Annotated in this window: 51 protein-coding genes (1 of these 51 running past the window's edge); 21 read left to right on the forward strand and 30 right to left on the reverse strand. The window is 67.1% G+C overall.

Annotated elements, in window-relative coordinates; all coding sequences use genetic code 11:
* Positions 1-16: 16 nt before the first annotated feature.
* Positions 17-2,002 carry a transglycosylase SLT domain-containing protein gene (locus D7Y61_RS16620; RefSeq protein WP_180867864.1) on the reverse strand — a complete coding sequence of 662 codons (1,986 nt, stop codon included), beginning with the start codon at positions 2,000-2,002 and terminating at the stop codon, positions 17-19.
* Positions 2,003-2,153: 151 nt separating this feature from the next.
* Between D7Y61_RS16620 and D7Y61_RS16625 the strand changes: the two genes are divergently transcribed.
* Complete coding sequence (locus tag D7Y61_RS16625) at positions 2,154-2,561, forward strand: ExbD/TolR family protein (RefSeq protein ID WP_180867865.1); 408 nt, start codon at positions 2,154-2,156, stop codon at positions 2,559-2,561.
* A 436-nt stretch (positions 2,562-2,997) separates the two neighbouring features.
* Positions 2,998-5,859 (forward strand): TonB-dependent receptor plug domain-containing protein, encoded by a 2,862-nt coding sequence (locus tag D7Y61_RS16630; RefSeq protein ID WP_180867867.1) that lies wholly within the window; start codon positions 2,998-3,000, stop codon positions 5,857-5,859.
* A 132-nt stretch (positions 5,860-5,991) separates the two neighbouring features.
* On the opposite strand, the gene fhuE is transcribed toward D7Y61_RS16630, so the two are convergent.
* From fhuE to D7Y61_RS16645, 3 genes are all read right to left on the reverse strand, one after another.
* The gene (gene fhuE / locus D7Y61_RS16635) at positions 5,992-8,130 is read right to left on the reverse strand and encodes a ferric-rhodotorulic acid/ferric-coprogen receptor FhuE (RefSeq protein WP_180867869.1); all 2,139 of its coding nucleotides are present in this window, start codon (positions 8,128-8,130) and stop codon (positions 5,992-5,994) included.
* A 175-nt stretch (positions 8,131-8,305) separates the two neighbouring features.
* Positions 8,306-8,857, reverse strand: a complete 552-nt coding sequence (locus D7Y61_RS16640; protein ID WP_180867870.1) for a M23 family metallopeptidase — start codon at positions 8,855-8,857, stop codon at positions 8,306-8,308.
* Positions 8,858-8,934: 77 nt separating this feature from the next.
* Positions 8,935-9,417 carry an Lrp/AsnC family transcriptional regulator gene (locus D7Y61_RS16645; protein WP_180867872.1) on the reverse strand — a complete coding sequence of 161 codons (483 nt, stop codon included), beginning with the start codon at positions 9,415-9,417 and terminating at the stop codon, positions 8,935-8,937.
* Between the two features lie 72 nt (positions 9,418-9,489).
* On the opposite strand from D7Y61_RS16645, the gene D7Y61_RS16650 reads away from it, so the two are divergent.
* The gene (locus D7Y61_RS16650) at positions 9,490-10,365 is read left to right on the forward strand and encodes an EamA family transporter (RefSeq protein WP_180867874.1); all 876 of its coding nucleotides are present in this window, start codon (positions 9,490-9,492) and stop codon (positions 10,363-10,365) included.
* A gap of 78 nt (positions 10,366-10,443) precedes the next feature.
* Here D7Y61_RS16650 and D7Y61_RS16655 read toward each other — a convergent pair whose 3' ends face one another.
* The 4 genes from D7Y61_RS16655 to D7Y61_RS16670 form a co-directional block, all read right to left on the reverse strand.
* Entirely contained in the window at positions 10,444-11,181 is a 738-nt protein-coding gene (locus tag D7Y61_RS16655; protein ID WP_180867972.1) for an endonuclease/exonuclease/phosphatase family protein, read from the reverse strand.
* A 53-nt stretch (positions 11,182-11,234) separates the two neighbouring features.
* A complete protein-coding gene (locus D7Y61_RS16660; RefSeq protein WP_180867876.1) occupies positions 11,235-12,065 on the reverse strand; it encodes a thiol:disulfide interchange protein DsbA/DsbL in 831 nt (276 codons plus the stop codon).
* Between the two features lie 106 nt (positions 12,066-12,171).
* Positions 12,172-12,822 (reverse strand): thiol:disulfide interchange protein DsbA/DsbL, encoded by a 651-nt coding sequence (locus D7Y61_RS16665; RefSeq protein ID WP_180867877.1) that lies wholly within the window; start codon positions 12,820-12,822, stop codon positions 12,172-12,174.
* A 106-nt stretch (positions 12,823-12,928) separates the two neighbouring features.
* The gene (locus tag D7Y61_RS16670; RefSeq protein WP_180867879.1) at positions 12,929-13,729 is read right to left on the reverse strand and encodes a c-type cytochrome; all 801 of its coding nucleotides are present in this window, start codon (positions 13,727-13,729) and stop codon (positions 12,929-12,931) included.
* Between the two features lie 156 nt (positions 13,730-13,885).
* Here D7Y61_RS16670 and yihA point away from each other — a divergent pair, with 156 nt between their 5' ends.
* Positions 13,886-14,488: a ribosome biogenesis GTP-binding protein YihA/YsxC gene (yihA, locus tag D7Y61_RS16675; protein WP_164137986.1), complete on the forward strand. Its 603-nt coding sequence runs from the start codon at positions 13,886-13,888 to the stop codon at positions 14,486-14,488.
* Positions 14,489-14,585: 97 nt separating this feature from the next.
* On the opposite strand, the gene D7Y61_RS16680 is transcribed toward yihA, so the two are convergent.
* The 3 genes from D7Y61_RS16680 to D7Y61_RS16690 form a co-directional block, all read right to left on the reverse strand.
* Complete coding sequence (locus tag D7Y61_RS16680; RefSeq protein ID WP_180867881.1) at positions 14,586-15,560, reverse strand: MBL fold metallo-hydrolase; 975 nt, start codon at positions 15,558-15,560, stop codon at positions 14,586-14,588.
* A gap of 692 nt (positions 15,561-16,252) precedes the next feature.
* Positions 16,253-17,077, reverse strand: a complete 825-nt coding sequence (locus D7Y61_RS16685; RefSeq protein WP_180867883.1) for a helix-turn-helix transcriptional regulator — start codon at positions 17,075-17,077, stop codon at positions 16,253-16,255.
* Positions 17,074-17,778 carry a VIT1/CCC1 transporter family protein gene (locus tag D7Y61_RS16690; protein ID WP_180867885.1) on the reverse strand — a complete coding sequence of 235 codons (705 nt, stop codon included), beginning with the start codon at positions 17,776-17,778 and terminating at the stop codon, positions 17,074-17,076. The genes D7Y61_RS16685 and D7Y61_RS16690 overlap by 4 nt, the downstream gene beginning before the upstream one ends.
* A gap of 152 nt (positions 17,779-17,930) precedes the next feature.
* Here D7Y61_RS16690 and D7Y61_RS16695 point away from each other — a divergent pair, with 152 nt between their 5' ends.
* Positions 17,931-19,295 (forward strand): glutamate--cysteine ligase, encoded by a 1,365-nt coding sequence (locus tag D7Y61_RS16695; protein WP_180867886.1) that lies wholly within the window; start codon positions 17,931-17,933, stop codon positions 19,293-19,295.
* Between the two features lie 45 nt (positions 19,296-19,340).
* Here D7Y61_RS16695 and D7Y61_RS16700 read toward each other — a convergent pair whose 3' ends face one another.
* From D7Y61_RS16700 to D7Y61_RS16710, 3 genes are all read right to left on the reverse strand, one after another.
* Positions 19,341-19,937: a GrpB family protein gene (locus D7Y61_RS16700; RefSeq protein ID WP_258010405.1), complete on the reverse strand. Its 597-nt coding sequence runs from the start codon at positions 19,935-19,937 to the stop codon at positions 19,341-19,343.
* A gap of 31 nt (positions 19,938-19,968) precedes the next feature.
* Positions 19,969-21,225: an NnrS family protein gene (locus D7Y61_RS16705; protein WP_180867890.1), complete on the reverse strand. Its 1,257-nt coding sequence runs from the start codon at positions 21,223-21,225 to the stop codon at positions 19,969-19,971.
* A 68-nt stretch (positions 21,226-21,293) separates the two neighbouring features.
* A complete protein-coding gene (locus D7Y61_RS16710) occupies positions 21,294-22,352 on the reverse strand; it encodes an NAD(P)-dependent alcohol dehydrogenase (RefSeq protein WP_005419275.1) in 1,059 nt (352 codons plus the stop codon).
* A gap of 107 nt (positions 22,353-22,459) precedes the next feature.
* Between D7Y61_RS16710 and D7Y61_RS16715 the strand changes: the two genes are divergently transcribed.
* The gene (locus tag D7Y61_RS16715) at positions 22,460-23,344 is read left to right on the forward strand and encodes a LysR family transcriptional regulator (protein WP_180867891.1); all 885 of its coding nucleotides are present in this window, start codon (positions 22,460-22,462) and stop codon (positions 23,342-23,344) included.
* Between the two features lie 61 nt (positions 23,345-23,405).
* Here the strand turns inward: D7Y61_RS16715 and D7Y61_RS16720 are convergent, their stop codons facing one another.
* Complete coding sequence (locus tag D7Y61_RS16720) at positions 23,406-23,822, reverse strand: VOC family protein (RefSeq protein ID WP_180867893.1); 417 nt, start codon at positions 23,820-23,822, stop codon at positions 23,406-23,408.
* A 115-nt stretch (positions 23,823-23,937) separates the two neighbouring features.
* Here D7Y61_RS16720 and D7Y61_RS16725 point away from each other — a divergent pair, with 115 nt between their 5' ends.
* A complete protein-coding gene (locus tag D7Y61_RS16725) occupies positions 23,938-24,615 on the forward strand; it encodes an SMI1/KNR4 family protein (protein ID WP_180867895.1) in 678 nt (225 codons plus the stop codon).
* A gap of 50 nt (positions 24,616-24,665) precedes the next feature.
* Here D7Y61_RS16725 and D7Y61_RS16730 read toward each other — a convergent pair whose 3' ends face one another.
* On the reverse strand, positions 24,666-25,769 hold the full coding sequence (locus tag D7Y61_RS16730) for an alkene reductase (RefSeq protein WP_180867896.1): 1,104 nt from the start codon (positions 25,767-25,769) through the stop codon (positions 24,666-24,668).
* 130 nt (positions 25,770-25,899) lie between these two features.
* On the opposite strand from D7Y61_RS16730, the gene D7Y61_RS16735 reads away from it, so the two are divergent.
* The 5 genes from D7Y61_RS16735 to D7Y61_RS16755 all read left to right on the forward strand — a co-directional run bounded on the left by D7Y61_RS16735 (position 25,900) and on the right by D7Y61_RS16755 (position 30,837).
* On the forward strand, positions 25,900-26,805 hold the full coding sequence (locus D7Y61_RS16735) for a LysR family transcriptional regulator (RefSeq protein ID WP_180867898.1): 906 nt from the start codon (positions 25,900-25,902) through the stop codon (positions 26,803-26,805).
* A gap of 70 nt (positions 26,806-26,875) precedes the next feature.
* Positions 26,876-27,151 carry a formaldehyde-responsive transcriptional repressor FrmR gene (gene frmR, locus D7Y61_RS16740; RefSeq protein ID WP_005411009.1) on the forward strand — a complete coding sequence of 92 codons (276 nt, stop codon included), beginning with the start codon at positions 26,876-26,878 and terminating at the stop codon, positions 27,149-27,151.
* 65 nt (positions 27,152-27,216) lie between these two features.
* Positions 27,217-28,326: an S-(hydroxymethyl)glutathione dehydrogenase/class III alcohol dehydrogenase gene (locus D7Y61_RS16745; RefSeq protein ID WP_108754128.1), complete on the forward strand. Its 1,110-nt coding sequence runs from the start codon at positions 27,217-27,219 to the stop codon at positions 28,324-28,326.
* A 48-nt stretch (positions 28,327-28,374) separates the two neighbouring features.
* Positions 28,375-29,205 (forward strand): S-formylglutathione hydrolase, encoded by an 831-nt coding sequence (fghA, locus tag D7Y61_RS16750; RefSeq protein ID WP_180867900.1) that lies wholly within the window; start codon positions 28,375-28,377, stop codon positions 29,203-29,205.
* Positions 29,206-29,391: 186 nt separating this feature from the next.
* Positions 29,392-30,837, forward strand: a complete 1,446-nt coding sequence (locus D7Y61_RS16755; protein WP_180867902.1) for a GGDEF domain-containing protein — start codon at positions 29,392-29,394, stop codon at positions 30,835-30,837.
* 54 nt (positions 30,838-30,891) lie between these two features.
* Here D7Y61_RS16755 and D7Y61_RS16760 read toward each other — a convergent pair whose 3' ends face one another.
* Both D7Y61_RS16760 and D7Y61_RS16765 read right to left on the reverse strand, forming a co-directional pair.
* Positions 30,892-31,362, reverse strand: coding sequence for a hypothetical protein (locus D7Y61_RS16760; protein ID WP_180867904.1), 471 nt, complete (start codon positions 31,360-31,362; stop codon positions 30,892-30,894).
* A gap of 5 nt (positions 31,363-31,367) precedes the next feature.
* Positions 31,368-31,814, reverse strand: coding sequence for a universal stress protein (locus D7Y61_RS16765; protein WP_043400104.1), 447 nt, complete (start codon positions 31,812-31,814; stop codon positions 31,368-31,370).
* A gap of 141 nt (positions 31,815-31,955) precedes the next feature.
* Here D7Y61_RS16765 and D7Y61_RS16770 point away from each other — a divergent pair, with 141 nt between their 5' ends.
* The 4 genes from D7Y61_RS16770 (at position 31,956) to D7Y61_RS16785 (ending at position 37,068) form a co-directional block, all read left to right on the forward strand.
* A complete protein-coding gene (locus tag D7Y61_RS16770) occupies positions 31,956-32,873 on the forward strand; it encodes a LysR family transcriptional regulator (RefSeq protein WP_032129879.1) in 918 nt (305 codons plus the stop codon).
* 153 nt (positions 32,874-33,026) lie between these two features.
* Complete coding sequence (locus D7Y61_RS16775) at positions 33,027-34,556, forward strand: MFS transporter (RefSeq protein WP_180867906.1); 1,530 nt, start codon at positions 33,027-33,029, stop codon at positions 34,554-34,556.
* Between the two features lie 20 nt (positions 34,557-34,576).
* The gene (locus D7Y61_RS16780) at positions 34,577-35,659 is read left to right on the forward strand and encodes an HlyD family secretion protein (protein WP_180867908.1); all 1,083 of its coding nucleotides are present in this window, start codon (positions 34,577-34,579) and stop codon (positions 35,657-35,659) included.
* Positions 35,656-37,068, forward strand: a complete 1,413-nt coding sequence (locus D7Y61_RS16785) for an efflux transporter outer membrane subunit (RefSeq protein WP_180867910.1) — start codon at positions 35,656-35,658, stop codon at positions 37,066-37,068. Before D7Y61_RS16780 ends, D7Y61_RS16785 begins: the two co-directional genes overlap by 4 nt.
* 110 nt (positions 37,069-37,178) lie before the next feature.
* Here D7Y61_RS16785 and D7Y61_RS16790 read toward each other — a convergent pair whose 3' ends face one another.
* The 5 genes from D7Y61_RS16790 to D7Y61_RS16810 all read right to left on the reverse strand — a co-directional run bounded on the left by D7Y61_RS16790 (position 37,179) and on the right by D7Y61_RS16810 (position 41,977).
* Positions 37,179-37,517, reverse strand: a complete 339-nt coding sequence (locus D7Y61_RS16790; protein WP_180867911.1) for a hypothetical protein — start codon at positions 37,515-37,517, stop codon at positions 37,179-37,181.
* Positions 37,518-37,594: 77 nt separating this feature from the next.
* Positions 37,595-38,536 (reverse strand): DegV family protein, encoded by a 942-nt coding sequence (locus tag D7Y61_RS16795; RefSeq protein WP_180867913.1) that lies wholly within the window; start codon positions 38,534-38,536, stop codon positions 37,595-37,597.
* A gap of 95 nt (positions 38,537-38,631) precedes the next feature.
* Complete coding sequence (locus D7Y61_RS16800; RefSeq protein WP_180867915.1) at positions 38,632-39,264, reverse strand: 2-hydroxychromene-2-carboxylate isomerase; 633 nt, start codon at positions 39,262-39,264, stop codon at positions 38,632-38,634.
* Between the two features lie 20 nt (positions 39,265-39,284).
* Positions 39,285-40,568 carry an amidohydrolase family protein gene (locus D7Y61_RS16805; RefSeq protein ID WP_180867921.1) on the reverse strand — a complete coding sequence of 428 codons (1,284 nt, stop codon included), beginning with the start codon at positions 40,566-40,568 and terminating at the stop codon, positions 39,285-39,287.
* Entirely contained in the window at positions 40,568-41,977 is a 1,410-nt protein-coding gene (locus tag D7Y61_RS16810; protein ID WP_180867922.1) for an amidohydrolase, read from the reverse strand. The genes D7Y61_RS16805 and D7Y61_RS16810 overlap by 1 nt, the downstream gene beginning before the upstream one ends.
* A 151-nt stretch (positions 41,978-42,128) precedes the next feature.
* On the opposite strand from D7Y61_RS16810, the gene D7Y61_RS16815 reads away from it, so the two are divergent.
* Together D7Y61_RS16815 and D7Y61_RS16820 are read left to right on the forward strand one after the other, a co-directional pair.
* Entirely contained in the window at positions 42,129-42,905 is a 777-nt protein-coding gene (locus D7Y61_RS16815) for an AMP nucleosidase (RefSeq protein ID WP_005414446.1), read from the forward strand.
* A gap of 43 nt (positions 42,906-42,948) precedes the next feature.
* Positions 42,949-43,488, forward strand: coding sequence for a DUF924 family protein (locus D7Y61_RS16820; protein WP_005410992.1), 540 nt, complete (start codon positions 42,949-42,951; stop codon positions 43,486-43,488).
* Between the two features lie 77 nt (positions 43,489-43,565).
* On the opposite strand, the gene grxD is transcribed toward D7Y61_RS16820, so the two are convergent.
* Complete coding sequence (gene grxD / locus D7Y61_RS16825; protein ID WP_180867923.1) at positions 43,566-44,492, reverse strand: Grx4 family monothiol glutaredoxin; 927 nt, start codon at positions 44,490-44,492, stop codon at positions 43,566-43,568.
* Between the two features lie 59 nt (positions 44,493-44,551).
* On the opposite strand from grxD, the gene D7Y61_RS16830 reads away from it, so the two are divergent.
* Positions 44,552-45,331: a polysaccharide deacetylase family protein gene (locus D7Y61_RS16830; RefSeq protein ID WP_180867924.1), complete on the forward strand. Its 780-nt coding sequence runs from the start codon at positions 44,552-44,554 to the stop codon at positions 45,329-45,331.
* A 448-nt stretch (positions 45,332-45,779) separates the two neighbouring features.
* Here the strand turns inward: D7Y61_RS16830 and D7Y61_RS16835 are convergent, their stop codons facing one another.
* Genes D7Y61_RS16835 through D7Y61_RS16845 form a run of 3 tightly spaced genes read right to left on the reverse strand, consistent with a single transcriptional unit; the run spans position 45,780 to position 48,399 of the window.
* Complete coding sequence (locus D7Y61_RS16835) at positions 45,780-46,499, reverse strand: class I SAM-dependent methyltransferase (RefSeq protein WP_180867925.1); 720 nt, start codon at positions 46,497-46,499, stop codon at positions 45,780-45,782.
* 4 nt (positions 46,500-46,503) lie between these two features.
* Positions 46,504-47,121 carry a GDSL-type esterase/lipase family protein gene (locus D7Y61_RS16840; RefSeq protein WP_180867926.1) on the reverse strand — a complete coding sequence of 206 codons (618 nt, stop codon included), beginning with the start codon at positions 47,119-47,121 and terminating at the stop codon, positions 46,504-46,506.
* A 3-nt stretch (positions 47,122-47,124) separates the two neighbouring features.
* Entirely contained in the window at positions 47,125-48,399 is a 1,275-nt protein-coding gene (locus D7Y61_RS16845; RefSeq protein WP_180867928.1) for a pyridoxal phosphate-dependent aminotransferase, read from the reverse strand.
* Positions 48,400-48,513: 114 nt separating this feature from the next.
* On the opposite strand from D7Y61_RS16845, the gene rsgA reads away from it, so the two are divergent.
* Complete coding sequence (gene rsgA / locus D7Y61_RS16850; RefSeq protein WP_180867973.1) at positions 48,514-49,623, forward strand: ribosome small subunit-dependent GTPase A; 1,110 nt, start codon at positions 48,514-48,516, stop codon at positions 49,621-49,623.
* Between the two features lie 134 nt (positions 49,624-49,757).
* On the forward strand, positions 49,758-51,011 hold the full coding sequence (locus D7Y61_RS16855; RefSeq protein ID WP_180867930.1) for a flavohemoglobin expression-modulating QEGLA motif protein: 1,254 nt from the start codon (positions 49,758-49,760) through the stop codon (positions 51,009-51,011).
* A gap of 428 nt (positions 51,012-51,439) precedes the next feature.
* Here D7Y61_RS16855 and D7Y61_RS16860 read toward each other — a convergent pair whose 3' ends face one another.
* The 3 genes from D7Y61_RS16860 to phbB form a co-directional block, all read right to left on the reverse strand.
* Entirely contained in the window at positions 51,440-53,740 is a 2,301-nt protein-coding gene (locus tag D7Y61_RS16860; RefSeq protein ID WP_180867932.1) for a TonB-dependent receptor, read from the reverse strand.
* Positions 53,741-53,900: 160 nt separating this feature from the next.
* Positions 53,901-54,425, reverse strand: coding sequence for a hypothetical protein (locus D7Y61_RS16865; protein WP_180867934.1), 525 nt, complete (start codon positions 54,423-54,425; stop codon positions 53,901-53,903).
* A 207-nt stretch (positions 54,426-54,632) separates the two neighbouring features.
* Positions 54,633-54,941, reverse strand: the 3' portion of a protein-coding gene (phbB, locus tag D7Y61_RS16870; RefSeq protein ID WP_012481221.1) for an acetoacetyl-CoA reductase. Its footprint extends 432 nt past the window's final position; only the last 309 of its 741 coding nucleotides appear in the window; the start codon falls outside the window, past its right edge; it ends in the stop codon at positions 54,633-54,635.

A 54,941-nucleotide genomic window follows, 5' to 3' on the forward strand; every position in this document is an offset into this window, starting at 1 on the left:
CACGACCGCAGTGCGATCAATCGCCGCCCTGGTCAGCGTTGGCGGCGCAGCTGAAGCTCTTGCGCTTGTCCACCAGGCGGCCCATCAGACGGTCGCTCAGCGGCAGCGCATCGCCATTGAGGCGCCAGTCGTAGATCACGCTGAAGGCCAGCACGCGGGCGACGTACTCGCGGGTTTCCTTGTAGCTGATGGTCTCGATCCACAGGTCCGGATCAAAGCCCGGGCGCTGGCCCTGCCAGCGCGCGGTTGGGGTCGGGCCGGCGTTGTAGGCGGCGATGGTCACGTACGGCAGGCCGTCGTACTTGTTCATCAGCTGGCGCAGGTAGGCGGTACCGATGGCGATGTTGGTGTCCGGGTCGTACAGGCTGTCGGCGCCGCCGTAGCCGGTCAGGCCGATCGACTTGGCCACGCCGGCACCGGTGGCCGGCAGCACCTGCATCAGGCCCATGGCGTTGGCAGGCGAGCGCGCGCGCGGGGTGAAGGTGCTCTCGGCGCGGATCTCTGCCGCCACCCAGGCCGGATCGATCGCGTTGCGTGCCGATTCGCGGCGGATGGTGGCGTCGTGGTGCAGCGGGAAACGCAGGTCGTACAGGCGCTGTTCCTGCGGCTGCTTGCCGAGTGCGAACACGGCGCGGTCGAACCAGCCATTGTCCTGCGCCACGCGAACGGCGAGGCGGCGCTGGGTGTCATCGAAGCGCGATAGCGCGCTGTTCCATTCGGCCACGGCCCAGCCGGCGCGATCGATCTGGTACAGCGCCATCGCGCGCTGGATGGCTGGGTCGCGCGCGATCACCGCTTGTGCCTGCGTGCTGTCGTTCGGCTTCCACGGGCACAGCGTGTAGCCCTGCTGCAGTTTGTCGGCGGCGAGGAAACCATGGAAGGTCGGTGCGCGCGCGGCCTCGCGGAACAGCGGCTGCGCCTGTTGGGCCTGGCCGGTCTTCTCCAGCATGCGGCCTTCGAAGTAGCGCCAGCGCGGGTCGCTGCGCTGCTTGCTGCCCATCTTGCGGATCGCGGTCAGCGCCGCCGGCCAGTCACCGCGCGACATCGCTTCGCGCACGCGCCACTCGTGCAGGCGTTCGTCGTACGCCGATTCCGGCACCGCGTTGAGGCGTCGCGCCGAATCCGGAAGATAGGAAGCGACCGTCCACAGTGCGATCTGGTACAGCACCTGGCCCTGCTGCTCGGCACTCAGGCCCAGTGCCTGCGCGTACTGCGGCAGCTGCTGTTCGGTGGCGCCGGGATCGGCCTTGGCCAGCTTGGCCAGGCCATCGGTGGCGATGCGCCGGCTGCGCTCGTTGCGCGGCCAGTTCAACGCGCTGGCGTTGGGCTTGTCGACAAAGGCAGCGTAGTTGTTGGCCAGTGCCAGGTCGGTGGCGGGCAGGCCACGTGCGGCGCTGCGCATCACAGCGGGTTGCTGGGCGTCGGCGGCAGCGTCGATGCGTTCCCAGCGCAGGGCGTCGCTCAGGCCACCCTGTGCCTGCAGCACGGCGAAAACGGCATCACAGCCGTCCGGCAGCGACTTGCCGTTCTTGCGCCACAGATCCTGCGCTTCACTGATCCACTGCGGATCAACCTTGCCGGTCACCTGCCGTGCGGTCAGCTGCGCACAGCGCAGCCCGGCGTTGTCGGTGGGCGCCCAGTTGGCGAGCAGGGTGGGCCAGTCCTGGCGGCGTGCGACCGAGGGCAGCCACACGCTGCGGAAGGTGGTGGCCACGGCTTGGCCGTCGTAGCGCTTGAGGAAGGCCTGGGCCTGCGCGGTATCGACGGTGTCGATGTTGCGGCGCAGGTTGGCGTACTCCAGCCAGCCGTAAGCCGGATGGCGGCTGAGTGCAGCGGCCTGGCCGGGATCGAACTGGCCGCGTTCGGCGGCAGCGATCGCGGCCTTCAGCTGCGCGTTCTGGGCGTCGAGGGACTGGGCATTGGCGCAGCCGATCAGCAGCGTGGTGGCCAAGGGCAGCAGGGACAGGGCGGTCGAAGAGCGTCGGATCATGGCGGGAAGCATAGCGGGCAATGGCTGAATTCAGTTTCGCATTGCGTGCACGCGATGGGTCGGCAACGGCAGCTGAATGCTCGTGCTGCAGGCACTGCCTCGCGAGCCTGCGGGCGACGTAGTGTCGAGCTTGGGCGAACGGCCCGGCTGCAGGGAGCGGCACATGGCGTTCAGTAGCGCAGGAAGAAGCGGCCCGCTGGCGGACATCAATGTCACGCCACTGGTGGATGTGATGCTGGTGCTGTTGATCATCTTCATCGTGACCGCGCCGATCGTGGCCCGGCCGATAGCCGTGCAGTTGCCACAGGCCACCGATCGCGTGGTCGACCGTCCCGAACCGCCACCGCCGATCGAGCTGCGCCTGGACGCTGCCAACCAGCTCAGCTGGAATGGTCAGCCGATGGTGATCAGTGAGCTGCAGGCGCGCCTGCAGGCACAGGCGGGCGAACATGCCGGCAACCTGCCGGAGCTGCGTATCGCCACCGATCCGGCGGCCGAGTACGAGGGCATGGCGCGGATACTGGCTGCGGCCGAGGCAACTGGAATGCAGCGCATCGCGTTCGCCAGATAGCGCGTTCTCTACCGCCGCTCATGTGGGCCCGTGCGGCATGGGCGGCGGGCAGGGGGGGCAGCGCTGCAGTCGTAGTTCGTGCGTCCCCGGTGAAGGCGGAAGCCATATCAACATCTGTGATCGCGATGCTGGCGGTGGCGAAAAGAGCGCAGTTGTCTGGTCGCACCAAGGGTCGGCAAGCGCACTTGCCTGAAGGGTACGGATACCTGTGCGTGCTGTCGCAGCCGGCATTCAGGCGATCGGCTGTGAACAGTATCGTCCGGTCATGATCGGCAGCTATCCGACGTAATCGGCTCTCAATTGCGTCAATTCCGCGTGAAAGAGTGTCGATCATCACGCCGCGACTTTTACCACTTGTTTACAAAGGAGACGGCGCCGCCATGCAGGGAGGGAGTGCGGCGGCCCATGTCCCGACATTCCTTTGGAGAGAGAGCGAATGAATCACCTGCACCACCGCCCCTTGGCGGTCGCCGTCGCGCTGTGCGTGATGACCCTGGCACCGTTGGGTGCCGCTGCACAATCCACCACCAACCTGGATGCGGTGGAGGTCACCGGTACCCGCATCAAGCGCGCTGAAGTCGAAGGCCAGGTGCCGATCCAGACACTGACCCGTGGCGACATCGAACGCACCGGCCTGACCTCGATCGGCGAGGTGCTGCAGCAGCTCACCGGTTCCGGTTCGGCCCTCAATGCCAAGTTCAACTCGTCCGGCAACTTCGGCTTCCCCCCCGATGGCAGCGGCGTAGGTGCGGGTTCGGCGCAGGTGGACCTGCGTCATCTGGGCGCCAAGCGCGTGCTGGTGCTGGTCGATGGCATCCGCTGGGTCAATGAGTCGTCCGCATCCGGCGTGGGCTCTGCCACCGATCTCAACACCATTCCGCTGGCCATCGTCGAGCGCATCGAGGTGCTGGAAGACGGCGCATCGTCGCTGTACGGTTCCGATGCCATCGCCGGCGTGGTCAACATCATTACCCGCCGTGACTTCGATGGCGGCCAGGTAACCCTGAACTACGGCGAGTACAGCAAGGGCGACGGCACGCAGAAGGGCGTGGACCTGGCCTGGGGCAAGAGTGGCGATCGTTTCAGCCTGTTCCTGGGTGCCAGCTGGACCAAGCAGGACCCGGTATTCGCCAAGGACCGTGAACAGTCGCGCTTCCCGATTCCCGGCACCGGGCTGGCGTTCGGCAGCGGCGGCATTCCGCAGGGCCGTTTCATGTTCACCGACCCGAACACCGGTGCGGTGCAGAACATCGTGCCCAATACCGGTGTGAGCAACCCGCGCTACGACGGCAGTGCCGGATGCGCGCGCACCGATGACTATCACTGCTTCACCAGCGCCGACCGGTTCAATTTCGCCGAGTACAACATGGTGCTGACACCGTCGGAGCGTAAGGGCCTGTTCGGTCAGTTCCGCTTCGACATCACCGACAACGTGCAGTGGTACGTCAAGGCACTGGGCAACCGACGTGAGTCGACCAACCAGGCCGGCCCGGAACCGCTGTTCTTCGGCCCCGATGGCGCCACCGGCAATCCGCTGGCCGACAACATCACCGTGTCCGCCCTCAATCCGTACAACCCGTTCGGCTTCGACCTGGTCTCCGGCGACAACATGAGCCTGATCGGCCGCCGCCCGGTGGAAGGCGGTGCGCGCGTGTTCAAGCAGGAGGTGGACACCACCTACTTCGCTACCGGCCTGGTGGGGGACTTCCACGCTGCCGACCGCAGCTGGTACTGGGACGTCAACGGCATGTACAGCAAGAACAAGGCCGAACAGACCAACTACGGCAGCTACGACATCTACAAGGTGAACATGGCGCTGGGCGATCCGGCGGTGTGTGCGGCCACCCCGGGCTGCGTGCCGCTGAACATCTTCGGTGGCGTCGGTTCGATCACTCCGGACATGCTGAAGTGGATCCAGCCGGTGGTACGTGATCGCAGCCAGAACGAACTGAGCCTGTTCACCGCCAACCTGTCCAGCGAGCTGTTCTCGCTGCCGGCCGGCCCGGTGTCCTTCGCCACCGGCTTCGAGTACCGCAAGTACAAGGGCTCGTACCAGCCGGATCCGTTGACGGTGATCGGCCACTACAACGGCGTGCCGTCGCAGCCGACTTCGGGTTCCTATGACGTTAACGAGGCCTACCTGGAGCTGAGCGTGCCGATCTTCGCCGACTCTTCGTTCGGCAAGAAGCTGGATCTGAGCCTGGCAGGGCGCTATTCGGACTACTCCACCTTCGGCGGCGAGTTCACGCCCAAGTATGGCCTGCGCTGGCAGGTGACTGACGACTTCGTGCTGCGCACCACCTACGCTGAGGGCTTCCGCGCGCCGTCGATCGGTGAGTTGTACGGCTCGGCCGCGCGTGCCGACCTGCAGTTGTTCGATCCTTGCTCGGTGGGCCTGGGCGGTACGCCGCCGCGTGGCAGCGCGGCCAACTGTGCCGCGCTGGGTGTGCCGGCCGGCTTCCAGCAGGCCAACTCGCAGATTTCGGTGACCACCGGCGGCAACCGCGACCTGGATCCGGAGCGCTCGCGCAGCTTCAGCGCCGGCTTTGTGTGGAGCCCGTGGTTCGGCAACAACACGTCGTGGTCGGAACGCTTCGATGTGGAAGTGACCTTCTACCGCCACGCCATCGACGGTGCGATCCAGGCGATCAACGCACAGACCCAGCTGGACCTGTGCGTGGATACGCTGGATCCGATCTACTGCGATGGCATCACCCGTGCCAGCACCGGTGCGGTCAGCAGCTTCAACAACCGCTTGACCAATCTGGGCTCGATCAAGACCGATGGTTGGGACGTGGATCTGTTCTGGACGTTGCCACAGAGCTCGATCGGCCAGTTCAAGCTGGGCTGGAAGAACACCTTCGTGGGTCGCTACGAAGCCACCGGTGCAGCAGGCCAGAAGCAGCCGCAGGAGCCGGGCGTGGAAGTGGCCGACAGCTCGATTCCGGAATGGACCAGCAATGCCAGCATCGGATGGACGCTGGACCGTTGGAGCGCCAACTGGACCGTGCGGCACATCTCCGAGCTGACCGAGAACTGCGGCGATGCTGCGGCCTTCCCGGTGTGCAGCAACCAGGCTGCGGGCACCAACACGCTGTCGGCCACCACCTTCCATGACATGCAGGTGGGCTACAAGATCGACTGGATGAAGGGGCTGCAGCTGACCGCCGGCCTGAACAACGTGTTCGACAAGGATCCGCCGATCTGCCTGTCGTGCTCGTTGAACGGCTACGACGCCTCGACCTACGACATCCCGCGTGGCCGTTACTGGTACCTGCGCGCGGATCTACGGTTCTGATGTGACGGTGGCAGCGCCGGCCAGTTCCGGCGCTGCCTTGCTGTTGTAGAGCCGAGCCCACGCTCGGCTGATTCTCTGAGCCGAGCATGGGCTCGGCTCTACAAGTGCGGGGCGATCGTGCCCCGCGCCTGCTCAGAACGACCAGGTGAAGGTCAGCGAGCCGTTGCGGCCATCGCCGTACGCACCGTAGCCGGTGATCTGCGAGTAGTACTTCTTGTCCAGCAGGTTGTTGAGGTTGGCCTGCACGCTGAACTCCGGCGAGATGCGGTAGCGCACGAAGGCACTGACCAGTGCGTAACCTTCCTGCTCGAAGCGGCCCACCACCGGCGCAGCGTAGTAGATGCGGTTCTGCCAGTTGGCACCGCCACCGATGGTCAGTTCCTGCAGCGACTGCGGGGTGTAGCTGGTGAACAGCTTCAGTGCGGTCTGCGGCAGGTTGGTGTTGATGTCGGCGCCATTGATGTCCTTGGCCACATAGCGCGAAGCACCGAAGGTCGCGTTCCAGCCGGGTGCCAGTTCGCCGTTCACTTCGAACTCGAAGCCACGGCTGACGGTGCCGCGTGCGGCGATCGAGGCGAACTCACCCGGGCGGCCGATGATCGGCTCGCTGGTGACCTGGGCGACGTTGTCCTGCTCGATGCGGAACACCGCCAGCGAGGCATTCAGGCGGTTGTCGAACCAGGCACCCTTGACGCCCACCTCGTAGCTCTTGCCGTCGACCGGATCGAGATAGCGGTCGTTGCGGTCGCGGGCGGTCTGCGGCTGGAAGATCTCAGTGTAGCTGGCGTACGCGGAGTAGGTGTCGTTGATGTCATACACCAGGCCGGCGTACGGGGTGGTCACCTTGTGTTCGCGGTCGTCGTTCTCGCCTTCGCTCTTCCAGTTGGTGTAGCGCGCACCGAGGATCAGCTTCAGCGGATCAGCCAGCGACAAACGGGTGGCGGCATAGCCGGCCTTCTGGGTGATGGTGCCCTGGCTGGCCAGCGCCAGCGGGTTCCAGTTCGGCTGGGCAATGTTGCCGGTCCAGTCGAGATAGGAGCTGAAGGGATTCCAGCCGGTGCCGGGGCCGCCCATCTGGAAGTCACCGTAGTTGGCGAATTCGCGTTTGTTGTAGCTCAGGCCGGCCATGAACTGGTGCTCGCGGCCGAACAGCTGGAACGGACCGTCGATGTAGCCATCGATGCCATCGACCTTGCGCTCGGTGTTGTAGAAGCCGGCCATCGGCGTGACGCCGGTGCCTGTGGTCTTGTCGAACGCGGTGTAGGACGGATAGAACAACTTGTCATCGGCGTTGGTGCGGTCGTGGGTGGCGCCGATCCTGAACTTCCAGCCGTTGCTGAAGGCGTGCTGCAGGGTGGCGAACGCGCGCTTGCTGGTGGTGTCCCAGTAGGTCCAGTCCGGCGACGGATTGAACGAGGTCGGGTAATTCGTCGGACTGCCATCGGCGTACCACATCGGGAAGCCACCCCAGGTGGCGCCATTGGCGCGCTTCTGCTGGTAGTCGTAGCCCACGCTCAGCTGCGTGTCCGGGGTCAGGTCGGCGTCGATGACCGCATAGCCCAGCGTCTTGCGCTGGTTGTAGCGGTCCATCTGGCCGTCGGTGTCCAGGTAGCTGCCGATCACGCGGCCGCGCACGGTGCCGCTGGCGTTCAGCGCGCTGCCCACGTCAACGGTGGTGCGGGTACGGCCCCAGCTGCCGACGTTCACCGACACGCTGCCAGCCAGTTCGGCACTGTCGGCGTGCTTGCGGATCAGGTTCACCGATGCGGACGGATTGCCGGCACCACTGAGCAGGCCGGTGGCACCACGCACCACTTCAACGCGGTCGTACAGCGCCAGGTCCAGGCCGGAATCACCGTAGCTCCAGTTCTGCACCATCTGCGTGGGCAGGCCATCGAACTGGTAGGCATCGATGTAGAAACCGCGCGCGTAGAACTCGGTGCGCTCGCTGTCGGATTGGGTGCTGGTCACGCCGGTGGTGTTGGCCAGCACGTCGATGATGTCGTCCAGGTTCTGATCTTCGATGCGCTGGTGGCTGATGATGCTGACCGACTGCGGGATCTCGCGCGGGGCCAGGTCGAAGCGGGTACCAGCCGAGGTACGGCGCACCGAATAGCCTTCTGCGCGTTCACCCTTCACCACCACCTTGTCGAGGGTGGTCGGATCGGCGGCGGTTTCGGCGAAAGCGGCCGGGACCACGGCGCAGAGAACGGCGAGCACGGCGACGGACAGCCGTTGCGGCTGCGGGGTACGGAAGGCGGAACGGGTCATGGGGGTCCTGGGCAAGCACGCGCGATCGGCCGGCATCCAGGAGGCGAGGCGCTACGGGTAGGGAGGGGCGGGCAGGCCGTCCTGGCGCTACCGGAAACGAAAGAAATGGTAATACGAACTATTCCTATTTACAAATCGTGAACGAATCGACCCAGTGACCCGGGCGCGGTCTGGGTCAGCGCAGCAGCGGAAGTGGATCGCGCGCGCCGTCGGTGCCGTAGATGCCCCAGTGCAGGTGCGGCGGCGTGCCCTTGGCGTTGCCGCTGTCGCCGACATGCCCGAGCAGATCGCCGCGCTGTACCACCTGGCCGCGTGCCAGGCCGTCGGCCCAGTCGTCCAGGTGGGCGTAGTAGTAGCGTTCGCGCGCCGGCCCGATCACCCAGACCTGGCGCCCGCCGAGCCCGCGTTCGCTGACATCCGCGACGACACCGGCCGTGGCGCTGCGCACCGGTGTGCCACGCCTGGCGAAGATGTCGATGCCGGCGTGGGAGCGGTCACGGCCGCGCGGAGCGCCGAACGTATCGGCGATCTGCCGGGGACGGACGCCCTCCACCGGCACCGGAAGTTCGGTGGCCGGCGGCATCCGCGAGAGTGCCCACAGCATCTTCGGCGCGGCCGCCCATGGGCTGTTCCACAGCATCAACGCGGCAACGAGGGCAATGGCCAGCCACAGGCCGCGCAGCAACCAGCGGCGCAGGCGACGGGCGGGGGACGGCGTTGTGCTCATGGTTCTCGATTGTAGAGTCGAGCCATGCTCGACTGCTGTTGCCCTGCGGTCCCAAAGCCATCGAGCATGGCTCGACGCTACGGCACCGGCAGCAGCGGCACCTCGAAACTCCGCTTCAGCGTCCCCAGTGCCACCGATGTGCGGAAGCGCTCGATGTTGTCATCGCCGCCGAACAACCGCTCGGTGATCGCCTCGTACTCTTCCATCGACGCGGCCGAAAGCAGCAGCAGGAAATCGCCGTCGCCGGTGATCGAATAGCACTGCTGTACCGCCGGGTCCTCCTGCACGCGGCGCTTGAACGGCGCCACGCGTTCGCGCTGCTCGCTGACCACGCGCACCTCGACGATGATGGTCAGCGGCCGCCCGACCTTGGCTGCGGCGACCACCGCCACGTTGGCCGCGATCACGCCGCTGTCCTGCAGGCGCTTGATGCGGCGCTGCACAGCCGGGGTGGACAGGTGTACGGCCTCGGCGATTTCGCGCTGCGGCAGGGTGTTGTCCCGCTGCAGGAGGTCGAGGATGGCGCGGTCGAAACTGTCGAGCACGGGAGCGATGGCCATGGCGAGCAGAAGTTGCACGAACAGGCTGTCAATTGAGCCAAGTGCTCGGCGCCGACGCAATAGACTTTGCGCATGCAGACCTCACGACTTGCGCCGATGTTGCCGGCGCTGGCGGTGCTCGGCTCGGTCACCTCGCTGGCCATCGGCACTTCCTACGCAAAACACCTGTTCCCGCTGATCGGTGCGCAGGGCACGAGCGCGCTGCGCGTGGGCTTTTCCGCGCTGTTGCTGCTGCTGTTCTGGCGACCATGGCGCTGGAAGACCAGCCGCCCGGATGCCATCACCATCCTGCGCTACGGGCTCACCCTGGGCCTGATGAACCTGCTGTTCTACATGGCCCTGCGCACCATTCCCTTCGGCATCGCGGTGGCCATCGAGTTCACCGGGCCGCTGACGGTGGCGATGCTGTCATCACGACGTCCGATCGATTTCCTCTGGGTGGGCTGCGCGGCGGTGGGGCTGCTGTTGCTGCTGCCAATCGGCGGTGGCCCCGCGCTGGACCCGGCCGGTGTGCTGTACGCGATGGGCGCGGCGGCGTGCTGGGGCCTGTACATCGTGTTCGGCAAGCGTGCCGGCCATCTGCACGCCGGGCATTCGGTCTCGCTGGGGCTGCTGGCGGCATCCCTGGTGGTGGTGCCGGTGGGCGTGGTGCATGCAGGCGCCGCGCTGCTCGACCCGAAAATCCTGGTGGCCGGCCTGCTGGTGGCGCTGGTCTCCAGCGCCATTCCGATGTCGTTGGAGATGATGGCGCTCAAGCGCCTGCCGAAGGAGACGTTCGGCATTCTGATCAGCATGGAACCGGCGGTGGCCGCGTTGTGGGCGATGCTGCTGCTGCACGAGCACCTGCATGGACTGCAGTGGCTGGCGATCGGATGCACGGTACTGGCCTCGGTGGGCAGCACGATGACGGCAAGGCGGTTGAAGGTGCCGGTGGTGCAGGCCGGGTAGCGGCGAATAGCGTACAGACCAGCGGTCCGCACCCGCCAGAGCGGCGTGCCAACGAAGGTTGGCACCTACCAGGAGCGGTCAGCGCAGGGCGTCAGCCGGGACGTCGATTGCCATCGCCAGGGCGAGGTGATCGGAGAACGCGGCCGGTACGGCTTCCACGCTGCGGGTCTGCAGGCCACTGCTGACCAGGATGTGGTCGATGGCGCGGTCAGGGCGCCAGCTGGGGAAGGTCGGCACGATGCAGCCGGGGGGCTGCAGCCGGGTCTTCTGGTACAGCACCTGCATTTCCGGGCGTTCGGCCAGGCAGTTGAAGTCACCCATCAGCACGGCATTGGGATGGTCGGACAGCAGTTCGGCGATGAAGCCCAGCTGCGACATCCGCGAGCCGGCGCCCAGCGACAGATGGGCCACCGCCACCGCCAGGCCATCGGCACCGTCGCCGAACTTGGCCAGCAGCACGCCGCGCCCGCCGATGCGGCCGGGCAGGGCGTGATCCTGCACTTCCACCGGTTCCAGCTTGCTCAGCAGGCCGTTGGCGCTGGAGGCGACCCCGCCCATGCGCCGGTTCGGTTGGTGGCTCCAGTAATTGAAGCCGGCGCGCTGGGCCAGGTAGTGGGTCTGGTTGGTGAAGCCTGAGCGCAGGCTACCCGGGTCGGCTTCCTGCAGGCCGACGATGTCATGTTCGCGCGCCAGGCTGGCGATCGCGTCAAGGCTGCTGCGCTTGCGACCCGCCGGCAGCGCATGTGACCAGCTGCGGGTCACATAGTCGCTGTAGCGGCGGGTACTTGAGCCGGCCTGGATGTTGGCCGTCAGCAAGCGCAGGGTCCGTGTACGGGGGGAATTCACGGCCGGGAACAACTTCCTTTGGATCAGTGAGCCTGGGCCGCACCGCGCTCGCGGGCGATCAGGTGGTCGGCAATGCGCAGCATGTCCGGGAAGCTCTTGCCCTTCACCAGGTACTTGCCGTTGACGATGATCGACGGGGTGCCGCTGATCTGGCTGCGCTGGGCGAACTGCTTGGCCGAGTTGGTCTTGGCATTCACTGCGAAGCTGCCCATGGTGGCGGCGAACTGCTTCGGATCCACGCCGTAGGCGCCGTAGAACTTGGCGATGTCGTCAACCGAATCGGTGCCGCGCTCGCCCTTCAGGGTCTTCTGCGAGTGGATGGCGGCGTACAGGGCTTCGTGGGTCTTCTCCTGCACGCCCAGGGTCTGCGCTGCGTAGAAGGCACGGGCGTAGTTGTCCCAGGTGCCGCCGAACATGGCCGGCACGTAGACGAAGTTCACGTCGCTCGGCAGGCCGGCCTTCCACGGGCCGACCAGCGGCTGGAACGCAGCGCAGGCCGGGCAGACGTAGCCGAAGATCTCGGTCACTTCGATCTTGCCGGCGGCCGGCTGGAACGGCTGGCCGTTCGGGATCACCTGGTAGTCGGCGCCTTCCACCGGGGCCGGGCCGGTCAGTGCGGCGGTGGTCGGGGCCGGTGCAGCGGCCGGGGCAGCCTCAGCCGCGGCCTTCTCGCCTTCGGCTGCGGCCGGGGCGGCGCCTTCGGTACCTGCGGCCGGAGCGGCCGGTTCGGTGGTCGCCGGAGCTGCAGCCGGTTCGGCCGCGGCTGCGGTGGTGTTGGTGCTGCCGTCGTCGGCCTTGCAGGCAGCCAGGATCGGCAGCAGCGCTGCGAGGGCGAGGGCGTAACGGATCTTCATGGAAACGTCTCCAGCATCTGGAATGGTGGGGCCGGCGTCATGCGCCGGCCAGGGGGAAATGATGACATGCGGCGGCGACAGCGCCGTGTCTGTGGTGGGTGTTGGTTCAGCGGCCGCGGGCGGCGCGGGCCTGGGCGATCAGCGCCGAGGCGATGCGCAGCTGGTCGTCGAAGCTGTCGCCACGGACCAGGTACTGGCCGTTGATGATCAGCGCCGGGGTCCCGGGGATCTTGGTGCGCTGGGCGAACGCGCGGGCGGCATCGACCTTCTTCTGTACGGCATCGCCGCGCAGGGCCAGCAGGTAACGGTCCGGGGTCACGCCGTAGGCCTTGTAGAAGGTGGCGAGCTCATCGGCCGAGATGTTCTGCATCGGCAGCGAGCCGTCCTGGTGCAGGGCCTTGAACACGGCGCCATGGCTGCGCTTGGCCACGCCGACTTCGTCGGCGGCGTAGTAGGCCAGGGCCCAGGCGTCCCAGGCGCCGCCGAAGGCCGCCGGAACCGGGGTGAAGCGCACGTCGGCCGGCAGCTTGGCTGCCCAGGCTTCCAGCTGCGGTTCGAAACGGGCGCAGTGCGGGCAGGTGTAGCCGAAGACCTCGACCACCTCGATCTTGCCGGCCAGCGGCTGGAACGGGCCCGGCTGGGCGATGCGCTCGTAGTCTTTGCCCTCGACCAGCGGGGCATTGGCGGGGGTGGCGGCGCAGGCTACCAGCGGCAGCAGCACCAGCACAGACAACAGCAGGCGGGAAATCAACCTCATCGACACGCATCTCCGTTGAAAAAAGCAACGCCGGCGCGGTCGCCGGCGTGAAGGAAACATACCGCAGGCGCGGGCCGGCGTGGCGACCCGGGCCGACCAGTGGTGGTCAGGGGGCGGCAGCCGGTTGTGCCGGCGTGGTGGCAGCGGCCACGTCGTCGGCCTTGTTGTGCAGGCCCTGCAGGTAGCTCGACAGCGCCTGCACCTCCTGTTCGCTCAGCTTCTGCGCAACCGCAGCCATGATCTGGAAGTGCGCCTTGTCGGTCTCGTTGGTCTGGCCGGCCTGGTATTCCTGCAGGCGGCGCGCGACATAGCTGGCGTGCTGGCCACCGATGTGCGGATAGGCCGGGCCAGGATTGCCGGCACCGCTGGGGCCGTGGCAGGCCATGCAGGCTGGCAGGCCGCGCTTGGCGTCACCGCCACGGTACAGCTGCTGGCCGATCTCGTAGAACTTCATGCCCTTGTAGGGGCCATCGGTGACCGCCGTGTCATCGGCGATGCCGGCGGTGGCCTTCTGCGTGGCAAAGAACGCGCCGATGTCGCGCATGTCCTGCGGGGTGAGGTTCTGCACGAACGGCACCATCGCCACCGCCGCGCCGGAACTGCGCTGGCCGTTGGCGATCAGGGCCATCTGCTGGGCCACGTAGCGTTCGCTCTGGCCGGCGATGGACGGGTACATCTCCACCGTGGAATTGCCGTCGGCGCCATGGCAGGCCGCGCAGGCCGAGGCCTTGGTCTGGCCGGCCTTGGCATCGCCCCAGTGGGTCTTGCTGAAATCCACTTCCAGCGAGGCGGTGTTGATCGGCCCGTTGTCGGGCAGCGGGGTCAGCGTGGTCTGCGCGAACGCAGCAGCAGCAACGACTACAGCAGTGGCAAGGGCGGATACGGCAAGAACGCGAGCGTGGCGCATGCTAAAGCTCCGTATGGACCGGGCCGGGCGGTGGCCGCCGGCATCGCCCGGATTATCAACGCCGTTTCCGCACACGGTCAACGCAGCAGTGCAGCAAAATGCCCGCAAAGGCCGCCGGCACGGGCGCGCGGCGCCGCAACATGCGATCCTAGGCACATGTCATTGCTCATCGAACGCGCCCGTTACCACCTTTCGGCCCACAACGTGCGGCAGCTGCCGCCCGATGAAGGGGCCGAAGTGGCCTTTGCCGGCCGCTCCAACGCCGGCAAGTCCAGTGCGCTCAACGCGCTGACCCGCCAGAACGCGCTGGCCCGTGTCTCCAAGACCCCTGGCCGCACCCAGCAGCTGGTGTTCTTCCAGATCACCCCGGAAGCGCATCTGGTCGACCTGCCCGGTTACGGCTACGCCAAGGTGCCGCTGGACCTGCAGGCGCACTGGCAGGCCTTCATCGACCGGTATTTCCGCACCCGCGAAGCCCTGAAGGGCCTGGTGGTGGTGATGGACATCCGTCACCCGCTGAAGGACTACGACCGGCAGATGCTGTCCTATGCCGTGCAGCGCGGCATGCCGGCGCACGCGCTGTTGACCAAGGCCGACAAGCTCAGCCGCAGCCAGCAGATGCAGACGCTGCAGAAGGTGCGCAAGGAGCTCCACTCGGCCTACGGTGACAGTGTCAGCGTGCAGGTTTTCTCCGGTGAGGACCGCACCGGTGTGGACGAAGCCCGCGCCGTGATCGGCGGCTGGCTGGGGCTGGAATAAGGCTTCCGGTTTTCCTGTAGAGCCGAGCCCACGCTCGGCTGCCGCGCGCAGCGCGGCCAGGCTCCGGTAGCCGAGCATGGGCTCGGCTCTACACGGGTCATTTCAACGGCGAATACTCCGCCGGCACCCAGGCGTATGCCTGTCCTTCGCCACGCACGTGGCCCAGGCCGGGGAACGGCAGGTGCGCGCCGGCCACCCACCAACCGTTGGCAGTGGCCTGCTGCAACAGGCCGCGACGGCTGGCGGTGGCGGCCTTGCGGTCCGAATCCGCCTCGAACGCCGCTTCCGGATGCGCGAACTGCACCGCGTGGAAATGCAGCACATCGCCCCACACCAGCAGTGATTCGCCCTGGCTTTCGAACCGGTAGGAGACATGGCCGGGGGTATGGCCACGGGTATCCATCGCCACCACGCCGCCGGGCAGGGCATCGCCGGGCTTGAAGGTGCGCAGCTGCCCACTGGCCTGGTACGGCGCCGCTGCATTGCGCGCCAACGGGAACGCGAAGCGCACGCCCTTTGGCGCGCTGTCCTCGCTGGCCGGGTCCAGCCAGTAATCGGCATCGGACTTGGACAGCCACACTGTGGCATTCGGGTAGGCCGGCCTGCCTTGCGCGTCGAGCACACCGCACAGGTGGTCCGGATGGGCATGGGTGAGCAGCACGTCGTCCATCTCGGCCGGATCGACGCCAGAGGCACGCAGGTTGTCCAGCACCTGGCCCAGGCCGGGGCCGAAGCATTGCGCGGTGCCGGTATCGACCAGGGTCAGATGGTTGCCCTGGCGTACCAGGAAAGCGTTGATCGCGGTCTGCAGGCCTTTCTTGTCTTCGGGTACGTAGCGGCCTTCCAGCAGGCGGCTGACCAGCGTGGGCGGCACGTCCACCACTTCTTGCCGGCCCAGCGCGACCACGCCATCGAACAGGGCGGTGACCTGCAGCGCACCGATGCGTTGGTGGTAGACACCGGGCACCTGCTGGGTGGGCGCGGGCGAGGTGGCCTCGGCCAGCGCGGTCAGCGGCAGGGAGGACAGTGCCAGCAGCAGGGCGGTGCGCAGGGGCAGGTGGCGCAGGGTCATGGCGGTTCTCGGTGGATGACGGGCGGTTCCGTTGTCCGATAGCGTGCCGTGGCCGGCGTGTGTGCGGCGCTCAAAGCAGTGCGTGGAATGCTCAGGGAAGGGGGGGGTTGTCTGCAGGGCTGCGCCCTGCACCCGCAGAGGCAACGGCAACGGCCGAAGCAACAGCAACAGCCGAAGCAACAGCAACAGCAACAGCCGAGGCAACAGCAACAGCGGGCTATCCGTGGGATGGCGGGGTGGGTCCGGTTGCGGGGGCCGCTGCAAGTACGTCCATGTAAGCTCGGTCGCCGCATCCATGCGGCTCACGCCCCCGCAACCGGACCCACCCCGCCTTCGACAGTTTTCTGCGATCTGTTGGAACGACGTATTGCCCTGGTGGGGGTCGACCTTGGTCGACACAGTAGATCCACGCAATGCGTGGATGATTCATTCGATATCTGACAGAAAAATCGTGTCGACCAAGGTCGACACCTACCAACAGCCGCGGAGATCTGTCAGAGGCGGGGTGGTGTGGGTGGGCAGGACCGTTGGCGCCATGGATGGCGCCATCGAGCCCCCATGGATGGGTTTACGGCGTGTCCTGCCCACCCACACCGCCCCGCCTTCCCTCGGATAGCCGCTGTTGCTGTTGCTGTTGCTTCGGCCGTTGCCGTTGCCTCTGCGGGTGCAGGGCGCAGCCCTGCCGAACCCCTTCAAATGTCTGTGGGAGCCAGTCCGTACTGCTCGGCGAAGCGCTTGCTGAAACTCGCCGCAGACCGATAGCCCGCGCGTGCGGCCACGGTCTTCAACGGCAGGTCCGTGGTGTAGAGCAGCTGCATGCCATGCGCCAGCCGTGCCTCGGTGAGCAGCTGGCGCAGGCTGGTGTCCTCGGCGGCAAGTCGGCGGCGCAGGGTTGCGCCGCTCAGCGCGAACTGTTCCTCGACATCGCGCGATTGCCAGTCGCGTGCGGGTTCGGCTGCGATGCGGTCGCGGATCTGTTCGCCCAGGCTCGGAGCCTGCGGCAGCAGCAGGTTGCCGTGGCCCTGCCTGCACAGGGTCAGTACCAGCGAGGCCAGCGCCAATCGCGCTTCGCTGTAACGTCCATCCTGCAGTGACTGCCGCCATTGACGCAGCACTGCACCGTGTTCGATCAACGGCAACCGCGCCATCGCCGGGCCAGCGCTGGGAAGCGTTTCGCTCCACAGCGTACGCGCGGCCGTGAGCACCTCGGCACACAGCGGCACGATGGCGCTGAGGTAGCGGCCGCTGCCGGGATCAGGAGTGTTGACCACATCAATGCGGCAGCGCTGGGTCAGCAGCAGGATGTCGCCGGGCACGAATGCCAGTGACTGGTGTGCGGTACGCACTTGTTTGCGGCCTTCCAGCAGGATCGCGAACTGCGGTTGCGGAATCTCCACCGAACTGGCGCCGTGCTCGCGGCGTGCAGTGATGCAGGCATAGCCTTCGGCGCGTTCGCAGCCAGCCAGGCTGGCCATCTCGGCCAGCAGCGCGGTGGCCGGCGGCAGCATGCTGGTCATGGCACGTGGGCACCGAGCAGGCGGCCGACACCGGCTGCCGCGGCCATCGCCAACGCGCCCCAGAACAGCACCCGGATCGCGCCGCGTGTCGGCGGTGCGCCGCCGGCCTGGGCCGCCATCGCACCGGTCACGCACAGGCCGAGCAGGGTACTGGCCGTGGTCATCACCGCGACCTTGTCCGCCGGCGCAAGCAGTGCAGTGATTACCGGCAGCGCGGCGCCGCAAGTGAACGCTCCGGCCGAGGCCAGGGCAGCCTGCAACGGGCGCGCACGCAGGGTATCGGTGATGCCCAGTTCGTCGCGGGCGTGGGCGCCCAGTGCGTCATGGGCAGTCAGCTGCTGGGCCACCTGTCGCGCCAGTGCCGGGTCCAGGCCCCGGTGGCGGTAGATCGCGGCCAGCTCTTCCAGCTCGCTGTGCGGATCTTCGTGCAGTTCGCGCTTCTCCATCGCCAGATCGGCCTTTTCGGTGTCGCCCTGGGTCTGCACCGAGACGTACTCGCCGGCGGCCATCGACATCGCGCCGGCCACGGTGCCGGCCACGCCCGTGGCGAGGATGGTACTGGCCGAGGCACCACTGGCGGCCACGCCCACGACCAGGCCGGCCACCGAAACGATGCCGTCGTTGGCCCCCAGCACAGCGGCGCGCAGCCAGCCGACGCGCTCGGAGCGGTGCAGTTCGGGGTGTCGTGAATGGCGGCTCATGACCTTGAGTGTACGAGGGTCAAGAGGGCGTCGATAGGATGCTGAAACCCGTCACCGTCGCATGACGCAACGGGGGGCCACGCTATAGTGCGCCCTTGCGATGAAAGGCCCCGGGCCCCACATCCCCTGCCACTGTCCAGCGAGCCTTCCCCTTGTCGAGCCCCAGCCACGTCGCCGATACCCCCATTACCGACCGCTCGCAGCTGGTGGAGGTGATCGCCTCCGGCGAGAAGCCCCGTGCGCAGTGGCGCATTGGTACCGAGCACGAGAAGTTCGGATTCCGCCTGGACGACCTGCGGCCACCGACCTTCGAGGGCGAGCGTGGCATCGAAGCGCTGCTCAATGGCCTGGTCCGCTTCGGCTGGGAGCCGGTGCAGGAGAACGGCAACACCATCGCCCTGCTGCGCGATGGGGCCTCGGTGACGCTGGAGCCCGCCGGTCAGTTGGAACTGTCCGGAGCGGCGCTGGAGACCATCCACCAGACCTGCGTGGAGACCGGCACCCATCTGAATGAAGTGGCGCAGGTGGCCGGTGAGCTGCAGCTGGGCTTCCTCGGCATGGGCTTCCAGCCCAAGTGGAAGCGCGACGAGATGCCGTGGATGCCGAAGGGCCGCTACAAGATCATGCGCGCGTACATGCCCAAGGTCGGTTCGCTGGGCCTGGACATGATGACCCGCACCTGCACGGTGCAGGTGAACCTGGACTACGCCACCGAAGCGGACATGGTGAAGAAGTTCCGCGTATCGCTGGCGCTGCAACCGATCGCCACTGCGCTGTTCGCCGATTCGCCGTTCACCGAAGGCAAGCCGAATGGCTACCTGAGCTATCGCTCGCATATCTGGACCGACACCGATGCTGACCGCACCGGCATGCTCGACTTCGTGTTCGAGGATGGCTTCGGTTACGAGCGCTATGTCGATTACCTGCTCGACGTGCCGATGTACTTCTCCTACCGCGATGGCATCTACCACGACGCCAGCGGGCAGAGCTTCCGCGATTTCATGCAGGGCAAGCTGCCGGTGCTGCCGGGTGCGCTGCCGACGCTGCGCGACTGGTCGGACCACATGACCACTGCGTTCCCGGAAGTGCGCCTGAAGAAGTACCTGGAAATGCGTGGTGCCGACGGTGGCCCGTGGAGCCGCCTGTGCGCGCTGCCGGCGTTCTGGGTCGGCCTGCTGTACGACGACACCGCGCTGGATGCCGCCTGGGACCTGGTGCGTGACTTCACCCTGGCCGAGCGCCATGCACTGCGCGACGGCGTGCCGAAGCACGCGATGAACCTGCCGTTCCGCAACGGCACGGTGCGCGACCTGGCCCGCGAAGCAGTGAAGATTTCCGTTGAAGGCCTCAAGCGCCGCGCGGCGCGCAATGCCGACGGCCAGGACGAGAGCAAGTTCCTGGACGTGCTGCAGGAGATCGTCGAGTCCGGCCTGACCCCGGCCGAGCGCAAGCTGGCGCTGTTCCATGGCCGCTGGCACGGCGATGTGGATCCGGTGTTCCGCGAGTTCGCGTATTGAGCCTGTTCCGGCAGGTGCCAACCCGGGTCGGCACCTGCTGCTGCATCACCAACCCCGCGCTGCGAACAGGCGCGAGTAGATGCTTCGCACCACGTCCTGCTTGCTGCGGTTGTAGGCCTGCGCGTTGTCATTGCCCTGGAGGGCGGCCTGCTTGGCCTGCGCGTAGCGGAGGCGGTCATCTTCATGGCTGCGCAGCCAATCGCGGAACAACCGATGGCGGATGTGTTCGGCGCAATCGGGGGCGAACACGTGCAGGTTTACCCGTGGCTCATCCAGGCGCAGCATGCGGTGCTGGTACCACGAAGGTTCGCGGATGGTGAGCACGTAGCCCAGTGCCTGCAGCGGTGGCAGCCACGCCGCTTCGTCGGCGGGATCGGCAACCAGCAGGTCGATGTCCAGTACCGGTTTGGCCGGCAGGCCTGGCACCGCGGTGGAGCCGACGTGTTCAATGCCCAGCGCGATGTTGCCTAATGCCGCCTGCAGCTGCGTGCGCTGCTGGTCGAACTGATCGGCCCACAGCGCGGACCAGGGCACCACCTGCAGCACTTCCGGCTGCGGTGCGCCGAGAACCCAGGGATTCTCGTCAGGGTCGCCATCGGCAAAGGTAGTGATTGCGGTGGGGTCTGGTGAGATATCGGACATGCCTGCCATGGTGCCATACCCGGCCTTGATGTCAGCCCGGCTTGCCGTCGCGCCGTGGGCTCAGGTAGATCCAGCCCAGCCACGCCACCCACGGTGCCAAGGCCAGCAACCAGCCGATGGCAGCGGCGAAATGCCACGCATAGGCGTCGGGCATCAGCTCGGCAATGATGCGCATGAACGCCACCGCCTGCAGCGCGACGAACGCGAACCAGGCCACTGCCGGCATCACCAGCGGTCGCCCGGAATGCCCCTGGGTGACCCGGGTCACCATCGCCACCAGCAGGCTGCCGAACAGCCCCACTGCGAGTGCGTGCAGCGGTGCGCGGCCGAGCAGTTGCGAATAGCCCAGCAGCTGACCCACGTCCTGCAGCAGATACAGCGCGAAGCTGATCGGCAGCCACGCCAGCGCCAGGAACAGGGCGGCAAGCAGGCCCGGCATCGGCCCGCGTGGCCACCAGTGCCAGAGCGCCTGCAGCGACAACAGCAGCAGCGGCGCATCGGGCAGCCACAGCAGGTGGTCGACCTGCAACGCGCTCAACAGCAGGCGCAGCATCAGCAGCGCCCACATCGCGGCCAGCCAGCGCAGCGGCCGCCATGGCATGTAGCCGTCCACCACGTTGTTGGCGAAGAACGGGATCATCCGGTGGGCGACGGTGAGGTAGACCGGCAGCAGCAGGCCGAAGGTGCCGAGTGCCACCGTGACCGGCATCAGCGTGGCGTGGCCGCGTACCACCGCCATGAACAGCAGCAGCCCCAGCCAGCCCAGCAGCAGTGCGGCATAGCAGGCGCGCGCATGCCAGTTGCGGTTGGGGCCAGCGGCCTTGAGCACACGCCCCAGCACGATCAGTCCGGTGCTCCAGCCGGACAGTGCCAGCAGCAGGCCGTGCCATAGCCCGGGTGTCCAACCGCAGGCGGCGGCAATCAGCAGCGCCTGCCCGCCAAACAGGCCGATGCCGACCGGCGCATAGCGGCTGCGTGGCAGCTCGGGCTGCCCCATCCAGCGCGGGAACACGGTGAGCAGGAAGCCGAAGATGAAACTGGGCAGCACCAGGTACTGCATCAGCAGCGCGTGCAGCCAGGCCGGTGGCAGTGACGGTGGCTGCGGCGTCCACAGCCCGCGCAGAGCGCCCAGCCACAACGCCCACCACAGCATCGCCAGCAGCAGGTTGCTGGCGCCGATGAAGAACAGCAGCCGGTGCGGCGCACGCATCAGCATCGCAGGGGAGGGCAGCCGGGCCATGCGGGGAGTCTGCGCGGGGGCGGTGGCCGCTTCCTTGACCTTCGTCATGCCCAACGCACGACCCAAAAAAGAAACCCCGGCAGTGCCGGGGTTCTTCGTTCACACTCGCCGATCGATCAGGCGGCGTTCTTCATCGTCGCCATGTCGATCACGAAGCGGTAGCGCACATCGTTCTTCGCCATGCGTTCCCAGGCTTCGTTGACGTTCTTGATGTCGATCATCTCGACATCGCTGACGATGCCGTGCTCGGCACAGAAGTCCATCATTTCCTGGGTTTCGGCCATTCCGCCGATGGCCGAGCCGGTCAGGTGCTTGCGGCCGAAGATCACGCTGCCGCCGGTCAGCGGCGGGTCCAGTTCGGTCAGCACACCGACCAGGCACATGGTGGCCTCGCGCTTGAGCAGGCCCATGTACGGGTTGGTGTCATGGCCGACCGGGATGGTGTTGAGCAGGAAGTCGAAGCTGCCGGCGTGCGCCTTCATCTGCGCGGCATCGCGCGAGACCAGCACTTCATCGGCGCCCAGGCGCTTGGCGTCAGCACCCTTTTCCGGCGTGGTGGTGATCATCACCACGTGCGCGCCGAGCGCCTTGGCGAACTTCACGCCCATGTGGCCGAGGCCACCGAGGCCGATAACGCCGACCTTCTGGCCCGGGCCGACCTTCCAGTGGCGCAGCGGCGACCAGGTGGTGATGCCGGCGCACAGCAGCGGCGCGGCGGCCTTCAGGTCGAGGGTGTCGGACACCTTCACCACGAAGCGCTGCTCGACCACCACGTGGTCGGAATAGCCGCCGTAGGTCGGCGCACCGCTTTCGCGTTCACGGCCGTTGTAGGTCCAGGTCGCGCCTTCGGCGCAGTACTGCTCCAGGTCGTGCTCGCAGGCGTCGCAGTGGCGGCAGGAGTCGACCATGCAGCCGACGCCGGCGTGGTCGCCCACCTTGAAGCGGGTGACGTTGCTGCCGACCTCGGTCACGCGGCCGATGATCTCGTGGCCCGGCACCATCGGGTAGATCGAGCCACCCCAGTCGTCGCGGGCCTGGTGCAGGTCGGAGTGGCAGATGCCGCTGTAGAGGATCTCGATGCGCACGTCGTCCGGGCCGACCGCGCGGCGTTCGAACTCGTACGGAATCAGCGGGTCGGTATGTGAATGGGCGGCGTAACCACGGGCGAGGGACATGGGGAATCCTTGGCAGGGTTTGTCGAAAGGCGTTTTACAATACGCCCCGTTCCCAGCGGCAAGAAGCGCGGATATCGGCATGATTCATCAAGTAGAACTGCACAATCATGGCCACTGACAACCTGACCCACCTGGCCGCGTTCGCCGCGGTAGCCCGTCATCGCAGTTTCCGCCGTGCCGGTGCCGAGCTGGCGCTGTCGACCTCGGCGGTGAGCTATGCAATCCGCGCGCTGGAGGAACGGCTGGGGGTGGGCCTGTTCCATCGCACCACCCGCAGCGTGGCCCTGACCGAGGCCGGGCAGCGCCTGCTGGAGCGCCTGCAGCCGGCGCTGGGCCAGGTGCATGACGCGCTGGAAGAGATGAACCAGTTCCGCGCCGCCCCGGCCGGCCTGCTGCGCATCAACGCCACCCGCGCGGCGGTGTCGACCCAGCTGGGACCGCGGCTGGCGCGCTTCCTGCGCGCCCATCCGGACGTGCGGGTGGAGCTGACCGAGAACGATGGCCTGGTCGACATCGTTGCCGAGGGCTACGACGCCGGCGTGCGCCTGCACGAGTTCGTGCCCGAGGACATGGTGGCGGTGCCGATGGGGCCGCCACTGCGCGGGCTGATTGTCGGCTCGCCGGACTACCTGCAGCGACACCCGGCACCACAGCATCCGCGGGACCTGGCGGCACACGAATGCATCCGCTTCCGCTTCGCCAGCGGGCATCTATACAAGTGGCAGTTCGAGCGCGGTGGGCAGGCGCTGGAGATCGACGTGCCTGGACGGCTGACGCTGGGCGAGCAGGGCACCGTGGTTGGCGCGGTACTCGATGGCATCGGCCTGGCCTACGTGCTGGAAGACACGGCAAGGCCGTACATTGATTCGGGGCAGATGGTGGCGGTGCTGGAAGACTGGAGCGAACCGTTCGCGGGTTTCGCGCTGTACTACCCGAAGCAGCGGCAGATGCCCGGTGCGCTGCGTGCGTTCGTGGATATGCTGCGCGCGTGAGATGCGGTGGGTTATGCAGTGCTGACCAACGGTCGGCACCCATCACACCCACGACGAGCACTCATTCCACCAGCGCGTCATACCCCAGCCCGACAAACTGCATCAGGCAGAAGCCATGCCCGAACGGATCGGCCAGCACGGCGATGCGCCCCCAGCGGCGCTCGCACACCGGCTGTTCCAGTGTTGCCCCAGCAGTGACCGCGCGCGCCAGTGCGATCTCGATGTCGTCCACGACCCAGTCCAGGTGCAGCGGTGTCCAGTGGCGCTCGTAGTCGCGTACGTTGCCGTCTTTGGTGGCGGGAACACCGCTGTCATTCTGCAGCAGATACAGCGGTGCAGGGCCACCCAGAAGTTCCACTGCGCCAGCGCCGAGCCGACGGCCGATGTGCAGGCCGAAGGCTTCGATATAGAACGTTTCAGCGACGACGAGGTCGGGGACGTCCAGATTGACGATGAAGGGAATGGCGGGAGATTCCATGGCCATGATCGGCAGCAACGGGTGACCTGCAGTCTAGCCCCGCCACCACGTGCCGCCGGTTCATCTCCGGCATGGATTCGGGCATGCTGGGCGCCCTCTGTCGACAAGGACATCCATGAGCGCGCTATCTGAGATCGAACACGCCACCGGCCAGTCGTTTCCCCCCTTGTTCAAGCAGTTGCATGCAACGGGTCGGTTGAGCTGGGGCAGCCCCCATCCGGAATGGTCCGAAGTGGTGTTCCCGACACTCCAGGCCGATCCGCCGGTGCTGCTGTACGCCCAGGACTACGAGCCGCTGGAACACAATGAGCTGTTGGAGGCGTGGCAGGAGCTGACTGCCGAGGACCACTACAACCCGCTGCGCGATGACCTGAAACTGCTGCCGTTCGCGCGTACCGGCGCGGGGGACAGCTACTGCTTCTGGAGCAATGCGCCCGGTGCTGCCGATCCGCCGGTCGTGCTGGTGTGGCATGACGATGATCGTGCCGATGTCCTGGCCGCCAATTACCAGGATTTCCTGTTCCGCAAGATGGTTGAAGCGGTTGCCGAATATGAGCCGCCTTATTCGCTGCTTTCGAACGGCGACCTGGCTGACAATCTGCAGCGCTTCCTGCAGGCCCACCAGTCCGTCCTGCGCGACGACCAGTACACCGCATTGCAGCGGCTGTTCGCGCGCGTTGACGATATTGAAGAAGGAAACATCAGCGACGACGACGCGCAGTCCCTCGTCGCCGAAGTGATCGGCTTCGAACGGTTGGACGAATCGTTCGCCTACGTGCGCGGAGACGCTTGAAGCACCGGGGATCGGAGCGCAGCCACCGGCCGCGCTCCGGCCCCCACGGGTCAGACGGCAGCCGGATAATCCAGATAGCCCTCCTTGCCGCCACCGTAGTAGGTGGTGCGGTCAGGCGTGGCCAGTGCGATACCCCGCTGCAGACGCTCCACCAAGTCCGGATTGGCGATGAACGGCTGGCCAAACGCAGCCAGGTCGATGGTGCCGGCCTCGACCAACTCCAGCGCACGTTCGCGGGTCATCCCCCCCGCCAGGATCAGTGTGCCGCCATAGGCCTGCCTGAACTGCTGCAGGAAGCCGTCGCCCAGCACCGATTCACCGTGCCGCAGGTTGTCGTTGAGATGCACATAGGCCAGCCCGCGCATGCCCAGTTCTTTGGCCAGGTACAGGTAACTGGCCTCGTTCTCCGGGTAGGCAGGCATGTCGAAGACCTGGCTGTTCGGCGCCAGACGCACGCCGACCCGGTGTGCGCCGATGCGTGCGGTCATCGCATCGACGGTCTCCAGGATCAGCCGCGCGCGGTTGGCCAGCGAACCGCCGTAGGCATCCTGACGATCGTTGATGTGCGGATTGAGGAACTGCTCGAACAGGTAGCCGTTGGCGGCATGCAGTTCGATGCCATCGAAGCCGGCAGCGATGGCATTTTCCGCACCACGAACGAAGTCGCCGACGATGCCGGGCACTTCATCGGTGCGCAGCGCGCGCGGCGGAGTGGGGTGGGCAGGGCCGCGGCTGCCATCGTCCAGGTAGACGAACGCGAAGCTCCTGGGGTCATGGGCCACCGCCCGCGCACTGGCGCTCACCGGCTGGCCGCCATCGGGCTGCAACGACTGATGCGACATGCGGCCCACGTGCCAGAGCTGGGCGAAGATCGTGCCCTGCTCGGCATGCACGGCATCGGTGACGATCTTCCAGCCGGCCACCTGCTCGGCCGACCAGACGCCCGGCACGTCAATGTAGCCCTGGCCCTGCGGCGAGACCGGCGTGCCTTCGCTGATGATCAGGCCGGCGCTGGCACGCTGCCGGTAGTACTGCGCGGTGAGGTCGTTGGCGACCGTGCCAGGGTTGCGGGCACGGGTCATCGGAGCCATCGCGATGCGGTTGCGCAGGGCGGTGCCTGCCAGGTCGAACGGGCGGAACAGGGCGGCGGTCATGTTGGTCATCTCGGTGCGGGGAGGGGGGCGACGGTGGCGCCATGTGCACAGGATGGAGTTGACATGCGGACGCATAAAGCGCTTCGATTTCCCATGATGCGGGATAATTTGTCCCCAATGAGGTGAGAAGATGCTGCCGCTGGAATCCTTGAATGGCCTTGTGACCTTCGTTACCACGGCGCGCTCGGGCAGCTTCACTGAAGCTGCCGACGCGCTGGGCATCTCGCGCTCGGCCGTGGGCAAATCCATCGCCCGGCTCGAAGCCCGGTTGGGGGTGCGCCTGTTCCACCGCACCACCCGACGCATCGCGCTGACCACCGACGGCGAGGCCTACTACGCATCGTGTGCGGCAGCGCTGGATGAAATTTCAGCTGCCGAAGCCTGCCTGGGCTCGGCCGGCCTGCCCAGCGGGCGGCTTCGCATCGACATGCCCTCGTCGTTCGGGCGTCTGGCGGTGCTGCCTGCACTGTTGCGGATGTGCCGGCAGTACCCGGACCTGCAGTTGACGATGACATTCACTGATCACTTCGTCGATCCGATCGAAGAAGGCATCGACCTGCTGATCCGCTTCGGTGGATTGCACCAGGCTGAGCATCTCGTCGCGCGGCGGCTTGGGCGCCAGCGCCTGGTCACCTGCGCATCGCCGGCGTACCTGCAGGCGTACGGCGTGCCACAACGCGTGGAGGAACTGGCGGAGCACCGGGGCATTGTTGGCTTCCGTCACGGCCAGCCAGTGGCGTGGCGGATCGGCAATGGCCAGGGGGAAGGAACGTTCTTCCCGAACGCGACCTACCAACTCAACGATGGCGATGCGGTGATCGAAGCGGCCATCGTCGGGCTCGGTATCTGCCAGATGCCCATTTCACTGGTTCGCCGTCATCTGGAGTCCGGCGTGCTGCAATCGGTACTGGACGAACACATGCAGCGGCACATCGACATCCACGCGCTGTGGCCGCCGACGCGCCACCTGCGGCCGAAGGTACGCTTCGTGGTCGACGAGCTGACCCGCTTGGCAGCAGAGGGGCTGTTCGACTGAGTCCCCGGGATTGAGTTCGGAGATCTGGCGTATATACTATCCCCCAGTATAGTTCCGAGGTGGCGCCGCCATGCCGCACTCCCCCGAAGAGAAGAAGAAGGTCCTGGCCCGCGTGCGCCGCATCCGCGGCCAGTGCGACGCGCTGGACCGCGCGCTGGAAGCCGGTGCCGACTGCGGGCCGGTGCTGCAGCAGATCGCGGCCATCCGTGGCGCGGTCAACGGCCTGATGTCCGAGGTGATGGAAGCCCATCTGCGCGAGGAGTTCGGGCAGCCGGCAGCCTCCGACGAACAACGTGCCGAACGCGTGCGCGACATGAGCGCATTGATCCGCTCGTACCTGAAATAAGCAACGACGCCACATCGCGGCGATCGTCCTGCCATCCCATTCCCGCCTGATTTTGGAGAAGCACCATGAAGTCCCGTGCCGCCGTCGCCTTTGGTCCCGGCCAGCCGCTGCAGATCGTCGAGATCGACGTCGCCCCGCCGAAGGCTGGCGAAGTGCTGGTGAAGATCACCCACACCGGTGTCTGCCACACCGATGCCTTCACCCTGTCCGGCGATGACCCGGAAGGCCTGTTCCCGGTGGTGCTGGGCCATGAAGGCGCCGGCATCGTGGTGGAAGTGGGCGAGGGCGTGACCAGCGTGAAGCCGGGCGACCACGTCATTCCGCTGTACACCGCCGAGTGCGGCGAATGCCTGTTCTGCAAGAGCGGCAAGACCAACCTGTGCGTGTCGGTGCGCGCTACCCAGGGCAAGGGCGTGATGCCCGACGGCACCAGCCGCTTCAGCTACAACGGCGAACCGATCTACCACTACATGGGCTGCTCGACCTTCAGCGAGTACACCGTGGTGGCCGAGGTGTCGCTGGCGAAGATCAACCCGGAAGCGAACCCGGAACACGTCTGCCTGCTGGGCTGCGGCGTGACCACCGGCATCGGCGCGGTGCACAACACCGCCAAGGTGCAGGAAGGCGACAGCGTGGCCGTGTTCGGCCTGGGCGGCATCGGCCTGGCGGTCATCCAGGGTGCCCGCCAGGCCAAGGCCGGCCGCATCATCGCGGTGGACACCAACCCGTCCAAGTTCGAGCTGGCGCGCGAATTCGGCGCCACCGACTGCATCAACCCGAAGGACTTCGACAAGCCGATCCAGCAGGTCATCGTGGAAATGACCACCTGGGGCGTGGACCACAGCTTCGAGTGCATCGGCAACACCAGCGTGATGCGTGCGGCGCTGGAATGCGCGCACCGCGGCTGGGGCCAGAGCGTGGTGATCGGCGTGGCCGGCGCGGGTCAGGAAATCTCCACGCGTCCGTTCCAGCTGGTGACCGGCCGCAAGTGGATGGGCACCGCCTTCGGCGGCGTGAAGGGCCGCAGCCAGCTGCCGGGCATGGTGGAGGACGCGATGAAGGGCGATATCGAACTGGCCCCGTTCGTCACCCACACCATGGACCTGGACAAGATCAACGAAGCCTTCGACCTGATGCACGAAGGCAAGTCGATCCGTTCGGTCGTCCACTACTGAACCACGCCAGGCGGCAGGCCGCGCGCCTGCCGCCACCGGGAGCACTCCATGGAACGCATTGAACACCGTGCCTGCTTCGGCGGCTGGCAGGACGTCTACCGCCATCATTCGGCCTCGCTGGGCTGCGACATGCAGTTCGCTGTATACCTGCCGCCGCAGGCTGCCACGCAGAAGCTGCCGGTGCTGTACTGGCTGAGCGGCCTGACCTGCACCGAGCAGAATTTCATCACCAAGGCCGGCGCACAACGCTACGCGGCCGAGCACGGGGTGATCATCGTCGTGCCCGATACCAGTCCACGCGGTGATGATGTGGCCGACGCCGAGGGCTACGACCTGGGCAAGGGTGCAGGCTTCTATCTCAATGCCACCGAACAGCCGTGGGCGAAGCACTACCGCATGCACGACTACGTGGTACAGGAGCTGTCGGCACTGATCGAGGCGAATTTCCCGGCTACCGATGCGCGTGGCATCAGCGGCCACTCGATGGGCGGTCACGGCGCGCTGGTGATCGCGCTGCGCAACCCGGGGCGCTACCGCAGCGTGTCGGCGTTCTCGCCGATCGTTGCCCCCAGCCACGTGCCGTGGGGGCAGAAGGCCTTCCACGCCTACCTGGGCGACAACCCCGTGGACTGGGCGCAGTGGGATGCCAGCGAGCTGGTCGCCGTGGCCCGTGAGCGCCTGCCGTTGCTGGTCGACCAGGGCGAGGCGGACGAATTCCTGCAGACCCAGCTGCAGCCGCAGCGCCTGCAGCAGGCCTGCGATGCCGTCGGCCACCCGCTGACCCTGCGCCTGCAGCCGGGCTACGACCACAGCTACTACTTCATCGCCAGCTTCATCGGCGAGCACGTCACCCACCACGCCCGCGCCCTGCACGCCTGAGGGCTTTCCGGTAGTGCCGGCCGCCGGCCGGCAACCTGCAGCCCTGTGATCCCCTGCGATTGCCGGCCAGCGGCCGSCACTACCGTGGCGGTGCACGCGGAGCACCGTCTTGCCGTAGTGGATCACGCCGCTGTGGCGCGGGCAGGGCTATGGTACGCCCATACGGCCTTGCGGATCGGGGGATGCATGCCGGTAGTGCTGGCGCTGCTGTATGTGCTGTGCCACGGCTTGGTCGTGGCCCTGTGGCCGGGCCCCGCCGGTGCGGGTTCCTTCGTGTTCCTGACCGGCGCGCCGCTGCTGGCGGCCATGGCCTGCCTGTGGCGGGCGCGCCGCGACCGCGCTGCACTGGGCTGGCGCGCCACTGCGCTGGCGTTGCTGCTGTGGGCGGGTGGCATGGCCTTCAACATGATTGATTCGCTGGGCGCGGGCCGCGCTGATGTTACGCCGCAGGCCAGCCTGCTCCTCTACGTGCTGTACGGCGTGCCGTTGGTGTTCATCCTGGCCCGTGCGCGGCGTGAGCGGATGAGCATCAGCCTGATCGACGCGGCCATGGCCGCGCTGCTGGGCGTGCTGTTCTTCGTGCACACCCAGTCGTTCGCCAGCCGCATCGATGTCGACGATCACGCGATGGCCAACATGCAGCGCATGTTCGATATCCAGAACCTGTGCATCGCGGTGTTCGCCGTAGTGCGCTGGCTGGTCGGCGACGTTCCGGAGCGGCGCAACTTCTTCCGCGCGCTGGCGATGTACGCCGTCGTCTATCTGCTGGTGGCGTACTACATCAACCACTACACCGCGGAGCAGTCGTTCGGCGCCTACAACGATCTGCTGATCGACCTGCCGTTCCTGCTGCTGGCGTTGCTGGCAATCAGCCAGGCGCCCGCGCCGACGTTCGTGATGCATCCGCGGTTGGCGCGAACCGTGCAGGCGGCCGGCCCGATGATCCTGCCGTTGCTGCTGCTGGTGGTCGGTACCCTGGTGGTCGATCATGCGCGGCCGCTGGCGGTCACCGGTTTCGTGGTCGCAACGCTGGGTTTCGGCGTGCGCAGCATCCTGCTGCAGGTGGACCTGATGGAGCGGCAGGCATCGCTGGACCAGCTGGCGCGGCAGGATGGCCTGACCGGTGTTGCCAATCGTCGCGAGTTCGATGCACTGCTGTTGGCGGAATGGAACCGCGCGCGACGCGGCGGCAGCGAGCTGGGCCTGCTGTTGCTGGACATCGATCATTTCAAGGTCTTCAACGACCGTTACGGTCATCCTGCCGGCGACCGTTGCCTGCAGGCGGTGGCCGCGATCCTGAAGGCAACGGCCGGCCGCGCGGGCGACAGTGTCGCCCGCTATGGTGGCGAGGAATTTGCGGTGATTGTGTCTGGAAGCGCGCTGTCGGGGGTGCTGGCGCTGGCTGAACGCCTGCGCGAGGCGGTGGAGGCGCTGCCGCTGCCGGAAGGATCGGTCAGCATCAGCATCGGTGTGGGCTACCTGCACCCGCCGGCGATGGCCAGCGCCGACCAGCTGCTGGCAGATGCCGATGCCGGCCTGTATGCGGCCAAGCGTGCTGGCCGCAACCAGGTGATCCTGCACGCGCACGTGCTTGATGACGAAGGCAGCACGCATGGCACGATGGATTGCTGAGGGCGACGCGTGATCAGTCCCGACGCGGAACAGCGTACATGGGGGGCGGATGGTTCATCGCTGCCGCAGCCATCCGGTGGGATCGAGCAGCCTCAGCCCGACCGGTGACAACGAGCGCTGCCGCAATGGCAGGTTTGCTGCCTGCACCGCGACCGCGCAGCGGGCCAGTTGCTGGCGCAACGGGGCCAGCGTGTCGTCTTCGCGCGGCCGCGCATGCCGCCATTGTGCGATGCGCAACAGGCAGACCAGCAGATCCAGCTCGCTGGCGGCAATGAAGGGTGACCCGGCCGGTAGCAGATCAATCGGGGCGGCGGGCGAGGCCAGCAGCGGCAGCAGGTTGATGAACGCATCGCAGCCTTCAGGATCAAGGCCGAGGCCGCTCAGCTGTGCGAGTCCATCGGCCATGAGATCGGGCTCACGCAGCTGGCGTATCGCCGCCAGCAGCGCCTGCTCGCCACGGCCGAACTGGCGGCCGAAGGCACGGTAGCTGACCCGGGTGGGAAACAAGGGGGAACGGGAGGCCATGGCAGCTAGGGTTGTGGGTCGCGGGTTTCCACCAGCACGGGGCAGGGGGCGTGATCGATGGTCCATTGCCCGATCGAGGGTTCGAACAGGCGCTCCAGTCGGGACAGGTGGCGGTGGCCGATCACGATCAGGTCGCACTTCAGGCGCCTGGCCTGGTCGCTGATGACTTCGCCGGGGTCGCCGGAGGGGATCTGCGCGATGGCATCGACGCCGCGCTCGCGCAGTTCGGCCAGGGCTTCGGCCAGCACCGCCTCGGCGCGGGAGCGCTGGCGGGCGGCTTCCGGGTACTCGATGCGGTCGGCTTCGCTGGCATCGGCGGCCAGCGCGAATTCGGGGTCGAGCACGCACAGCAGGTGCAGGCGGCTGCGGGGGCCGGCAATGGCTGCGGCCAGGTCCAGCACGCGTGCGTGCTGGGGGCCACCGTCCAGGGCGACCAGCAGGGTATTGAACATGGATGTCTCCTTGGCAGACCGGGGATGGTCGCCGATGTCACTGCGCGCACCCATGCCGTGCGCGGCAGTCAATGAATGCGTAAAACGCAATCCACTGTGGTTACAAGTGTCGTAGAGTCATCTGATTTACTGGAGACTGTCATGCCCCTGCCGGACCTGAACCTGTTGCTGGCACTGGACGTGCTGATTGACGAATGCAGCGTGGCAGCCGCCGCGCGGCGGATGAACCTGAGCGCGCCGGCGATGAGCCGTACCTTGGGCCGGATCCGCACCGCGCTGGGCGACCCGGTGCTGGTGCGTGCCGGCCGCGGTCTGGCCCCCACGCCCCGCGCGCTGCAGCTGCGTGAGCAGGTCCGCGATGTGATCGAGCAGGCCCACCGTGTGTTCAACGCCGGTCGCGAGATCGACCTGCGCACCCTGGAGCGCACCTTCAATGTCCGCGCCAATGATGTCTTCATCGGTGGATTCGGGGGACGCCTGCGTGAACTGTTCCGCCAGCAGGCGCCGCGCGCGGTACTGCGCTTCGTGCCCGAGGGCGATACCGACGACGACGCGATGGCGCAGGGCCGGATCGACCTGTACATCAGCACCGCCGGCAAGCATGCACCCGATACCAAGGTGCAGAACCTGTTCAGTACCTCGTTCATGGGCGCCGCGCGCGAAGATCATCCGTTGTTCGATGAGGAGATCAGCGCCGAGCGTTTTGCTGCCTGCGACCACATCGCGGTGTCGCGGCGGGGGCTGCCGCGTGGCCCGATCGATGACGACCTGGCCACGCTGGGCCTGCAGCGGCGGGTGGCGCTGATCAGCCCGACCTTCCACGGCGCGATCTTCGCTGCCGCCGAGTCGGACCTGATCCTGCCGCAGATGCCGAGCGTGATGCTGGAGCGGATCGTCAGCATGCGCCTGCCGCTGCGCCTGTTCCCGCTGCCGATCCCGGTGCGCACCGCCGCCATCGTGCAGGCCTGGCACCCGCGGCTGGACAACGATGCTGCGCACCAGTGGCTGCGGCGCTCGATCAAGACCATGTGCGAAAGCGCAGGGGAGGCTCCGCGCTGACACTTTCATGCGTGCGCGTGACGCACGCCTGGGATGCGGGCTGCGCCATTTTTCGCAGGGTGCCAGCTCCCTAGACTGCGCTCCCCGGAGTTTCACTAAGCGCATTCCAATGACCCCCAACATGCCGTGCACTGCACGGATCGGTGCCCGGCGATGAGTACGCCGGCCGCCGCTGTCCCGGCCGCTGCTGCGCCCCGTCCTGCCGCCGCCCCCGGGCTCGACCGCCGCGTTCTGGTCGGCCTGTGTGGCGTGCTGCTGGCGGTGCTGGTGTCGGGCTTCAACGAGAACATCACCAAGGTCGCCCTGGCCGACATCCGCGGTGCGATGGGTTTCAGCGTCGATGACGGCAGCTGGATCGTCGCCCTCTACAGCGCGATGTCGGTCAGCGCGATGGCCTTCGCCCCGTGGTGTGCCGCCACCTTCTCGCTGCGCCGCTTCGCGCTGGCGATGATCGGTGGCTTCATGGTGCTGGGCGTGCTCTGCCCGCTTGCCCCGAACCTGCAGGTGTTCCTGCTGCTGCGCGCGCTGCAGGGGCTGTGTGGTGGTGCGCTGCCGCCGCTGCTGATGAGCGTGGCACTGCGCTTCCTGCCGCCCGGCATCAAGCTGTATGGTCTGGCGGGCTACGCGTTGACCGCTACCTTCGGCCCGAGCATGGGCACGCCGCTGGCCGCGTTCTGGGTCGAGCAGGTGGGCTGGCACTGGGCGTTCTGGCAGATCGTGCCGTACTGCCTGGCCGCCATGGCGATGGTCAGCTGGGGCCTGCCACAGGACCCGCTGCGGCTCGAACGCTTCGCCCAGTTCGATACGGTCGGCCTGCTGCTCGGCCTGCCGGCGCTGGTGCTGCTGGTGCTGGGCCTGGTGCAGGGCCCGCGCCTGAACTGGTTCGACTCGCCGATGATCACCCTGATGATCGGTGGCGGCGCCGGTCTGATGGTGCTGTTCATGATCAATGAATGGTTCCACCCGCTGCCGTTCTTCAAGCTGCAGCTGCTGGCCAACCGCAACCTCAGCTACTCGCTGGTGACGCTGGGCGGCGTGCTGTTCGTGCTACTGGCGGTGATCTCGATTCCCTCCGGATTCCTGGCCAGCGTGCAGGGCTACCGGCCATTGCAGACCGCACCGATGCTGCTGTGGGTGGCGCTGCCACAGGTGATCGCGCTGCCGCTGGTGGCGGCGCTGCTGAACATCCGCGCGGTGGATTGCCGCTGGGTGCAGGCCACCGGCCTGGCGATGCTGGCCCTGGCCTGCTGGCTGGGCTCGCACCTGGACGTGGCCTGGATCCGTGACAACTTCCTGTGGGTGCAGCTGCTGCAGGTGTTCGCACAACCCATGGCAGTGCTGCCGCTGCTGATGCTGGCCACCGGCGGCCTTGCGCCGCAGGACGGCCCGTTCGCCTCGGCGTGGTTCAACACGGTCAAGGGTTTCGCTGCGGTGCTCGCCAGCGGCGTACTGGATGCCGTCGCCCAGGGCCGCCGCCACTTCCATTCCACCGTGCTGGTCGACCGCCTGGGCGAGCAACCGTGGCTGGCCGATGGCCCGCAGCTCGGCGCGCGCCTGCATGCACAGGTGCAGGCGCTGACCTCGGCCGACCTGTACTGGGTGGTCGCGCTGGTGGCGCTGGCCTTCATTCCCCTCATTGCCTGGATGCCCACCCGCATCCACCCGCCACGTGCCGTGGCCTGAACCTTTCGCAGGAACCCCTCATGACGATCAATCGAACCACTCTCCACACCGGCCTGGGCCTGGGCGTACTGGCCCTGGCCATCGGCGCCTGGCTGCTGCTGCGAGACTCTGGCCACCAGAGCACCAACAATGCGTACGTCGTGGCCGACTACACCCTGGTGGCTCCGAAGATTCCCGGCTTCGTCAGTGCCGTGGACGTGGAGGACAACCAGTCGGTGAAGGCCGGAGACGTGCTGGCCCGCATCGACGACCGTGACTACCAGGTGGCGCTGCAGGCGGCCCGTGCCGACCTTGCCAACGCCCGCGCACAGCTCGCCAACGCACAGGCCGCACTGGCCCAGCAGGATTCGCTGATCGAGCAGGCCAGGGCCAGTGTTGATGTCAGCCGTTCCGAACTGACCCTGGCCAGTGCCGACCAGCAGCGCTACCGCGAACTGGCCCGTGACGGCGCCGGAACCGTACAGAACGCGCAGCAGGCGCAGTCCAAGCAGGCCGTGGCCAGTGCCCACCTGCAGCAGGGCCAGGCGGCGCTGTCGACCGCGCGCCAGCGCACCGACATCCTGACCGCCGGTGTGCAGGCTGCGCAGGCCGCGGTGCAACGCGCGGAAGCGGCGCAGGCCCGCGCCGAACTGGATCTGTCGCACACCGTGCTGCGTGCACCGATCGACGGCATGGTCGGTCGTCGTGCAGTGCGCGTAGGTGCCTACCTGACCCCGGGCACCCCGGTGGCCGCGGTGGTGCCGCTGAAGCGTGCCTTCGTGGTCGCCAACTTCCAGGAAACACAGATGACCCGCATGCAGGCCGGCCAGCAGGTCGAACTGAAGGTGGACGTGTTCCCGGGCAAGCCACTGCGCGGGCACATCGACAGCATCGCGCCGGCCACCGGCGTCACCTTCGCCGCCGTGGCACCGGAGAACGCCACCGGCAACTTCACCAAGGTGGTGCAGCGCATTCCGGTGAAGATCGTGCTGGAGCCGGGTCAGCCGCTGCTGGACCAGCTGCGTGCCGGCATGTCGGTGGAAGCCAGTGTCGACCTGGGCAGCCGTGCACGCGCGCAGAGCGTGCAGCACAGTCCGGGCCATGCGGCCGGGGAGGGTGCATGAGCGCAGTCACCTTGTTCCGCACCTTCGTTGCGGCCAGCCTGTGCACGGCCCTGGCTGCCTGCACGATGGGCCCGGACTTCGTGCGCCCACAGGCGGAACTGCCCAGTCACTGGCAGGGCGAGGCCGTCGCCGGCAATGCCATCGACCAGGACGCCGCCTGGTGGGCTGGTTTCGACGACCCGTTGCTGGGCCAGCTGGCCAGCCAGGTGCTGGAGGCCAACCTGGACCTGCAGCTGGCGGCCAACCGCGTGCAGCAGAGCCGCGCCGCGCGTGGCATCACCGCTGCTGACCGTCTTCCGAGCGTCGGTGCCAGCGTCAGTGGTACGCGTGCACGCAACAGCGAGGTGGGCTTGAACGATCCGTCCGGCAACGGCGGTCGTGATGACTATGGGCTGTTCCAGGCCGGCATCGGCCTGAGCTGGGAACTGGATCTGTGGGGGCGCGTGCGCCGCCAGGTGGAAGCCGCCGATGCACGCGTGCAGATGGCCGAGGAGGACGCCCATGCGGTGCGCATCGCGCTGCTGGCGGAAACCGCGCGTGACTACCTGCAGCTGCGTGCAACGCGGCAGTTGCTGGCGATCACCGAGGATAACCTCAGCATCGCCCACGACATCAAGCGCCTGACGGAAGCACGCCAACGCCAGGGCGTTGCAAGCACGCTTCAGGTGTCCAGTGCGGCGGCGCAGGTGGCATCGCTGCAGGCACGCATCGCGCCATTGCGGCATCGTGAATCGCAGTTGCGCAATGCACTGGCGTTCCTGCTGGCGCAGCCTCCGCAGGCACTGGATGCGCAGCTGCAGAATGCACGCCGTGACTGGCCCGCACTGCCGGCCGTTGCGGTGGGGCTGCCCAGCGAACTGGCCGAGCGTCGCCCGGACATCCGCCGTGCCGAAGCGGCATTGCATGCCGCAACGGCGGGCATCGGCGTGGCCAAGGCCAGTTTCCTGCCGCGCATCACCTTGAACGGCGACGCAGGCTTCCAGGCCAAGCAACTGGATGATCTGGATGGCTGGAACGCACATCGCTTCAGCATCGGGCCGTCGATCAGTCTGCCGATCTTCCAGGGCGGCCGGCTGAAGGCCAGCCTCGCGTTGAGCAAGCTGCAGCAGCAACAGTCGTCGCTGCATTTCCAGCGCACGGTGCTGCAGGCCTGGCATGAAGTGGACGACGCCATCGATGGCTACGCCGCCGAACAGCAGCGCACCGTGCAGCTGCACGTGTCGGTGGACGAAAGCGAGACCGCGCTGGGTGCGGCGCGCCGGCAGTACCAGGCCGGCGTTGTCGACATGCTGGACGTGCTGACCACCCAGCGCATCGCACTGGACAACCAGGCCGCGCTGGCCAACAGCCAGGCCACGGCCGCGATCGCACGGGTGGAGCTGTACCGCGCGCTGGGTGGCGGCTGGTAGGGAAATTGAAACGCCGGGCCATGCCCGGCGGCTCGTCGGTAGTTGCCAACCTTGGTTGGCAGCATTTCTCAGAGGCGCCAACCAAGGTTGGCGCCTACCAGAGCGTGGCCTCAACGCACGTCGCGCAGTTCCCAATGGTGGCCGGCCAGCAGGCGCAGGCGCTGCTTGAAGACGTCGCTGTCGATGCGGGTGGTGGCCACCAGGTTGATGCGCAGGTCCTTCTGCTCGCCGGTCACGGTGGCCTCCGGGTCGGTCACGCCCCACTGCGGTTCCACCGCATCCGGGTCGGGCTGCTTGGCCTTCCAGCGCTCGAACAGCGTGCCGTGGCGCAGGGCGTCCTGCAGCTCTTCGGCGAAACCGGCGGCGCCCTGCGAATGGAAGGACAGGTCAGGGTCGTTGCCGCGGGCCCTGGACGGGTCGGGCAGGCTGATGTGGTACTGCGCAGGCATGGAGTTCTCCTTGATGTGCGGGAAGACTGACACAACCGCGGTGGAATCGATGTGCAGATCCGCGCGGCGATGGGGCCTCACTCAAACCGATGCGGCCCATCGGCAAAGCCCACGGTGACCGCGCCCTTGCCGACATTGACCATGCCGGTCAGGCTCATCACCGATTCGTACACGGCCACGCCATGGCTGGCGCAGACTTCTTTCAGCGGTGCATAGCCGGGCAGGGTGCGCAGCTCGTCCAGTTCCCCGCCGTAGCTGACGCACACGGTCGGTGTCATCAACCCGGCGCGCACGCGCTGGCCGACCACCGCGAACAGTTTCTGCACCGCATTGTCGAAGCCCTTGATCTTGGCGACCGGTCCGGTCTCGCCACGGTAGCCATGCAGCACCGGCTTGATGTCCAGTGCGCTGCCCAGTGCGGCACTGAGCAGGCCGACACTGCGGTCGCCCTTGTGCCGTGCGCGCGCACGCATGTAGTAGAGGTCACGGGTGACCATGTAGCCATGCACGTTGCCGGCCAGTTCCTCCAGCCGTTCGCGGATCTGCTGCACGCTGGCGTTGCTGTCGCGCAGGCGCACCGCTTCCACCGCGGTCACCGCCTGGGCAGCGAACAGGTTCTGTGTATCGAGTACGCGCAGTGCGAAAGGTGAGTTGTAGCCCGCCGCCTGCCGAACCGGCTTGTAGTCGTTGAGGATGGCGAAGCTGGCCTGCAGCGCGTTGTCGTGGATCGGGCTGCGGGTCTTGGTGATGGTCATGCAGAACACGTGGTCGTAATCGATCACCAGCTGCTGCAGGAACAGGTCGCGGATCTGGTTGACGCTGAAGGGGATGGTTTCCGCTTCAGCGCCATGCTCAGCCACGTGCGCGTGCAGGAAGCTCAACGTGGCTTGCTCATCGCGGTGATCGGCCAGCACCGCTTCGCCGATGCGGACGGTGATCGGCAGCAGCACGATGTTGTGCTCGGCAATGAAGTCCTGCGGCAGATCGCAGGCCGAGTCGACGACGATTCCGATGCGCATCCGCGGCTCCCCCTCCAGGGCGGTTGTAGGTTCGGAAACGTGAAATCTATCTCAAATCCTGGTCCGGCGCGCGAGGGAAACGCGCCACGCCCTGTTCAGCGACTGCGCTGCACCGCCACCGGCAGTTCGGCCAGGCGCTGCCATTCGGGTTGCCGCAGCAGGCCAGGATCGGCCAGCACTGCCGCCATCAACGGGTGGGTGTCGTTGCCCCAGAACAGCTCTCCATCAATGGCCAAGGTTGGCACGCCGAAGACGCCGGCGGCGATCGCGGCCTCGGTGTTGCGCCGCAGTTGCTCCTTCACCGCCGGATCGGCAATGGCAGCCGCGACATCCTCGATGCCCAGCTGTGCGCCCGGTTCGCGCAGGGCCTCGGCGCTGTCACCGGCGCGGCCCTCGCGCCAGATCCAGTCGAACAGCACGTCCACCGCCTGCGTGCCGGCGCCGGCGGCCAGGCACAGGCGCAGCGCCGACAACGGGTTGAACGGATGACCGGGCGGAAAGCGCAGCGGCGTGCCCTCGGTCTGCGCGGTCCACAGCAGCTGGCGATACATGAAGCGCCGTTTTGCGGGTATTTCCGCCGGTCCAAGATTGCCCAGATGATGCAGCACCGCACCGAAGGCGATCGGCACGGTCTGGATCTGCGCGAACTGTGGCAGTTGCTTCAGCTTCTGCCAGTGCAGGTAGGAGTAAGGCGAAACAAAGTCGAAGTACCAGCGCAGCGTCGCCATCGGTGTGTCCTCGTGTGCGGTCAGGGCTGCGCGTTGCGCTGCAGGTAGCGGTCGCGCAGTTCGGTCTGGCGCGAGCGCATCGGCATTGCACGGCCGCCCAGCCAGACCTGCTCGGCATAGTGCGCCACGTCCAGCGGATCGCCCTCCCACAGCACCAGGTCGGCACGCTTGCCGGGCTCGATGCTGCCGATCTGGTCGGCCACCCCGAACGCCTGTGCGGGCACCCGGGTCAGCCCGGCCAGGCCATCGGCCCACGGCAGACCGTTGGCCACCGCGTTGCCGGCCAGCTGGCGCATCTTGCGCGCGTTGTGGGTGGCGTCGCCGCGCTGCACGAACGACACCGGTACGCCTGCGTGCTGCAGCCGCGCTGCGTTTTCCAGCGTGGCGCCGATCTGGTCGAAGCTGGCCGGCAGGTTGGCCAGCACGTCGACGAACACCGGCACGTGCGCAGCGGCCAGCTCCGGCGCCACCTGCCACGCTTCGCTGGCACCGGCGATGGCGATCTTCACCTTCTCGCGGGCGGCCCAGCGCAGCAACTGGCGGATATCGGCGGCGCGATCCACCTCCACCACGATGCGGCCCTGGCCGGCCAGGTAGCGGCTGAGCGTGCGGCGCCCGGCCGGCGTCAGCAGTGCGTGCGGCGAGTCCGCAGCGACCTGTCCGCGTGCCTCGTCGATCATCTGCTGCAGCAGCATCCATTGCGCGGCACGCGAATGCCCGGTCAGCTCGGAGGCCGCTGCGCCGATGCGCAGGAACAGGGCGCGCGGGCCGATCGGGTCGGCGCTGCCGTCCAGCCGCATCACGCCGCCCTGGCCCGCCACGAAACCACCGCCGGTGGCAGCGCCCAACGCAGTGAAGCCGATGCCTTCCAGGCGCGTGACCGGAATCAGCACCGAGGCCGGGTTGTAGGCGAGGGTGACGTCGAATTCCGGGCGCAGCGGCTGCTCACCGAGCTTCAACGAACTGTCCACCGTGCTCGATTCACCCGAGACCTCTTCGATGCCGGTCTCGGTGATGCCCCCGAACAGGGCGGGGGTCAGCGGCCGGCCATTGGCTTCGACCACAGTCGCTCCGGCCGGCGCCGACAGGCCGGGGCCGACCGCGCGGATGACGCCGCCCTGGACCAGCACATCGGCGTTCTGCAGGCTGCCGCGCGCGCTGGCGGTGTGCACCGTGGCATTGCGCACCAGCAGATCCTGCGCCGATGCGGATGCGGACATGCAGGCCAGCACGATGACAGTAGCGCCGAGCCATGCTCGGCCGCCCTTCGCTGCAGACTGCGCCAACTGCTTGAGCACCACCATCAGCGCACCTCCTGGCCAAGCTGGAAATCGGAACGTGGCGTCGTCGCCGGTGCACTGCGGTCGTACAGGCGGCGTCCGTCGATGAAGACCTGCTCAGCCAGTGCGTACGAACTGAAGGGGTTGCCGTTCCACACCACTACATCGGCCATCTTGCCGGCTTCCAGGGTGCCGGTCTGGCCCTCGATGCCCAGCGCCTTGGCGGCGTTGGCGGTCATCCAGGTGATGGCGTGCTCGGGCGTGATCTCCGGCATGCGCGCGCGGCGCGCGGATGCCATTACCTTGGCCGCTTCCTGGTTCAGGCGCTGGATGCCTTCGGGCGAATCGGAATGGACGATGGCGCAGCTGTTCTTCGGTCGGTCGACCAGCGCGATGTTCTCGGGAATGCCGTCGAAGGCCTCCATCTTGAAGCCCCACCAGTCGGTCCACAGCGCACCACAGACGCCGTCGGCGGCCAGCCGGTCGGCCAGCTTGTAGGCCTCCACGCCGTGGTGGAAAGCGGCCACCTTGAAGCCGAATTCCTTGGCCAGATCGAGCATGGTGGCCATCTCGTCGGCGCGGTAGCAGTGGATGTGCACGCGGATGTCGCCTTCGATCGCGCCGGCCAGCGTGTCCAGCTTGAGATCGCGCTTGCCGCCGGCATCACCGGCGCTGTCGCCCTTGTCGCTGCCGAACCAGCCCTTGCGCTTGGCCGGCTTGGGTTTGTTCTTGGCGATGTAGTCGGCGGCATCAATGAAGGCCGCGCGGTAGCCGGCCACGTTGCCCATCCGCGTGGCCGGGGTCACGCCCTTGCCTTCGCCGTAGACCCGCTTGGGGTTCTCGCCGCAGGCCATTTTCAGCCCCCACGGTGCGCCGGGAAACTTCATCGCCTGGTAGGTGATGGCCGGTACGTTCTTCAGGGTCACGCCACGGCCACCGACCAGGTTGGCCGAGCCCGGCAGCACCTGCATGCTGGTCACGCCGCCGGCCAGCGCGGTAGCGAAGCCCGGGTCCTGCGGCCACACCGAGTGTTCGGCCCAGACGTTGGCGGTGACCGGCGCGGTCATCTCGTTGCCGTCGCTGTGCGCGCCGACGCCGGGGCTGGGGTACACGCCCAGGTGCGAGTGCACGTCGATCAGGCCGGGGGTGACCCATTTGCCATGCGCATCGATGCGGGTGATACCGGCATCGGCCTGCAGCTGGGGACCGACGGCAGCAATACGGCCATCGCGCAGCAGCACGTCGGCGTTGTCCAGGCGTTGGCCGGTGCCGGTCAGCACGGTAGCGTTCTGGATCAGTACCGGCGCATCGGGATGGGCCTGGTAGGTGCTGGGGTAGGGGTCGGCGACGAAGCGCGAGGCGCCCACCGCAGGAGCCGTGCTCAATGAAAGCAGCGCCAGGGCCACCCCGGCGCGCAACAACGTCGATGCCATGCAGTTCCCCTTGCGGCTTGGTCCAACCGCCGAAGCTAGCCGGGTAGCCGCCAGCTTGCCAAGTGACCTTCTTCACAGGCTGGACGTCGCCATCTCGACGGCACCGCCCTGCTGGCCGAAAATACCCGGTCCCCGCCGTACCGGACCGCCCATGAAGAGCAAGCAGGAAATCGTCGACAACTGGCTGCCGCGCTATACCGGCGTGCCCCTGGACCAGTTCGGCCAGCACATCCTGCTGACCAACTTCGGCGGCTACCTGCACACCTTTTCCGAGCTGACCGGTGCGCCCGTCATCGGCCTGGACCGGCCGATGGCCAGCGCCACGATCGACGGCATCACCATGATCAACTTCGGCATGGGCAGCCCCAATGCCGCGATCATCATGGACCTGCTGTCGGCGGTGATGCCCAAGGCGGTGCTGTTCCTGGGCAAGTGCGGTGGCCTCAAGCGCAAGAACCAGCTGGGCGACCTGGTGCTGCCGATCGCTGCGATCCGGGGCGAGGGTACCTCGGGCGATTACCTGCCGCCGGAAGTACCGGCGTTGCCGGCGTTCGCGCTGCAGCGTGCGGTCTCGACCATGATCCGCGACCTCGGCCACGACTACTGGACGGGTACGGTCTACACCACCAACCGCCGGGTCTGGGAACACGATGAGGCCTTCAAGGAGCGGCTGCGGGCGATGCGCTGCATGGCCATCGACATGGAGACGGCCACGGTGTTCGCCGCCGGCTTTGCCAACCACATCCCCAGTGGCGCGCTGCTGCTGGTCTCGGACCAGCCGATGATCCCTGACGGGGTCAAGACCGAGGCCTCCGATGCCAAGGTCAGCTCCCAGTTCGTGGAAAACCATATCCAGATCGGTATCGAGGCGCTTAAGCTTATCCGGCGCAACGGCAAGTCGGTCCGCCACCTGCGCTTTGACGAATGATGATGAAGGCCGGGCGCGGGGCGTCCGGGCCTGGGAGTAGGTGATGGACGTTGCCGCGCAAGTGGTGGAATTCTGGAAGGAGGCGGGCCCTGCGAAGTGGTTCGCCCGCGACGACGCGTTCGACGCGCAGTTCCGCCAGTTGTTCCTGGATGAGCATTTCGCCGCTGCTTCGCGCGCGCGCGAGCATTGGCTGGGCAGTGCCGAAGGGGCGCTGGCCCTGATGTTGCTGCTGGACCAGTTCCCGCGCAACTGCTTCCGGGGCACTGCCCATTCCTATGCCACCGATGGCCTGGCGCGGCACTACGCCATGCGCGCGATCGAGGAAGGGCTGGACCTGCAGCTGGTCCCCAAGCTGCGTGCTTTCATCTACCTGCCGTTCGAGCACTCCGAGGATCCGTTGGACCAGGATCGTTCGGTAGCGATGTTCGACGTGCTGGGTGACAAGGAATACCTGCAGTACGCCGAACTGCACCGCGACATCATCCGTCGCTTCGGCCGTTTCCCGCACCGCAACGCCGTGCTCGGTCGTTTCCCCACGGCAGAAGAGCTGGATTACCTGGCCGAAGGCGGGTTTGCCGGATAAGAAAAAGGGGACGGACGGAATTAAGTCGTTTATGCCACAAACGACTTAATTCCGTCCGTCCCCTTTTTCAGTGCCGATCAGTACTTCGGCACGCCGTTGTCCACGTCTTCAGACCAGGCATTGATGCCGCCGGTGACGTTGAACACCTTGGTGAAGCCCAGTGCACGGAACTGCTCGGCAGCCTGTGCGCTGCGGCCGCCGTGGTGGCACAGGAAGGCCAGCGCGGTGTCCTTGGGCAGGGCTTCCAGGTCGGCACGGCCGTTGCCGTCGAAGCTCCTGAACGGTACGCCGACCGCTGCGATGGCGCGTTCGTCGGCCGGGCGCACGTCCACCAGGGTGATGTTGCCGGCACGCACCAGGTCGTCGGCATCACGCACGCTGATTTCCTGCACCGGCTTGGGCGCGTTCGGGTTGTCGATCGCCAGGCCCTTGCCGCGGATGTCGTCCACCCAGTCGATGGTGATGCCGTTGGCGCGGCGCGCGCTGGCCAGGTCGAACTGCACGCGCAGGCCGTTGGACTCGGCCGCGATCGCGCCTTCATCGTGCGGGGCCAGCTGGAAGTTCGGCTGGAAGCCGGCGTCGATGCTCAGCTGCAGGGCGGCGCCGGGGGCGTCGGCCAGCGCGCCCTTGAGCATTTCCACGGCGGCCGGGGTGACGGTGATGCTCGGCGGGGTGCGGTCCGGTGCGGCCAGGCCCAGCACGCTGCTCAGCTCGCCGCTGGCGGCCATCTGCAGCACGATGTCGCTGCCGCCGACCAGCTCGCCGTCGATGTACAGCTGCGGGATGGTCGGCCAGTCGCCGTAGGCCTTGATGCCTTCACGGATTTCCTGATCGGCCAGCACGTTGACGTGGGCGAACTCAACGCCGAGGTCCTGCAGGGCGCCCACGGCCTTTGCCGAGAAACCACACTGCGGCATGGACGGCTGGCCCTTCATGAACAGCACGACGCGGTTGGCGTTGAGAATGGATTCGATGCGCGAACGCAGAGCGGGATCGAGGGACATGGACGTCGGGTTTCCGGGAATTCGAATCATCAATTCTAACCCCCATGGCATCATGGGGGATGAGCAACGCAGGAACATTGCATCGCATCCCGGCCCGCCCCTGGCGCTGGCTGCCCTGGCTGGTGGCGTCGCAGCTGGCCGTGATCCTGGTCTGGGCGCTGGCGGGCTGGCAGTGGGGCCTGCCGCTGATGGTGGTCAGCCACGCAGTGTTCATGGTGCCGGTGTTCCTGCCCAACAGCCGCTTCTATGCGCCGGTGCTGAGCCGGCTGCCGGAGGCCGGCAACACGGTATGGCTGACCATCGATGACGGCCCCGGCCCGGAAACCCGCGCCGTGCTCGACCTGCTGGACCGCCACCAGGCGCGCGCCACCTTCTTCCTGGTGGGGGAACGTGCGCTGGCACAGCCGGAACTGGTGACCGAGATCCTGCGCCGTGGCCACGACCTGGGCAATCACAGCCACAGCCATCCGCAGGCACGCTTCTGGCGGCTGGGCCCGGCCGCGATGCGTGCCGAGATCGAAGGCTGCCAGCACGCGCTGCAGTCCCTGGGTGGCCATCCAGTGCGCTGGTACCGCTCGGTGGTGGGCATGACCAATCCGTTCGTGGCGCCGGTGTTGAAGGCCCAGGGCCTGCTGCGCGTGGGCTGGAGTGCCCGTGGCTACGACGGCGTCGGCTGCACGCCGGAGGGCGTGCTGGCGCGGCTGCTGCCCGACCTGCGCCCCGGCGCCATCGTGCTGCTGCATGAAGGCGCCGCCCACGGTCACAACCTGGCGATCATCGAGCGCGTGCTGCAGGCGCTGGACGAGCGCGGCTTGAAGGCGCAACTGCCGGCCTCGTAGTGCCGGACTCGCTCCGCATGGAGCAGCCGAGCGTGGGCTCGGCTCTACAGGGGCAGGCGATCATCCTGTAGCGCCCGAGCCGATGCTCGGGCGGCGGTGCGCAGCACCGGAAAACGTCGGAGAGCAGCCGAGCGTGGGCTCGGCTCTACAGGGGCAGGCGATCATCCTGTAGCGCCCGAGCCGATGCTCGGGCGGCGGTGCGCAGCACCGGAAAACGTCGGAGAGCAGCCGAGCGTGGGCTCGGCTCTACAGGGGCAGGCGATCATCCTGTAGCGCCCGAGCCGATGCTCGGGCGGCGGTGCGCAGCACCGGAAAACGTCGGAGAGCAGCCGAGCGTGGGCTCGGCTCTACAGGGGCAGGCGATCATCCTGTAGCGCCCGAGCCGATGCTCGGGCGGCGGTGCGCAGCACCGGAAAGCGTCGGAGAGCAGCCGAGCGTGGGCTCGGCTCTACACCTCAGGGCGTTCGGCCACCAGCAGCCAGCTGTTGAACGGCGTGCGCCCATGCAGCGGCCGGGGGGCGGTTGCCTGCAATCCCGCTTCGGCAAGCGTGGTCTGCAGCACCTCTGGATCGGGGTAGTGGCGCGGCCGCGTGCCCATCCAGCCGACCAGCCAGGCAAGCCGGTCCGCCACCCGGGTAGTGCGGTCGCGGCCATCGCCGGTGGCCAGCGGCGTGCGCAGCAACAGGCAGCCGCCGGGGGCCACCCGCGCACTGGCCGCGCGCAGCAGTGCCTGCTGTGGGCCCGCATCCAGGTACTGCAGCACGTCCAGCAGCAGGACGTGCCCGGCCTGCGCCGGCAGTGGTGCCTGCACGTCCACACAGTCGAAGCGCACGTCATGCAGCTCGGCGGCGGCGCGTTGCGCGCGGGCGATCTTGCCGGCATCCACGTCCACGCCCAGGTAGCGCTGGGTGCCGCCGCGCTGGCGCAGTACATGGGCGAACAGGCCCAGCCCGCAGCCGAGGTCCAGCACCGGCTGCCCGTCGTCAGGCAGATGCTGCATCACGCCGTCGTACAGCGGATCGCTGCCGAGCTTGCCGCGGGTGTAGTAGTAGTCGCGGCGGCTGCCCCAGGCCTTCGCCGGGCGGAACGCTTCGGCGATCAAGCGGGCCTGCGGGGCCGTCAGGGGAGTGCAGGGCAGGGGCGTGCCGTTCCGTGGCGTGCCATCCATCGTCTCAGTCCGTGCCGCCAAGCAGATGCGCGGCAACCGGCAGCGCGCGCGCGCTCCACAGCGCGTACATCCGTGCTGAAGGATGCAGGCCGTCCTCGGCGATCATCGTCGGGTCTTCGCCCTGCGCGCGGCTGATGTCGGTGATGTCGACGAAGGCCACACCGTGCCGGGTACTGATCACCTCGGCGGCGGCATTGAACTCGTCGGTCTCGATCTCGATCGCGGCCAGGTCGCGGCCACTGCCGGCGCCGAACGGGGTGGCACCCCAATCGGGGAAGGACAGCACCAGCACGCGGCCGGCATCACCGTCGGCGAAGCCGATCGCACGTTCCAGCAGGGCCTGGAACTGGCTGCGGTACTCGTCCAGCGGGCGCCCGCGGTACTGGTTGTTGACGCCGATCAGCAGGCTGACGAAATCGAACGGACCCTGCGGTGCGGTCGCGTCGATACCCGCGTGGAGTTCGTCGGTCGTCCAGCCGGTGGTCGCAATGGTCTGCGGGTCGGACAGGTCGATGCCCTGCGCACGCAGCGCGGCGGCCAGCTGGTGCGGCCAGCGGCCTTGAAACGCAACCGCTTCACCAATGGTGTACGAGTCGCCCAGCGCCAGGTAGGACAACGCCACGGCTCAGGCCACCGAGCGGCGCGGCTTCATCGGCACGACCTTGGTCGCGTCCTCGGCACGGCGCGCCAGCACGCGGTCGATGCGGGCGAACACATCGCGCATCACCGAGGCTTCCGGCATCAGGGTCACGCGGAAGTGATGGCGGTAGGGCACGTTGAAGCTTGAGCCCGGCACCACCAGCACGCCTTCGTTGTTCATCAGGTCCAGCGCGAAGGTGTGGTCGTCGAAGCCCTTCGCAGCGGCACCAACCACGGCCGGGAACGCATACAGCGCGCCGGCCGGCGCGACCAGCGACAGGTGCTCGCTGGCTTCGCAGGCCTCGATCACCGCGCGGCGGGTTTCATACAGGCGGCCGCCTGGCGTGCACAGCTCGGAGATGGTGTCCGGACCGTTCACCGCCGCCTCGATGGCGTACTGGCCCGGCACGTTGGCGCACAGGCGCAGCGCGCCCAACAGGTCCAGCGCGGCGCGGAAGTCACCCAGGCGGGCATCGTCGCCGCTGAGATGGGCCCAGCCCACGCGCCAGCCGCAGGCCCGGTGCACTTTGCTCAGGCCGCTGAAGGTCAGGCACGGATGGTCGCCGGCCAGCGGCGCGACCGGCTGGAACACCGCATCGTCGTACAGGATCTGGTCGTAGATCTCATCGACCAGCAGCAGCAGGTTGTGGCGGCGCGCGATCTCCACCACGCGCTCCAGCAGTTCGCGCGGGTAGCTGGCGCCGCTGGGATTGTTCGGATTGATCAGCACGATGGCGCGGGTGCGCGAAGAGACCAGCGTCTCGATCTCGCTCGGGTCTGGCTGGAAGCCGTTCTCCGGCGCGCAGCGGTAGTACACCGGGCGGCCATCGTTGAGGATGGTCGAAGCCGACCACAGCGGGTAGTCGGGCGAGGGCACCAGCACTTCATCGCCCGGGTTGAGCAGCGCACGCAGCGACAGGTCGATCAGCTCGCTGACGCCGTTGCCGAGGAAGACGCGGTCCGGGTGTGCATCGGGCGCGCCACGACGGGCGTAGTAGCTGGCGATGGCTTCGCGCGCCACCGGCAGGCCCTGCTGGTGGGTGTAGGGGTCGGTGCGGCCCATGTCGTCGGCGATCGCGTGCTGCAGGTGCTCGGGCGCGCGGAAACCGAAAGCGCCCGGATTGCCGATGTTGAGCTTGATCAGCTTGCGGCCCTGCGCCTCCAGTTCCCGGGCTCGCCGCGCCAGTTCTCCGCGGATTTCGTAGCGCACTTCGGAAAGGCGCTCGCGGATGGCCAGGGGCTTGGGCGAGGTGGTGGACATGGGAGCTGGGCCGTCAAATGGCATGGGGCTTCCATCCTACCGGAATTGCTGCACTGCATGGCAAGGGCGCAGGGCTTGCCGTTGTTGGGCTGGCAGGGCATCGGCACGGGTAGAATGGTGGCGATGACCCAGACCCCCGATTTCACCGCCCTGCAGACCATCGGCTGGCCCTGGCCGGGCCCGGCGCAGCAGGCCGACTGGCAGGCCGCGATGGCCGCACACCCGCAGGCCCGCCCGGCACGGGTGATCGAACAGCACCGCACCCACTACGTGGTGGCCGATGGTCCGGACGCCTCGATCAAGGCCGAATCGCTGCCGGAATGGCAACGCCCACGCTTCCCCAGCCATGAACGGCCGGCGGTGGGTGACTGGGTGCTGCTCGATGGCATCCGCATCGTCGCGCTGCTGCCGCGGCGTACCGCGATCAAGCGCGGTGCGGCCGGCGAGCATTACCACCAGCAGGTGATCGCAGCAAACATCGATACGGTGTTCATCGTCTGCGGCCTGGATGCCGACTTCAATCCGAGGCGCATCGAACGCTACCTGCTGCTGGTCGGCGGTGGTGGTGCCGAGCCGGTGGTGGTGCTGACCAAGGCTGACCAGACCGAGTACAGCGAAGACGCGCTGGCGGTGCTGGAAGAGCTGGAGATGCAGGGCATCGCCCTGCATGCGATCAACGGCCTGGATGCCGACAGCGTTGCCGTGCTGCAACCGTGGCTGGGCCCGGGCCGCACCGTGGTGCTGGTGGGCTCGTCCGGTGCCGGCAAGTCCACGTTGACCAACACCCTGCTCGGCGAGCAGCGGATGAAGACCAACGCGGTGCGTGCCAACGATTCGCGCGGCCGCCACACCACCACCCATCGTGCGCTGATGCCGCTGCCGACCGGCGCCTGCCTGATCGACACCCCCGGCATGCGCGAGCTGAAGCCGACCGGTGAAGAGACGCTGTCCGAAGGCGGCTTCGCCGATATCGAAGCGCTGGCCGCACAGTGCCGCTTCAACGACTGCAAGCACCAGCAGGAACCGGGCTGTGCCGTGCGTGCAGCGATCGAGGCAGGTGAGATCGAAGAGAGCCGCCTGCTGAACTACTTCAAGCTGAAGGACGAAGTGGCCGCCGCTGCTGCCAAGCTGGCCGTGCGCCAGGCTGAGACCGCGCAGGAGCGCGGCGGCAGGAAGGGCAAGGGCCAGCAGTTCCGCCCGGCCGGCAAGCCGCGTAGGCGCTGATCCCGTAGTACCGGAAACCTGCTCCTGGTGGGTGCCAACCTTGGTTGGCACGGAGGTGTCCAAAGCCCGCCTTCGGTGGATGCCAACCAAGGTTGGCACCCACCAAAGCAAGGGCAGGGCGCTATAGTCCGCCCATGGAACCGACCGCGACGCTGGACCGTGACGTGGCCCACCATGCAGCGCTCGATGCGCGCCTGGTCGAGGCCGTGGGGGGCATCCGCCTGCTGGGCCTGACCAGCTGGCCGGCAACGCTGCAGGCACCCTTCCTGGACAGCGTGGCGCGCGGCCAGCCGGTGCTCCCCAAGGTCGACTATCCGCGGTTGGATTTCAGCGAAGAGCGCCGCGCGCTGGCTGCGATCTCTGCGGACTGTGACGACAGCCATCCGCTGGGCCACTACGTGCGTCAGTCGGCGCAGAGCTGGGACCTGGCCGCACAGCTGCTGGAAGGTCTGGGAACCGCGGCGGTCGATACCTGTTCGGTGCAGCTGTTCGGCGCGCCCGAGCAGCCGTTGCCAGGCAATGGCCCGAGCACGCGCGAAGCGGCGCGTCACTTCATCCAGATTGCTGCCGAACTCGATCACGAACTGCTGGCGCCGGAAGAGCAGGTGCCGGTCTCGGCCATTGCCCTGCAGCTGCAGCTGCAGAATGACCTGGATGCGTTCTTCGAATCGCGCATCATCCAGGTGCAGCTGGATCCGGAGCTGGTGTCCAAGGCCGCTGCCGGCCCGACCCGCATCCGCCTGCGCACCAGTGCGCGCTTCAGCGCCTACGACCGCGCGCAGCTGTTCCACCACGAAGCGCTGGTGCATTCGCTGACCGCATTGAATGGCCGCGAACAGCCAGTGCTGCCCAGCCTGGCGTTGTCGTCGCCACGGGTGACCGCGACCCAGGAAGGATTGGCGACGTTTGCCGAGCAGATCACTGGCAGCATCGACATCGAGCGCCTGAAGCGCATCAGCCTGCGTACCGAAGCGATTGCGATGGCGCGCGAAGGTGCCGACTTCATCGAGGTGTTCCGTTACTTCTGCGATGCCGGGCAGAACGCCGAGGAGAGCTTCGCTTCGGCACAACGCGTGTTCCGTGGGGTACCGCCGAGTGGCGGCCTGGCCTTTACCAAGGACACGGTGTACCTGCGCGGCCTGGTGTCGGTGCACACGTTCTTCCGCCACATGCTGGCCGAGGATCGCCTGCAGGTCTGCCGTTGGTTGTTCGCGGGCAAGATGAGTCTGACCGACGCGATTGCGTTCGCGCCGTTGTTCGATGCGGGGGTGCTGAAGCCGCCGCGCTGGCTGCCGCACTGGATGAGCCGGGCGAACGGCCTGGCCGGCATGCTGGCGTTCTCGCTGTTCGCCAACCGGATACGGATGGACCAGCTGGCGCCGGAATGAAAGGCGTTGGCGGCCCCTCCAGCGCCTGCCTGCTATCGGTGGGGAGGAGGCGGGGCACCCTGGCCAGGACACGCAAAAGCCCCTCCATGGTGCTCGATGGCGCCATCCATGGCGCCAACGGTCCTGGCCAGGGGGCCCCGCCTCCTCCAGACAGATTCCTGCGGGCGCGGTAGCAGGTCCACCAGAGGGATTGCGCTTGAAAAGCAAAGAGCCGGGCAATGCCCGGCTCTTTGCTTCTGCTCTTCTTTGCCCTCCGCACCGTGGCGCGGGAAACCGTCGAGCAGAGTTGGATGGGCCGGCGCAGGACCGTTGGCGCCATGGATGGCGCCATCGAGCCCCCATGGATGGGTTCACGGCGTGTCCTGCGCCGGCCCATCCGGCCCTGCCCCCCGACGACAATCAAGACGCCGCGGGGCAACGCTTCTGACTTAGAACTCCGCCGCCACCGTCATGAACAGCTGGCGCGGCGCGCTCGCATGGATCGCATACCGCGTGCCCTTCGGATCGGTCGGTGCGAACGAACTCAGCTGGCCCGCATAGCGCTTGTTGGTCAGGTTGGTCGCATTCAACGACACCCGCACGTTGCGCAGGCCCAGGCCCTGGCCGAAGTCGTAGCCCGCACCGGCGTCGAAGGTGGTCACGCCCGGTACCGACTGGTCGTTGGTGTAGGTGTAGTAGCGCTTGCCGGTGTACTTGGCACGCAGGCTGGCGAAGAAGCCATCGCGGTTCCAGCTGATCTCGCTGGAGGCCATGCGCTGCGGCGTATCCACCGTGATCTTGCCGGCCACCGGCACGATTGCGCCGCCCGAGGTGTAGTCATCCTCGTAGGTGGTCTTGTTCCAGGACAGCGCGTTGTACCACTGCAGTCCGTCGATCGGCTTGAGGATGAACGTCAGCTCGGCACCGTGGCTCTTCACCGAACCGACGTTGATGAAGCGCGTCACGCACTCCGGGCGCGTGCCCACTTCGATGCTCGAACACGGGTTCAGCGACAGCAGGCGGTTGTCGAACTTGACGTTGTACGCGGCGATCGAGGCCTGGTACTTCTCACCGAAGGTGCGGAAGCCGGCTTCCAGGCTCTTCGACTTCTCCGGCTCCAGCCCGGCGCTGGCCGCGAACGATTCCGGCGACACCTGCAGCGGGCCACCGCTGCCACCACCGACGAACGCGGCGATGTTCTCGGCGTACGAGGCGAACAGCTCGTTGTTGGCGTTGAGCTTGAAGCCCAGGCCTACCTGCGGCAGCACCGATTCCTTGGCGGTCAGCGTACCCGAAGCGATGCTGGTTTCCACACCCGGCTTGGCGGTGGCGCGCATGCGGGTGTTCGGGCTCTTGATGCCGACGTCCACGGTCAGGCGCTGATCGAGGAAGCGCATGCGGTCCTGCACGTAGAACTGGCGCGTGCGGATGTCGAAGTCCTGGTTGAACAACAGGCGGTCCGGGTTCTTCAGGTACAGGTCGTCCAGGAACGGGCCGCTGATGTAGTAGAAGTTGCGCGAGACGTTATGGTCGTTCTGCTCGTACCACAGGCCGGCTTCCAGCTCGTGGATGCCCACCGTCCACGACAGCGCGGCGGTCAGGCCATCGCGGTTGATCGTGTAATTGGTGCTGCGGATGGAGATCGGCAGCATCTTGTCGGTGCCCGGGTAGGACGGCTGGCCCGGTGCCCACCAGTGGCCCTGGCCACGGTTGTCATGATGGTAGGCCAGCAGCTTCAGGCGCCCCTGCTCACCCAGGCGCAGGTCGGCATCAACCGAATACAGGTTGTCGTCGCGCAGCGCTCGGCTCTGGTAGTAGGCATCGTCGATGCTGTTGACACCGCCACTGAACGCACACCGCGCTTTGTTGAAGGTGCCCGGCGCGCAGTACGCGGCCGCCACGGCGCGGTCCCAGTCCGGCGCATAGATGTTCCAGTCGTAACCCAGGCCGCGTGCCAGCATGTCCTTGGACAGGTAGGCGTAGTTGGCCTGGCTGGCGCGCGAGGTGGCCACGAAGGCACCGAAGCGGTGATCGCCCACGTTCCACACCGCCTTGGCGTTGAACTGGCGGGTGGTCTGGTTCTGGTACGGCGCGGCCCACATGTCCTGGTCCTGGTGCACGCCAGAGACATAGGCCGAGAAGCCGTTGATGTCACCGGTATCCACGCGCAGGTAGCCGCGGCGCTGGTTGTTGTCACCCACGGTGACGCTGGCGCGTCCACCGAACTCGGTGGACGGATCCATCGAGAAGTACTGGATGGTGCCACCCAGGTTGCTGGTCGAGGCAACACCGAGCGAACCGATGCCCTGCGAAAGTTCGGCGCCGGCCAGGTTCTCGGCGATGATCGCGCGGGCGATGCTCAGGCCGTTGTAGTTGCCGTAGCTGTTGTCGCCCAGCGGAATGCCATCAAGCGTGTAACCCAGGCGGCTCTTGTCGAAGCCGCGCAGGCTGATGGTCTGCGATTCTTCGTTGGCGCCGAAGGCATCGTTGGACTGCACCGACACGCCCGGCAGGCGGTCGAGGATCTTCTGGCCACTGGTGCCCGGCGGCAGCACCTGCTTGTCGACGGCGGTAATGCGCTGTACCTGGCGGGTCTCGCCCTGGCCGATCACGGAGACGGTATCCAGCGTCTGCGCGCTCAGTGCGGCTTCGGTGCTGGCGTTGGCGCCGGTGTCGGCCACGGTGGCGGCATGTGCGCTGGCGGCGGAGAGCGCGATCGCCACGGCGATCGTCAGGTGTCGGGTCTGCATGGTGGTCCGTTGCATTGGGGGTGGTCACCGGCACGCGTGCGCGGTGCATGGCCACTATGCGAACGGAACATGAAACCTTCTTTACGAAAAACCAACGAACGGTGCAGGGCAGTGGTGCGTGTCCTGCAACATGTTCGTCATGGTGGTAGGCCGGTGGGAATCAGAAGCGCTCCCCAGGCCAGCTCAATTTGAGCTGGTCCATGCAGTCGCGGTCATGTTCGGAGAATGAGAACCCGATCTGGATGCCGTTCACTACTGTGCCCAACACCGTCGACTCGTCCAGGCTATGCCCTGACGGCACGGAAAGGACATTGAAGTCGGGGTAGCGACGACCCATCTGCTTTCGCGAGATGCAGGCGCCGCTCAGCCGCAGCGTAATGCCTTTGATGATTCGCCCCGACGCGTCGGTGTAGATCTGGCCAGAGGGCCCCTTGATCCTCCCAGCGACCACGAATGGCGCCAGATCGATGGTGGCGCTGTCGCCCCGGCCCATTCTTGCTTCCGAACGCGAGCCGGCCGGAGCCAGGGGTGATAGCTGCGCGACAAGGTCAGAGCGTGCCAGCTGCAAGGACCAGCGCTCCACGAGCCGCCAGGTTGCATCCGCCTCTTCCGCAGTGGCAGCAGGTGGGGTGGCCGCCAGTGGCGGGGTGGCGACCACGAGAAGCGCAATCAGCAATGCACGCATGCCAACCTCCTTGATCCGCGATTCCGGCCGTTCATCCATCGGGCTCGGCGAGCGTTGGCAGGTATAGCACCGGTTCTGCCGATGTATCGGGCAATACGTCCCGAAAATGCAGAAACAAAAAGGGGCCGGATCCCCCTCGCAAGCGAAGGTTCACCGGCCCCGCGCACTCCGTGGGGGAGGCGGTCCACGCCTTGCGTGGAGACGGGCTCAACCCATGTACAGGCCACCGTTGACCGGATAGTCGGCGCCGGTCACATACGAGGCTTCATCCGAGGCCAGCCAGGCGCACAGGCCGGCCACTTCCTCGGGGCGGCCGAGGCGGCGCACCGGCACCGAAGCCGCCAGCCGGTCCAGCACATCCGGCGGGAAGCTGCTGATCGCCTGGCTGGCGATGTAGCCGGGCGAGAGCGTGTTGACGGTGACCCCGCGCGAGGCGACTTCGGCGGCCAGTGCGCGGCTGAAACCGTGCATCGCGGCTTTGGCGGTGGCGTAGTTCACCTGGCCGATCTGGCCTTT

Origin of the sequence: Stenotrophomonas maltophilia (assembly GCF_013464485.1) — a bacterium.
Classification (GTDB): Bacteria; Pseudomonadota; Gammaproteobacteria; order Xanthomonadales; family Xanthomonadaceae; genus Stenotrophomonas; species Stenotrophomonas maltophilia_AW.

What these genes read in the sequence shown, in the direction of transcription:
- D7Y61_RS16685 (WP_180867883.1), bottom strand. Translation starts at nt 17,077, where the DNA reads ATGACCAGCATGCTGCCGCCGGCCACCGCGCTGCTGGCCGAGATGGCC.
- D7Y61_RS16720 (WP_180867893.1), bottom strand. Translation starts at nt 23,822, where the DNA reads ATGGAATCTCCCGCCATTCCCTTCATCGTCAATCTGGACGTCCCCGAC.
- D7Y61_RS16795 (WP_180867913.1), bottom strand. Translation starts at nt 38,536, where the DNA reads ATGCGCATCGGAATCGTCGTCGACTCGGCCTGCGATCTGCCGCAGGAC.
- D7Y61_RS16785 (WP_180867910.1), top strand. Translation starts at nt 35,656, where the DNA reads ATGAGCGCAGTCACCTTGTTCCGCACCTTCGTTGCGGCCAGCCTGTGC.
- D7Y61_RS16640 (WP_180867870.1), bottom strand. Translation starts at nt 8,857, where the DNA reads ATGAGCACAACGCCGTCCCCCGCCCGTCGCCTGCGCCGCTGGTTGCTG.
- D7Y61_RS16830 (WP_180867924.1), top strand. Translation starts at nt 44,552, where the DNA reads ATGAGCAACGCAGGAACATTGCATCGCATCCCGGCCCGCCCCTGGCGC.
- rsgA (WP_180867973.1), top strand. Translation starts at nt 48,514, where the DNA reads ATGGTGGCGATGACCCAGACCCCCGATTTCACCGCCCTGCAGACCATC.
- D7Y61_RS16645 (WP_180867872.1), bottom strand. Translation starts at nt 9,417, where the DNA reads ATGGCCATCGCTCCCGTGCTCGACAGTTTCGACCGCGCCATCCTCGAC.
- frmR (WP_005411009.1), top strand. Translation starts at nt 26,876, where the DNA reads ATGCCGCACTCCCCCGAAGAGAAGAAGAAGGTCCTGGCCCGCGTGCGC.
- D7Y61_RS16835 (WP_180867925.1), bottom strand. Translation starts at nt 46,499, where the DNA reads ATGGATGGCACGCCACGGAACGGCACGCCCCTGCCCTGCACTCCCCTG.
- D7Y61_RS16810 (WP_180867922.1), bottom strand. Translation starts at nt 41,977, where the DNA reads ATGGCATCGACGTTGTTGCGCGCCGGGGTGGCCCTGGCGCTGCTTTCA.
- D7Y61_RS16780 (WP_180867908.1), top strand. Translation starts at nt 34,577, where the DNA reads ATGACGATCAATCGAACCACTCTCCACACCGGCCTGGGCCTGGGCGTA.
- D7Y61_RS16765 (WP_043400104.1), bottom strand. Translation starts at nt 31,814, where the DNA reads ATGTTCAATACCCTGCTGGTCGCCCTGGACGGTGGCCCCCAGCACGCA.
- D7Y61_RS16620 (WP_180867864.1), bottom strand. Translation starts at nt 2,002, where the DNA reads ATGCTTCCCGCCATGATCCGACGCTCTTCGACCGCCCTGTCCCTGCTG.
- yihA (WP_164137986.1), top strand. Translation starts at nt 13,886, where the DNA reads ATGTCATTGCTCATCGAACGCGCCCGTTACCACCTTTCGGCCCACAAC.
- D7Y61_RS16770 (WP_032129879.1), top strand. Translation starts at nt 31,956, where the DNA reads ATGCCCCTGCCGGACCTGAACCTGTTGCTGGCACTGGACGTGCTGATT.
- D7Y61_RS16665 (WP_180867877.1), bottom strand. Translation starts at nt 12,822, where the DNA reads ATGAGGTTGATTTCCCGCCTGCTGTTGTCTGTGCTGGTGCTGCTGCCG.
- D7Y61_RS16775 (WP_180867906.1), top strand. Translation starts at nt 33,027, where the DNA reads ATGAGTACGCCGGCCGCCGCTGTCCCGGCCGCTGCTGCGCCCCGTCCT.
- D7Y61_RS16860 (WP_180867932.1), bottom strand. Translation starts at nt 53,740, where the DNA reads ATGCAGACCCGACACCTGACGATCGCCGTGGCGATCGCGCTCTCCGCC.
- D7Y61_RS16700 (WP_258010405.1), bottom strand. Translation starts at nt 19,937, where the DNA reads ATGTCCGATATCTCACCAGACCCCACCGCAATCACTACCTTTGCCGAT.
- D7Y61_RS16735 (WP_180867898.1), top strand. Translation starts at nt 25,900, where the DNA reads ATGCTGCCGCTGGAATCCTTGAATGGCCTTGTGACCTTCGTTACCACG.
- D7Y61_RS16725 (WP_180867895.1), top strand. Translation starts at nt 23,938, where the DNA reads ATGAGCGCGCTATCTGAGATCGAACACGCCACCGGCCAGTCGTTTCCC.
- D7Y61_RS16705 (WP_180867890.1), bottom strand. Translation starts at nt 21,225, where the DNA reads ATGACGAAGGTCAAGGAAGCGGCCACCGCCCCCGCGCAGACTCCCCGC.
- D7Y61_RS16710 (WP_005419275.1), bottom strand. Translation starts at nt 22,352, where the DNA reads ATGTCCCTCGCCCGTGGTTACGCCGCCCATTCACATACCGACCCGCTG.
- D7Y61_RS16800 (WP_180867915.1), bottom strand. Translation starts at nt 39,264, where the DNA reads ATGGCGACGCTGCGCTGGTACTTCGACTTTGTTTCGCCTTACTCCTAC.
- fghA (WP_180867900.1), top strand. Translation starts at nt 28,375, where the DNA reads ATGGAACGCATTGAACACCGTGCCTGCTTCGGCGGCTGGCAGGACGTC.
- grxD (WP_180867923.1), bottom strand. Translation starts at nt 44,492, where the DNA reads ATGTCCCTCGATCCCGCTCTGCGTTCGCGCATCGAATCCATTCTCAAC.
- D7Y61_RS16865 (WP_180867934.1), bottom strand. Translation starts at nt 54,425, where the DNA reads ATGCGTGCATTGCTGATTGCGCTTCTCGTGGTCGCCACCCCGCCACTG.
- D7Y61_RS16755 (WP_180867902.1), top strand. Translation starts at nt 29,392, where the DNA reads ATGCCGGTAGTGCTGGCGCTGCTGTATGTGCTGTGCCACGGCTTGGTC.
- D7Y61_RS16625 (WP_180867865.1), top strand. Translation starts at nt 2,154, where the DNA reads ATGGCGTTCAGTAGCGCAGGAAGAAGCGGCCCGCTGGCGGACATCAAT.
- D7Y61_RS16660 (WP_180867876.1), bottom strand. Translation starts at nt 12,065, where the DNA reads ATGAAGATCCGTTACGCCCTCGCCCTCGCAGCGCTGCTGCCGATCCTG.
- D7Y61_RS16845 (WP_180867928.1), bottom strand. Translation starts at nt 48,399, where the DNA reads ATGTCCACCACCTCGCCCAAGCCCCTGGCCATCCGCGAGCGCCTTTCC.
- fhuE (WP_180867869.1), bottom strand. Translation starts at nt 8,130, where the DNA reads ATGACCCGTTCCGCCTTCCGTACCCCGCAGCCGCAACGGCTGTCCGTC.
- D7Y61_RS16805 (WP_180867921.1), bottom strand. Translation starts at nt 40,568, where the DNA reads ATGGTGGTGCTCAAGCAGTTGGCGCAGTCTGCAGCGAAGGGCGGCCGA.
- D7Y61_RS16815 (WP_005414446.1), top strand. Translation starts at nt 42,129, where the DNA reads ATGAAGAGCAAGCAGGAAATCGTCGACAACTGGCTGCCGCGCTATACC.
- D7Y61_RS16790 (WP_180867911.1), bottom strand. Translation starts at nt 37,517, where the DNA reads ATGCCTGCGCAGTACCACATCAGCCTGCCCGACCCGTCCAGGGCCCGC.
- D7Y61_RS16760 (WP_180867904.1), bottom strand. Translation starts at nt 31,362, where the DNA reads ATGGCCTCCCGTTCCCCCTTGTTTCCCACCCGGGTCAGCTACCGTGCC.
- D7Y61_RS16745 (WP_108754128.1), top strand. Translation starts at nt 27,217, where the DNA reads ATGAAGTCCCGTGCCGCCGTCGCCTTTGGTCCCGGCCAGCCGCTGCAG.
- D7Y61_RS16855 (WP_180867930.1), top strand. Translation starts at nt 49,758, where the DNA reads ATGGAACCGACCGCGACGCTGGACCGTGACGTGGCCCACCATGCAGCG.
- D7Y61_RS16820 (WP_005410992.1), top strand. Translation starts at nt 42,949, where the DNA reads ATGGACGTTGCCGCGCAAGTGGTGGAATTCTGGAAGGAGGCGGGCCCT.
- D7Y61_RS16680 (WP_180867881.1), bottom strand. Translation starts at nt 15,560, where the DNA reads ATGACCCTGCGCCACCTGCCCCTGCGCACCGCCCTGCTGCTGGCACTG.
- D7Y61_RS16650 (WP_180867874.1), top strand. Translation starts at nt 9,490, where the DNA reads ATGCAGACCTCACGACTTGCGCCGATGTTGCCGGCGCTGGCGGTGCTC.
- D7Y61_RS16690 (WP_180867885.1), bottom strand. Translation starts at nt 17,778, where the DNA reads ATGAGCCGCCATTCACGACACCCCGAACTGCACCGCTCCGAGCGCGTC.
- D7Y61_RS16670 (WP_180867879.1), bottom strand. Translation starts at nt 13,729, where the DNA reads ATGCGCCACGCTCGCGTTCTTGCCGTATCCGCCCTTGCCACTGCTGTA.
- D7Y61_RS16730 (WP_180867896.1), bottom strand. Translation starts at nt 25,769, where the DNA reads ATGACCGCCGCCCTGTTCCGCCCGTTCGACCTGGCAGGCACCGCCCTG.
- D7Y61_RS16715 (WP_180867891.1), top strand. Translation starts at nt 22,460, where the DNA reads ATGGCCACTGACAACCTGACCCACCTGGCCGCGTTCGCCGCGGTAGCC.
- D7Y61_RS16630 (WP_180867867.1), top strand. Translation starts at nt 2,998, where the DNA reads ATGAATCACCTGCACCACCGCCCCTTGGCGGTCGCCGTCGCGCTGTGC.